The sequence below is a fragment of the Mesoplasma florum L1 genome, assembly GCF_000008305.1.
Lineage (GTDB): Bacteria > Bacillota_I > Bacilli_A > Mycoplasmatales > Mycoplasmataceae > Mesoplasma > Mesoplasma florum.
Window position 1 is genome coordinate 57,672 of the sequence record NC_006055.1, and the last position, 57,671, is coordinate 115,342.

At 27.4% G+C, this 57,671-nt stretch carries 54 protein-coding genes (2 of these 54 cut by a window edge); 44 read left to right on the top strand and 10 right to left on the bottom strand.

Annotation, left to right across the window (positions count from 1 at the left end; genetic code table 4):
- The 4 genes from lpdA to MFL_RS00225 all read left to right on the top strand — a co-directional run.
- Positions 1-1,219, top strand: partial view of a dihydrolipoyl dehydrogenase gene (lpdA, locus tag MFL_RS00210; RefSeq protein ID WP_011182939.1) — the 3' portion only. The gene continues 590 nt to the left of window position 1, outside the view; 1,219 of the gene's 1,809 nt are visible here — the last part of the coding sequence; its start codon lies off the left edge, out of view; the stop codon is at positions 1,217-1,219.
- Position 1,220: 1 nt separating this feature from the next.
- The gene (gene pta, locus MFL_RS00215) at positions 1,221-2,189 is read left to right on the top strand and encodes a phosphate acetyltransferase (protein WP_011182940.1); all 969 of its coding nucleotides are present in this window, start codon (positions 1,221-1,223) and stop codon (positions 2,187-2,189) included.
- Between the two features lies 1 nt (position 2,190).
- Positions 2,191-3,381, top strand: a complete 1,191-nt coding sequence (locus MFL_RS00220; RefSeq protein WP_011182941.1) for an acetate kinase — start codon at positions 2,191-2,193, stop codon at positions 3,379-3,381.
- Between the two features lie 73 nt (positions 3,382-3,454).
- The gene (locus MFL_RS00225; RefSeq protein WP_011182942.1) at positions 3,455-4,255 is read left to right on the top strand and encodes a pyrroline-5-carboxylate reductase family protein; all 801 of its coding nucleotides are present in this window, start codon (positions 3,455-3,457) and stop codon (positions 4,253-4,255) included.
- Positions 4,256-4,281: 26 nt separating this feature from the next.
- On the opposite strand, the gene MFL_RS00230 is transcribed toward MFL_RS00225, so the two are convergent.
- Positions 4,282-4,881 (bottom strand): FMN-dependent NADH-azoreductase, encoded by a 600-nt coding sequence (locus MFL_RS00230; RefSeq protein ID WP_011182943.1) that lies wholly within the window; start codon positions 4,879-4,881, stop codon positions 4,282-4,284.
- Positions 4,882-4,967: 86 nt separating this feature from the next.
- On the opposite strand from MFL_RS00230, the gene MFL_RS00235 reads away from it, so the two are divergent.
- From MFL_RS00235 to MFL_RS00245, 3 genes are all read left to right on the top strand, one after another.
- Positions 4,968-5,768, top strand: a complete 801-nt coding sequence (locus tag MFL_RS00235) for a TatD family hydrolase (RefSeq protein WP_011182944.1) — start codon at positions 4,968-4,970, stop codon at positions 5,766-5,768.
- 42 nt (positions 5,769-5,810) lie between these two features.
- Entirely contained in the window at positions 5,811-6,602 is a 792-nt protein-coding gene (locus tag MFL_RS00240) for a TatD family hydrolase (RefSeq protein WP_011182945.1), read from the top strand.
- A gap of 252 nt (positions 6,603-6,854) precedes the next feature.
- On the top strand, positions 6,855-7,175 hold the full coding sequence (locus MFL_RS00245; RefSeq protein ID WP_011182946.1) for a hypothetical protein: 321 nt from the start codon (positions 6,855-6,857) through the stop codon (positions 7,173-7,175).
- 16 nt (positions 7,176-7,191) lie between these two features.
- Here MFL_RS00245 and msrA read toward each other — a convergent pair whose 3' ends face one another.
- Positions 7,192-7,683, bottom strand: coding sequence for a peptide-methionine (S)-S-oxide reductase MsrA (gene msrA, locus MFL_RS00250; protein ID WP_011182947.1), 492 nt, complete (start codon positions 7,681-7,683; stop codon positions 7,192-7,194).
- Complete coding sequence (locus MFL_RS00255; protein ID WP_011182948.1) at positions 7,673-7,978, bottom strand: winged helix-turn-helix transcriptional regulator; 306 nt, start codon at positions 7,976-7,978, stop codon at positions 7,673-7,675. The genes msrA and MFL_RS00255 overlap by 11 nt, the downstream gene beginning before the upstream one ends.
- 118 nt (positions 7,979-8,096) lie before the next feature.
- Here MFL_RS00255 and MFL_RS00260 point away from each other — a divergent pair, with 118 nt between their 5' ends.
- Entirely contained in the window at positions 8,097-8,696 is a 600-nt protein-coding gene (locus MFL_RS00260) for an FMN-dependent NADH-azoreductase (protein ID WP_011182949.1), read from the top strand.
- Between the two features lie 37 nt (positions 8,697-8,733).
- Here MFL_RS00260 and MFL_RS00265 read toward each other — a convergent pair whose 3' ends face one another.
- The 4 genes from MFL_RS00265 to MFL_RS00280 all read right to left on the bottom strand — a co-directional run bounded on the left by MFL_RS00265 (position 8,734) and on the right by MFL_RS00280 (position 12,866).
- Positions 8,734-10,272, bottom strand: a complete 1,539-nt coding sequence (locus MFL_RS00265) for an ABC-F family ATP-binding cassette domain-containing protein (protein ID WP_011182950.1) — start codon at positions 10,270-10,272, stop codon at positions 8,734-8,736.
- A gap of 269 nt (positions 10,273-10,541) precedes the next feature.
- Positions 10,542-11,129, bottom strand: coding sequence for a hypothetical protein (locus MFL_RS00270; RefSeq protein WP_011182951.1), 588 nt, complete (start codon positions 11,127-11,129; stop codon positions 10,542-10,544).
- Between the two features lie 164 nt (positions 11,130-11,293).
- Complete coding sequence (locus MFL_RS00275; RefSeq protein ID WP_011182952.1) at positions 11,294-12,247, bottom strand: 5'-3' exonuclease; 954 nt, start codon at positions 12,245-12,247, stop codon at positions 11,294-11,296.
- A gap of 58 nt (positions 12,248-12,305) precedes the next feature.
- Entirely contained in the window at positions 12,306-12,866 is a 561-nt protein-coding gene (locus MFL_RS00280) for an IMPACT family protein (RefSeq protein ID WP_164919770.1), read from the bottom strand.
- Positions 12,867-12,943: 77 nt separating this feature from the next.
- Here MFL_RS00280 and secA point away from each other — a divergent pair, with 77 nt between their 5' ends.
- The 21 genes from secA (at position 12,944) to pth (ending at position 42,019) form a co-directional block, all read left to right on the top strand.
- Positions 12,944-15,775, top strand: a complete 2,832-nt coding sequence (gene secA, locus MFL_RS00285; protein WP_011182954.1) for a preprotein translocase subunit SecA — start codon at positions 12,944-12,946, stop codon at positions 15,773-15,775.
- A gap of 60 nt (positions 15,776-15,835) precedes the next feature.
- A complete protein-coding gene (uvrB, locus tag MFL_RS00290; RefSeq protein ID WP_164919771.1) occupies positions 15,836-17,839 on the top strand; it encodes an excinuclease ABC subunit UvrB in 2,004 nt (667 codons plus the stop codon).
- Positions 17,839-20,688 carry an excinuclease ABC subunit UvrA gene (gene uvrA / locus MFL_RS00295; protein WP_011182956.1) on the top strand — a complete coding sequence of 950 codons (2,850 nt, stop codon included), beginning with the start codon at positions 17,839-17,841 and terminating at the stop codon, positions 20,686-20,688. Before uvrB ends, uvrA begins: the two co-directional genes overlap by 1 nt.
- Positions 20,672-21,778, top strand: a complete 1,107-nt coding sequence (locus MFL_RS00300; RefSeq protein ID WP_011182957.1) for a bifunctional folylpolyglutamate synthase/dihydrofolate synthase — start codon at positions 20,672-20,674, stop codon at positions 21,776-21,778. The genes uvrA and MFL_RS00300 overlap by 17 nt, the downstream gene beginning before the upstream one ends.
- Before the next feature lie 15 nt (positions 21,779-21,793).
- Entirely contained in the window at positions 21,794-22,468 is a 675-nt protein-coding gene (locus tag MFL_RS00305) for a folate family ECF transporter S component (protein ID WP_011182958.1), read from the top strand.
- 85 nt (positions 22,469-22,553) lie between these two features.
- Entirely contained in the window at positions 22,554-23,486 is a 933-nt protein-coding gene (gene hprK / locus MFL_RS00310; RefSeq protein WP_011182959.1) for an HPr(Ser) kinase/phosphatase, read from the top strand.
- A 7-nt stretch (positions 23,487-23,493) separates the two neighbouring features.
- Positions 23,494-25,092, top strand: coding sequence for a prolipoprotein diacylglyceryl transferase family protein (locus MFL_RS00315; RefSeq protein ID WP_011182960.1), 1,599 nt, complete (start codon positions 23,494-23,496; stop codon positions 25,090-25,092).
- On the top strand, positions 25,076-26,011 hold the full coding sequence (gene trxB, locus MFL_RS00320) for a thioredoxin-disulfide reductase (protein ID WP_011182961.1): 936 nt from the start codon (positions 25,076-25,078) through the stop codon (positions 26,009-26,011). Before MFL_RS00315 ends, trxB begins: the two co-directional genes overlap by 17 nt.
- 28 nt (positions 26,012-26,039) lie before the next feature.
- The gene (locus MFL_RS00325) at positions 26,040-27,434 is read left to right on the top strand and encodes a prolipoprotein diacylglyceryl transferase family protein (protein ID WP_011182962.1); all 1,395 of its coding nucleotides are present in this window, start codon (positions 26,040-26,042) and stop codon (positions 27,432-27,434) included.
- A 21-nt stretch (positions 27,435-27,455) separates the two neighbouring features.
- Positions 27,456-28,409, top strand: a complete 954-nt coding sequence (gene whiA, locus MFL_RS00330; protein WP_011182963.1) for a DNA-binding protein WhiA — start codon at positions 27,456-27,458, stop codon at positions 28,407-28,409.
- 59 nt (positions 28,410-28,468) lie between these two features.
- On the top strand, positions 28,469-28,705 hold the full coding sequence (locus tag MFL_RS00335) for a helix-turn-helix domain-containing protein (protein ID WP_011182964.1): 237 nt from the start codon (positions 28,469-28,471) through the stop codon (positions 28,703-28,705).
- A 71-nt stretch (positions 28,706-28,776) separates the two neighbouring features.
- Positions 28,777-29,043: a preprotein translocase subunit SecG gene (gene secG, locus MFL_RS00340; protein WP_011182965.1), complete on the top strand. Its 267-nt coding sequence runs from the start codon at positions 28,777-28,779 to the stop codon at positions 29,041-29,043.
- Between the two features lie 24 nt (positions 29,044-29,067).
- Positions 29,068-32,628, top strand: coding sequence for an ABC transporter permease (locus tag MFL_RS00345; RefSeq protein ID WP_011182966.1), 3,561 nt, complete (start codon positions 29,068-29,070; stop codon positions 32,626-32,628).
- A 15-nt stretch (positions 32,629-32,643) separates the two neighbouring features.
- On the top strand, positions 32,644-33,990 hold the full coding sequence (locus tag MFL_RS00350; RefSeq protein ID WP_011182967.1) for a M17 family metallopeptidase: 1,347 nt from the start codon (positions 32,644-32,646) through the stop codon (positions 33,988-33,990).
- Between the two features lie 91 nt (positions 33,991-34,081).
- Complete coding sequence (locus tag MFL_RS00355; RefSeq protein ID WP_011182968.1) at positions 34,082-35,425, top strand: M17 family metallopeptidase; 1,344 nt, start codon at positions 34,082-34,084, stop codon at positions 35,423-35,425.
- A 54-nt stretch (positions 35,426-35,479) separates the two neighbouring features.
- Positions 35,480-36,829 (top strand): M17 family metallopeptidase, encoded by a 1,350-nt coding sequence (locus MFL_RS00360; protein ID WP_011182969.1) that lies wholly within the window; start codon positions 35,480-35,482, stop codon positions 36,827-36,829.
- A 50-nt stretch (positions 36,830-36,879) separates the two neighbouring features.
- Entirely contained in the window at positions 36,880-37,554 is a 675-nt protein-coding gene (locus MFL_RS00365) for a hypothetical protein (protein WP_011182970.1), read from the top strand.
- Between the two features lie 204 nt (positions 37,555-37,758).
- The gene (locus tag MFL_RS00370) at positions 37,759-39,048 is read left to right on the top strand and encodes an adenylosuccinate synthase (RefSeq protein WP_011182971.1); all 1,290 of its coding nucleotides are present in this window, start codon (positions 37,759-37,761) and stop codon (positions 39,046-39,048) included.
- 17 nt (positions 39,049-39,065) lie between these two features.
- A complete protein-coding gene (purB, locus tag MFL_RS00375; protein ID WP_011182972.1) occupies positions 39,066-40,364 on the top strand; it encodes an adenylosuccinate lyase in 1,299 nt (432 codons plus the stop codon).
- A 34-nt stretch (positions 40,365-40,398) separates the two neighbouring features.
- Entirely contained in the window at positions 40,399-41,442 is a 1,044-nt protein-coding gene (locus tag MFL_RS00380) for a ribose-phosphate diphosphokinase (RefSeq protein WP_011182973.1), read from the top strand.
- A gap of 16 nt (positions 41,443-41,458) precedes the next feature.
- On the top strand, positions 41,459-42,019 hold the full coding sequence (pth, locus tag MFL_RS00385) for an aminoacyl-tRNA hydrolase (protein WP_011182974.1): 561 nt from the start codon (positions 41,459-41,461) through the stop codon (positions 42,017-42,019).
- Between the two features lie 13 nt (positions 42,020-42,032).
- Here the strand turns inward: pth and MFL_RS00390 are convergent, their stop codons facing one another.
- Complete coding sequence (locus MFL_RS00390; RefSeq protein WP_164919772.1) at positions 42,033-42,776, bottom strand: class I SAM-dependent methyltransferase; 744 nt, start codon at positions 42,774-42,776, stop codon at positions 42,033-42,035.
- A gap of 250 nt (positions 42,777-43,026) precedes the next feature.
- Between MFL_RS00390 and MFL_RS00395 the strand changes: the two genes are divergently transcribed.
- Positions 43,027-44,436, top strand: a complete 1,410-nt coding sequence (locus MFL_RS00395) for a hypothetical protein (RefSeq protein WP_011182976.1) — start codon at positions 43,027-43,029, stop codon at positions 44,434-44,436.
- 64 nt (positions 44,437-44,500) lie between these two features.
- On the opposite strand, the gene MFL_RS00400 is transcribed toward MFL_RS00395, so the two are convergent.
- On the bottom strand, positions 44,501-44,653 hold the full coding sequence (locus MFL_RS00400) for a hypothetical protein (protein WP_164919773.1): 153 nt from the start codon (positions 44,651-44,653) through the stop codon (positions 44,501-44,503).
- A gap of 537 nt (positions 44,654-45,190) precedes the next feature.
- On the opposite strand from MFL_RS00400, the gene rpsF reads away from it, so the two are divergent.
- From rpsF to MFL_RS00465, 13 genes are all read left to right on the top strand, one after another.
- Entirely contained in the window at positions 45,191-46,063 is an 873-nt protein-coding gene (gene rpsF, locus MFL_RS00405) for a 30S ribosomal protein S6 (protein ID WP_011182977.1), read from the top strand.
- A 62-nt stretch (positions 46,064-46,125) separates the two neighbouring features.
- Entirely contained in the window at positions 46,126-46,581 is a 456-nt protein-coding gene (locus MFL_RS00410) for a single-stranded DNA-binding protein (protein ID WP_011182978.1), read from the top strand.
- Between the two features lie 26 nt (positions 46,582-46,607).
- Positions 46,608-46,838 carry a 30S ribosomal protein S18 gene (rpsR, locus tag MFL_RS00415; RefSeq protein WP_011182979.1) on the top strand — a complete coding sequence of 77 codons (231 nt, stop codon included), beginning with the start codon at positions 46,608-46,610 and terminating at the stop codon, positions 46,836-46,838.
- A gap of 135 nt (positions 46,839-46,973) precedes the next feature.
- Positions 46,974-47,417 carry a 50S ribosomal protein L9 gene (gene rplI, locus MFL_RS00420; protein ID WP_011182980.1) on the top strand — a complete coding sequence of 148 codons (444 nt, stop codon included), beginning with the start codon at positions 46,974-46,976 and terminating at the stop codon, positions 47,415-47,417.
- A gap of 1 nt (position 47,418) precedes the next feature.
- Entirely contained in the window at positions 47,419-48,765 is a 1,347-nt protein-coding gene (dnaB, locus tag MFL_RS00425) for a replicative DNA helicase (RefSeq protein ID WP_011182981.1), read from the top strand.
- A gap of 65 nt (positions 48,766-48,830) precedes the next feature.
- Positions 48,831-50,264: a hypothetical protein gene (locus MFL_RS00430; RefSeq protein ID WP_011182982.1), complete on the top strand. Its 1,434-nt coding sequence runs from the start codon at positions 48,831-48,833 to the stop codon at positions 50,262-50,264.
- 108 nt (positions 50,265-50,372) lie between these two features.
- Positions 50,373-51,287, top strand: a complete 915-nt coding sequence (locus tag MFL_RS00435) for an ECF transporter S component (protein WP_023025419.1) — start codon at positions 50,373-50,375, stop codon at positions 51,285-51,287.
- A gap of 15 nt (positions 51,288-51,302) precedes the next feature.
- A complete protein-coding gene (gene cysS, locus MFL_RS00440) occupies positions 51,303-52,628 on the top strand; it encodes a cysteine--tRNA ligase (RefSeq protein ID WP_011182984.1) in 1,326 nt (441 codons plus the stop codon).
- A 1-nt stretch (position 52,629) separates the two neighbouring features.
- Positions 52,630-53,358: a 23S rRNA (guanosine(2251)-2'-O)-methyltransferase RlmB gene (gene rlmB, locus MFL_RS00445; RefSeq protein WP_011182985.1), complete on the top strand. Its 729-nt coding sequence runs from the start codon at positions 52,630-52,632 to the stop codon at positions 53,356-53,358.
- A 77-nt stretch (positions 53,359-53,435) separates the two neighbouring features.
- Complete coding sequence (gene rpmG, locus MFL_RS00450; RefSeq protein ID WP_011182986.1) at positions 53,436-53,600, top strand: 50S ribosomal protein L33; 165 nt, start codon at positions 53,436-53,438, stop codon at positions 53,598-53,600.
- Positions 53,600-53,938, top strand: a complete 339-nt coding sequence (gene secE, locus MFL_RS00455) for a preprotein translocase subunit SecE (protein ID WP_011182987.1) — start codon at positions 53,600-53,602, stop codon at positions 53,936-53,938. The genes rpmG and secE overlap by 1 nt, the downstream gene beginning before the upstream one ends.
- An 11-nt stretch (positions 53,939-53,949) precedes the next feature.
- Entirely contained in the window at positions 53,950-54,579 is a 630-nt protein-coding gene (gene nusG / locus MFL_RS00460; protein ID WP_011182988.1) for a transcription termination/antitermination protein NusG, read from the top strand.
- Between the two features lie 134 nt (positions 54,580-54,713).
- Positions 54,714-56,468, top strand: coding sequence for a ribonuclease J (locus MFL_RS00465; RefSeq protein WP_011182989.1), 1,755 nt, complete (start codon positions 54,714-54,716; stop codon positions 56,466-56,468).
- A 12-nt stretch (positions 56,469-56,480) separates the two neighbouring features.
- Here the strand turns inward: MFL_RS00465 and MFL_RS00470 are convergent, their stop codons facing one another.
- A complete protein-coding gene (locus MFL_RS00470; RefSeq protein WP_011182990.1) occupies positions 56,481-56,987 on the bottom strand; it encodes a hypothetical protein in 507 nt (168 codons plus the stop codon).
- A 78-nt stretch (positions 56,988-57,065) separates the two neighbouring features.
- Here MFL_RS00470 and oppB point away from each other — a divergent pair, with 78 nt between their 5' ends.
- Positions 57,066-57,671 carry the beginning of an oligopeptide ABC transporter permease OppB gene (oppB, locus tag MFL_RS00475; protein ID WP_011182991.1) on the top strand. 729 nt of this gene lie beyond the right edge of the window, so the window shows 606 of its 1,335 coding nt (coding positions 1-606); the start codon lies at positions 57,066-57,068; the stop codon falls past the right edge of the window.

Sequence of the window (57,671 nt, forward strand, 5' to 3'; positions counted from 1 at the left end):
CAAAGCTGCTAACTTAGGTATTGATATGAAAACAAAAGATGAACCTAGCATAAACTGAAATAAAGCACTTGAGCGTAAAGACGGTGTTGTTAATAAATTAACTGGTGGAGTTAAAGTATTATTAACTAAAAATGGTGTAAAACAAATTATTGGTGAAGCATCAGCTTTAGATAAAAATACAATCTCTGTAAATGGCAAAAAATACCACTGTGACAATTTAATAATTGCTAGTGGTTCAGTTCCAAACGAATTACCATTACCAGGATTTGCAGAAGGAAGAGAAAGTGGATTCTTAATCGATTCAACAAAAATTCTTTCATTACCAAAAATACCAAAAACTTTAACTGTAATTGGTGGTGGTGTTATCGGAATAGAATTTGGTTGTTTATTTGCAGCTTTAGGAACAAAAGTTACTGTTATTGAAGGTGCACCAAAAATTCTTCCTATGTTAGATCAAGATGTAACAGCATTAATGACAAAAACATTAAAAGAAAAATACAAAATTGAAATATTTACTAATGCTAAAGTTAAAGAAGTTAAAGGTAAATCAGTTGTATTTGAAATTGATGGTAAAGAACAAACTGTTAAATCAGATTACTGTTTAGAATCAATTGGAAGAAAAACAGTTACTAAAGGATTTGATGGAATAGGTCTTGAATTATCAGAACGTAAATCAATCATTGCAAATGATTATGGTGAAACAAACTTAGAAGGTGTATATGCAATTGGGGACGTAACAAGTAAAATTATGTTAGCTCACGTTGCTTCACACGCTGGTATTGTTACAGCAAACAGAATTGCTTTAAAAGCAAATAAACCAGATGCACATGATATCAAAATGGACTATTCAAAAATACCAAGCTGTATTTACTCACACCCTGAAATTGCTATGATTGGTAAAACTGAACAACAATTAAAAGAAGAGGGAGTTGAATATAAAACATTTAAATTCCCATTTGCAGCTATTGGTAAAGCATTAGCTGATGATGACACAACAGGATTTGTAAAAATTATTTGTGAACCAAAATATAAAACTTTATTAGGTGCACATATTATCGGAAATAGAGCAACAGACATGATCTCAGAATTCACAACTTTAATTGAATGTGAAGGAACTATTACAGAATTGGCAAGAGCTATCCATCCTCATCCAACTATGAGTGAAGCTATTGGTGAAGCAGCTGAAGCATTAGAATCAGGAAAATCATTAAACCTTTAATATGTATTCAGTAGAACAAATCAAAAAAATTCTAGTAGACTCAGATCATAAAAAAACCATAGTTTTACCCGAAGGTGAAGAACCTAAAATTCAAGAAGTAGCTAATACTCTTGTTAAAGAAAATATTTCAAAAGTTATTATGTTATTTCAAAAATCAGAATCAATACCGTCATCATTAGATTCAAAAATTGAAGTTATTGCAATTGATAAATTGGATAAACAACCATTAATTGAAAAATTTATGGATTTAAGAAAAGACAAAACTAATTTAGAACAAGCAACTAAATTGATGGGACAGGCCAATTACATAGGTGCAATGTTGGTTAAAATGGAAAAAGCTGATTGTATGCTATGTGGAATAACATATACAACAGCTGATACTATAAGACCTGCATTACAAATTATTAAAACATCACCAAATGTTGCGTTAGCAGCTAGTGTGTTTATTATGAACAAAGGTGAAGAAAATTACTTCTTTACAGATTGTGCATTAAATTTAAAACCCACAAGTCAACAATTAGCTGACATATCAAAAATGACAGCAAAATTTGCTCAATCATTTGATGTTAAAAATCCTGAAGTTGCTTTATTAAGTTACTCAACAGCAGGATCAGGGGCTGGTGAAGACGTAGTTCGTGTTAAAGAAGCTGTTGAATTATTAGACTCTCAAACAGTTGATTTTAATTATGCTGGAGAAATTCAGTTTGATGCGGCTTGGGATAAAGAAATAAGAGATAAAAAATTTAAAGATTGTAAATTAACTAAACAAACACCTGACGTGTTTGTGTTCCCTGATATTAATGCAGGAAACATTGGTTATAAAATTGCCCAAAGAATGGGTGGCTACGAAGCTATAGGTCCATTCATCCTTGGATTCAATAAACCAGTTAATGATTTAAGTCGTGGAGCTACATTAACAGATATTATGAATACAGCTATTATTACAATTTATCAAGCATTGGAGGCGTAATATGATTTTAGTAGTTAATGCAGGAAGTAGTTCAATTAAATTTAGATTATTTAATGATTTAGATAAAAGCAATCCAATTGATATTCTTGATGGTTTAGCAGAAAGAATAACTGTTGATGGTGCAGTTTCATTTAAATATGAAGGTAAAAAATATGAATATAATGTTGAATTACCAAATCATGAAGTAGCAATTAAGTTTATTTTAGATAAATTAATTGAATTAAATATTATCAGCAATGTAGATGATATAAATGCTGTAGGATTCAGGGTTGTTCATGGTGGAACAATAAGTAAATCTTCAATTATAGATCAAAAAGTCTTTGACACAATTAAAGATGCAGTTAAATTAGCACCATTGCATAATCCAGGGGCTATAACAGCCATTGAGGCCATTGAAAAAGTTATGCCTAAAGCTAAATTGGTAGCATGCTTTGATACAGCATATCATCAAACTTTAGCTGAAGAACAATATTTATACGCAGTTCCTTATTCTTGATATAAAGAACATGGTGTAAGAAAATACGGTTTTCATGGTATTAGTTACCAATACATAGCAGAAAAAATGTCAGAAGTATTAGCCAAACCTAAAGACCAATTAAATCTTATCGTTTGCCACTTAGGTAACGGTGCAAGTATAACATGTATTAAAAATGGTAAATCATTTGATACAACAATGGGATTAACTCCTCTCGCTGGTGTAATGATGGGAACAAGAAGTGGTGATATTGATCCATCAATTATCGAATACATGTGTAAAGAATTACAATTGGACGTTTCAAAAATAACAAATATTTTAAATAAAGAATCAGGTCTGTTAGGATTAAGCGGAAAATCAAGTGATATGCGCGATGTAACTGGTGGATATTTTAAAGGTGATGAAGATTACAAAAGAGCACTTAACAAATATACACAAGTTTCTGCGGACTATATCATTAGATTTGCAAACTTATTAGGACACAATATTGATGGTATTGTTTTCACAGCTGGTGTTGGTGAAAATTCAATTCATACAAGACAATTTATTTTAGAAAAATTACCTTTATTAGATATTGAAATTGATAATGCTAAAAATGAAGAAAGTTATGGAGACTATAAATATATATCTTCACCAAATTCAAAAATAAAAGTATTAGCGGTTAGAACTAATGAAGAATTAATGATTTGTAAAGATACAATCAATTTAACTAAATAGAATTAAAAATAACCATTAAGGTTATTTTTTTATCTTTTAAATTATAATTAATAATAAATAAATGAGGTGAAACATGAAAAGAGTATTATTTATAGGTTTAGGTCATATGGGTTCTTCACTTGTTAAGGGAGTTTTAAAAAATTCAAATAATAAAATAGAAGTTTTTGGATACGATGTAATAAAAGAAGTTCAAGATAAAGCAATAAAAAATATTCAAGGGCTAAGACCTTTAAAAGATATTTCAGAAATAGAACTTAAAAAAATAGATTATATTGTCATAGGGACAAGACCTATTGATGTTGAACCTTTATGTAAAAATATGGATCAATTAAACATTGATGGAAAAACTATTATTTGTATGGCGAATGCAGTTACAATAGAAGATGTTCAGAATAATTTTGTAAAAAATAAGAAAGTTTCAGTAATTAGAATGATGCCAAACATGAATGCTTCTATACAAAAATCTGTGACAGCTTTAGCAACTAAAAATGCATCAAATGAAACAATGAAATTTGTTTCTGAAATGTTTGAACTTTGTGGAATAGTGGAAAATATTGATGAAGATAAATTTGGAACACTAACAGCTATTTCTGGTTGCTCACCATCTTATATAATTTCATTTTTTAAAGCTATGACTGATTATGCAATTGATAAAGGTTTCGAAAAAGAACAAGCCTTTAGAATAATAGAAGAGGCAATCATAGGAAGTGTTATGAATGCATCAAAATCAGAAGTAGAGTTAAGAACAATGGTCGATCAAATTTGTGTTCCAAATGGATCAACTATTGAAGGGCAAAAAATTTTAGATAATAAAAACTTTGAAAAAATAATTCAAGAAGCACTGACAGCAGCAACTAAAAAAGCAACAAAATAAAAAAATCGGGGAAACCCGATTTTAATTTAAAATTTCTTAGCAGCAGCAATCAAATCAGAAGTTATTGATGAAACAATTTCTTTTGGAGATTGAGTACTTAGTGGTTCAACCTTAACACCAGCTAATAAAATAGGTTCAGCAACTTTTGCCCCCATAAATTCTCATGTACCTTTTAAATATGCTACATGATCTCCTCATGGGTATCAACCTTTTGGAGCTCCTTGAGTAGCAAGTATTTGAACTTTAAGTTTATCTAATAAACCAATGCTTGCACCCTTTGTTGCGTATTTATAAGAAAAAGTTTGGTTAGCTAAAGCAACATGGTCAATATAGTTTTTTAACATTCCAGAAACATGGAAGTTATACATTGGAGCGATAACTAATAATTTATCAACATCTTTTAATTGATTAATATATTTCATTCCTTCTTCTTCACCTCAATAAGTTGAAAAAGTTTCAGTTGTTAAAACATTTGTTCCGACAACAAGTTTATTTAAATCTAATTCAATAATCTCGTCATTTGGATTAACTTTTTTGTATTCCTCTAAAAATATTCTTGCCATTTCGTGTGAATTTGATTTATCACTTGGAATAACAGAACCATTTATAACTAATAATTTACTCATAAAAATATTCTCCTTTTTATTATTTTAATTATATCACTAAAAGTTTATAATCAATATTAACAAAACAACTGAAAAGGAATATAAAAATGTTAAAAGAAAATAAGATTTTTGATGCACACATACATTTTAATGATGATTATAAATATACAAATGAAATGATAGAACCTATGATTAATGAAGCTATTAAAAATGATGTTGAAGGTTTTTTATGCGCAAGCTTTGATATTAATTCAAGTAAAAAAGCTGTTGAACTTTCTAAAAAATATAAAGGAATTGTTTTTGCAGGTATTGCTATTCATCCAAACGATGTTTCAAAAAATAATTTTTCAGTTATGGAAGAATTAGATGAATTAGCAAAAGAAGCAGAGGTTATAGCAATTGGTGAAACAGGTCTTGATTATTTTTATACTAAGGAAGACGCAGAGTTGCAAAAAACATTTTTTAAAAAACATATTGAGTTAGCAAAAAAACATAATAAAGCATTGCAAATACATATAAGAGATCACGTTAATGTTTTTGAAGCATATGATGATGTTGTTGAAATTTTAAAAGAATATAATTTAGAAAAAGTTATAGTACATTGCTTTTCGGCTAATTCTATATACGCACAAAAATTTTTGGATTTAGGTTGTTACATAAATATAGGGGGTGCAGTAACTTTTAAAAATGCAAAAGTGCTTCAAGAAGCCGTTGAAATTATACCTTTAGAAAAAATGCTAGTTGAAACAGACGCACCTTATTTAACACCACATCCACATAGAGGACAATTAAACGAAGCAAAATTTATTAATTTAACTGTTGAGAAAATTGCAGAAATAAAAAATGTAACTAAAGAAGAAGTAATAAAATTAACAACAAGCAACGCTAAATTAATTTTTAATATTTAAAAGTTTTATAATTAAAGAGTAAGAGAAAAAGAGGATTACATAATGGCAGGAGTATATGATACACATTGTCACTTAAATGACAATATTTATATTGAAAATGAAATCTCAAGCAGCGAAATGGCGGCTGAGGCTAAAAAAAGCGGAGTAGACATAATTAATAATGTTGGGTATGATATAAAATCATCAAAAGTTGCTTTAGTTCAAGCACAAAAAAATAAACATGTTTGAGCATTAGTTGGAATACATCCAACACACGCACAATTTTTTACAGATGAAGCATATAATACTTTAGAGATTTTAGCTAACGCAGATAAAGTGGTTGGAATTGGTGAGACCGGTTTAGATTATTCAAGAGGCATTGAATATAAAAACCAACAAATTAGTGGATTTACAAAACAAGTTAAACTTGCTAAGAAAATGGATTTACCATTAATGTTACACGTAAGGGATATTGAAGGATCAATTGATGCTTATCACGATGTTTTAGCTATATTAAAAAAAGAGAAATATCATAAAGCAGTTTTACATGCTTTTAATGAAAGTTTAGAGATTGCAGAAATGTTTATTGAAAAAGGTATTCTAATATCAATAAATGGTCAAGTTACAAGAGATAAAAATTTAAAAAAAGTTGTTAAAGAATTACCAATGAATAGTATAGTTGTTGAATCAGATGCACCTTACGATACACCTAAACCATACAATAAAAAAACTAATGCTCCAAAATATTTACCTTTAGTTGTTGAAGCAATAGCTAATATTAAAAAAATGAGCAGATCTGATGTAGCAGAAATAACAAGGGATAATGCAGTTAGATTATTTTTCCCAAAAAGATAAAAAACTTAGCAAACGCTAAGTTTTTTATTAGTCACAAGCACACTCACTCATTGTGCAATTGCAATCTTTACAAGTACAGCTTTCTTTAGTGCAATCAGCACAGCTGCATGTTTTACAAGTACATTTATTATCTGCCATATACAAACCTCCAAGGAATTATTCCTTAATTTAATAGTATCACTTTAATATAAATATGTATATAAAATATGTATATAAAATTATTTTGATATATAATAATTAAAAGAGGTTAAAATGAAAAACGAAGAATTTGAAGTTATTAATAAACTAGGTGGAAAACAAGTTAACATTTATTTAAATGATGAGACTTTAATATTAGAAAAACTTTTTGAACAAAAATATAATCAAAAACCAAATAGATCAAAAATATATAAAGATTTTTTAAAAAAACAATTAGGTGATGATTTGTTAAGTGAAATAAATGATTTTGATAAAAACATTTGCAGTTGTTGTGAAGGTGATTTTTCATTTACAAAAAAACAAATGTATTTATGTAATAATAAAGAAAATAAAACAGCGTGCATAATTTGCGAAGACTGTATAATAAAAAAATAAAAGCTTTAAGGAGCTTTTATTTTTTATAATCTGATAAATCAATGTGACAATAACCATTAGGATTTTTGTCCAAATATTTTTGGTGATATTCCTCAGCATCAAAGAAATTTTTTAATATTTCATTTTCAACAACAACTTTTTGAGTTGTTTGTTTTTGAAAGTTTTCCAAATATTTTTTTACAAAAGTAAAATCAAATTCATTTATTGAATATATACCAGTTCTATATTGTGTACCCCTATCATTCCCCTGTTGGTTTAGTAAAAATGGATTTATTATTGAAAAATATAAATCTAATATTTCTTTAAGAGATATTTCTTTTTCATTAAATTCAATTTTTAAAGTTTCTGTATGATTTGTTTTTCCAGTACAAACTTCTTCATAAGTAGGGTTATCTATATCGCCTTGTGCATAACCAACAGTTGTTTTAATTATTCCTTTTTGATAATCAAAAAAAGCTTGAACTCCTCAGAAACAACCCCCAGCTAAATATATAGTTTTATTTTCCATAATTTTTGACTCCTCAATCACTCATTTGATCTAGTATTGGTTTTAAGCTTTTACCTAAATCTGTTAAACTGTATTCAACCTTTGGTGGAACAACAGGGTAAACTGTTCTTTCTACAAGTTTATTTTCTTCTAAAAACCTCAAGTTTGATGTTAATACCTTTTGACTAATGCCTGCTATTCTTTTTTCCAATTCATTAAAGCGACAAGTTCCAAATGAAAGTTCTCGTATGATTAATATAACTCACTTTGATTTAATAAAATTTAATGTGTATTCTAATGGGCAAAATTTTTCCATAATTTTCCTTACTTTCCTTTTTGTAAGTATATAACATTTTTGTTGGTACTTACATTATTTATTGTTTTATAATATTATATACTTGTATAGATAAAATACAAAGTAGAGGATAAACAAAATGAAAAAAGTATTAGTAATTAATTCAAGTGTTTCTCAATTAAACAATTCAGATTCATTAGCAATGTCAAACATGTTTATTGAAGAATATAAAAAAATGAATCCAAATGATGAAATCATTAATCTAGATTTAAATGAGACTAAAATGTCACAAAAAACATTAACAAGAAATAATATCGCTGAATATTTCAATCAAGAAGATTCATTTGATTTTATAGAACAATTAAAATCAGTTGACAAAATAGTTTTAAATTTTTCAATGGTTAACTGAGGTATACCAGCTATATTAAAAAACTATATAGATCATATAACAATTGCAAACCTTACTTTTACATATAAGGGCTCAACAGATGGTAATGCAATAGGGTTACTTTCAAATATACAGGATGTTCAAATTTTAGCAACAAAAGGTGGAACTGGAACTCCAAACTCAGCATTTACAGAATATGTAAAAAACATTTGAGAATTTTTAGGTGCTAAGGTAAAAAGCGAAATCATCATTAACGAAATGATGGATATACCACCTTATGCAGAACAATCTCCAATTGAGAATTTAGAAAAAGTAAAAGAACAAATTTTAAAAGCTGCTAAAAACTTTTAATTTAATATAAAAAAAGGAAACCCAAAGTTTCCTTTTTTTAATCTAAGATATCTTCAAAATCTAAAACTTTATCAGCTCATTGAGTTTCAAAGTTAATATCGTGGGTTGTAATTAAAACTGTACCTTCAAATGCTTTTATAGCATCTAAAAGAGATTCTTTTGCAAGAACATCAATGTGGTTAGTTGGCTCATCAAGAATAAGTAAACTACTTGGTTCTAAACTAAGAGCGGCTAACCTAACTTTTGTTTGTTCTCCCCCAGAAAGTTCTTTCATTTTATTCATCATTAATTCACTTTTAATACCAAACATACCAATCTTTGCTCTAACTTCACCAGGTGTCATTTGAGGATATCTTGTTAGTAAATAACTAACAGGTGTTTCGTGTTCTTCGAAGTCATCAATCTGGTGGAAAAAGTTTGTAAAAACACCTTGTCCAATTTCAACTTCACCATCAATTTTCTCAATTTCTCCAGCAATAGTTTTTAAGAAGGTTGTTTTACCAATACCGTTATATCCTTTAACGATACATTTTTCACCTTCTCTAAGTTCAAAAGTTAATGGTTTTGTTAAAGCAAAATCATAACCAATTTCAAGTTTATCTGCTTTAACTATAACAGTTGAACTTGGTCTTCTATATTTAAAATGCATGTTAGGTTTTGCATTTTCTTTTCTAGCGTCCATTACGTCAATTTTTTCTAATTGTTTTTGTCTTGATTGAGCACTGCGAGCAGTTGAAGCTCTAGCACCATTTTTAGCAATGTATTCTTTAAGTTTTGATATCTGACCTTGTTGAGCTTCACGAGCTCTATCATATTGTTCAGCACGTAACGCTGAAAGTTCAACGTATTTGTCATAGTTACCAACATATCTAACAATTTCAAGATTTTCAATTGCATATATTATATTAACGATTCTATTTATAAAATCTCTATCATGAGAAACAACTAAAAAAGCATTTTCATAATTTTGTAAGAAATTAACTAATCACTCAACTTGTTCAACGTCTAAAAAGTTTGTAGGTTCATCAAGTAAAATAAAGTCATCGTTTTTTAAAAGTAGTTTAGCTAATAATATTTTTCCTCTTTGACCACCAGAAAGTGATCCTAAGGGTCTTTTAATATTATCTGGTTCAATACCAAGACCAGCAACCAAGTTTCCTATTTGCTTCTCAATACTGTCAAACCCTTTAATATTTAATTCATCTTGTAAAGCAAGAGCTTTAACAAGTTCTTCTTCTTTGTATTCGGTAGCCATGTCTTCATAAATTTTATGAATTTGCGCTTCCATGTCAAAAAGATATTTAAATGCATCTTTTAAATATTCTTCTCCAGTAATATTCATGTCAACTTCTTGGTGTTGATCAAGATATCCAATTTTTGCTTTTGGATGTCATTCTACCAAACCGTGATCTGGAACAATTTTTTGAGAAATAATATTTAGTAAAGTTGTTTTACCAGCCCCGTTTGGACCTAAAAGAGCAACGTGCTCACCTTTGTTGATTCGCATGCTTGATTCTTCATATAATTTTTTTCCACCATTTTGATGTGATATGTTTTCTAATAATATTAAACTCATATGTTCTCCTAAAATAAATCTTTTTAATTTTATCAAAATAAAAATAATAATAAAGTCATCAATCTTTATCTAAAATTTTTATTATTTTTAGTGTTATACCTTTTTATAATTTTATCTATTAAAAATCCATTTACAATTAATAAAATTAAAGATATAGAAATTGTAAATGATGTGTCAGTTATTCAATGTGTTCTTTGAAATAATTTGTGTATATTGCATTAAATTAATGTGAATAAATCATATTACTAAAAATGCTTATTTTCAAATATTTATGTTTCTATTCTTTCTTTGTAAAAACAGATTCTACTGTTCCTTCATTTAAAATCCCCTCAACTCTTAATTGTATGACCAGTTTGCATTCAATAGTCTCTTCATTCAGGCTGAAGTCTATCAGAGTAAAACAAGTTAAAAAAATCTACGCTATAAAAGTAAGGTCTACCGAAAACAGGCTTCATTATTCATACAACTAAACTTGATAATATATAAATAGTTAAAGTTTTAATTGAGTCAACTCTGTAACCATTTTTTAAAAGGCCTGCTCTATTAGAAAATTTAAATCTAAGATAATAAAAAGTTGCAACGAAACCTAATGTTTCTATAATAAAAATTGCAATTAAAATATATTGTCTTATTTTTTGACTATCAAGAAATCAGCCATTTACACCTGGACCAAATTCATCGTTTCTATTAGGCGCAGAAACAATCTCAATAATATTAAATGAAAGTCAAAAAACTAATCAACCAACATAGTATAAAATAAGTATAATTTTTCACTTCATGCTTTTATTTAATGAAATGAAAGTAACTTCTAAAATAACGACGATAAATAGAAATATAAAAATAAATGATTGAGTCATTCCAGCTTTTTTTATAAACCCAAACTATTATTTTGATAACCCTGTTGTTCATTCCTTTAGCAAATCAAGAATTTATTTGCATGTCAAAAAAACTTCCTACAAAGAAAAGTGTTACTGAAAGAACTAAAAAACTTATAACCAAAACCTTTAAAATAGTATATTAATTATTTTTCTTTTGAAATGTGTTCATTTTTTATTTTATTAACCTTAGAATTTTTATTTCTTGATTCACTTGCCATTTTTTCAACATCAGCAACATAAGCTCACATTTTTTGTTTCTTTAGAAATTTACTCAAACCATATCAATTGACTCTTATTGGTTTTAAATTAACTCTACCAATAGGCAATCTATCCTGAATTGTTGTAATTTTCTTATTGGTTAAAATTAATTCTTTGCTTTCGTTTAATCTTTTTGAAATATTTTTATTAATTTCATCAATGTGTTCAAAAATATTATCAATATTTCCGTATTTATTTAAAAGGTCTATTGCTTGAGCATAATGTAAATATCTAACACCTTTGATATTGTCACTAGGATCACCCATCAGCGCTTTTATATCAGCAACTTGACTAGGATGACATCCAAATTTTTCAACAACTTTTTCGTGATCAATTAAAATATGCTCGTCATCTTTACTACTATTAGTAATTACTGTAGTTCTTTCACCAACAAGCTGGAAAATATCTTTATCATTTGACAATATATGTACGTCATAGTCTAATTTGAGAGCTATTCTGTTAATTGTTCCGATAATATCATCAGCTTCGTATCTAGGCATTTCATATCATGGAATATTAGCCGCAGTTAAAAATTCTCTAATGATTTGTTTTTGTGGAACTAAATCTTCAGGAGTTTCTTTTCTTTTTGCTTTATATTCTGGATACAATTCTCGACGTCAACAACCTTCATCCATGTCTAAAGTAACAATGATGCTGTAGTAGTTATTTTTCTTTACTAATTGATTAATTTTTGCAACAAAAGTGTAAATCGCATTGATCGGAACACCTTCTCTGTTAGTTGCTAATTTCTTTCTCTTAAGAGTTCCGTAGTAACCCTTATGTAGCAAATGATACCCGTCGATAATTAATATCGTGCGTTTTTCATTTAATGTATTCATTTTTCTAAATCCTTACAAAGAGATTATAACATACTATCTAATTTAAATATAATTATACTTAATTAAGCAAATGTTTGATTTCAAGAAGAGTTTCTTCAAAAGTATTTAATTCAAAAATACATAATGATTCATTAAATGTTTTGTTCATAATTTCAATATTATTTTTAGATAAAAATAATTCGATATCCTTTATATTATTAATTTTAAATGTGATACTTAAACTATTTATTTCTTTAATTTCTTCAAGCTCAACAATTTTTATAATATTAGCTGCGCTTGAAGTATATGCTCTGGTCAAAGGACCAGCACCAAGTTTTATTCCACCGAAGTATCTTGTAACCAATACACAAATGTTAGTTAAATTATTTTTTTCTATTACGTTAAAAATGGGTTTTCCTGCAGTGCCTTTTGGTTCTCCATCATCACTGTAACCACCAAAAACATTTTTAGTGCCAATTTTGTAAGCATAACAATTATGTCTGGCATCTTTTAAAGAAAAGTCTTTTAAAAACTGCTCTAATTCTTCTTTGGAATTAACCTGAAAAGCGGTACAAATAAATTTTGATTTCTTAATTTCTGTAGTTTCAGAGTAAACCATTTTAGTCTTTATTGTTTTCAAAGTACTTTTCTCCTTTACTAAATAGATTATAATCATTATAATAATTAAAGTTAAAAATTTATTAAGTAGGAGGCAAAATGGCATCAGATAAAAGTTTACTTCGCATGTATGGAAAATATGCAAACGAAATTCTTTCATTAGAACCTGAAATGAAAAAACTTGCAAATGAAGATTTTGCAATCAAAACTCAGGAATTAAGAGATAGGATAGCAAATGGAGAGCATGTAGATGATTTAGTTGTTGAAGCTTATGCTTTAGCTAGAGAAGCTGCAAACCGTGTCTTAGGATTAAATGCATATAAAGTTCAATTAGTAGGGGCAATAATTTTACACTTTGGTGATATTGCTGAAATGAGAACCGGAGAAGGTAAGACACTTACAGGGTTATTCCCAGCGTATTTAAATAGCTTAACTGGTAAAGGTGTTCACATCGTTACTGTTAATGAATACTTATCAAGACGTGACTCTGAAATAAATGGTCAAGTTTTTGACTTGCTTGGTGTATCAGTTGGATTAAACGGAACAAGAATGCCAAAAAACCTTAAAAGAGAAGCTTATCATGCTGATATAACATATACAACAAACGCTGAATTAGGATTTGACTATTTAAGAGATAATATGGTTGTTGATAAAGAACATAAAGTTCAAAGAGAATTAAACTTTGCAATTATTGATGAGGCTGACTCAGTTTTAATTGATGAAGCTAGAACACCTTTAATAATTTCTGGAGGTAGTTCTTCAAGAATTAATTTATATAAGGCTGCTGATGAGTTTGCTCAAAAAGTAAATGAGAAAGAAGATATTGATATTGATTTAGAAACAAAACAAGTCTATCTTACAGAAACTGGAATGAAAAAAGCAAAGGATTTCTTTTCTTTAGAAAATTTATTTGCTCTAGAAAATACTGAAATATTTCACTTGATCTTAAATGCATTAAAAGCACACTTTACTTTTAAAGAAGGTGTTGAATATACTGTTGCCAGTGGTGAAGTTGAGTTAATTGATCAATTTACAGGACGTATTTTAAAAGGACGTGCCTATTCAGATGGATTACAACAAGCTATTCAGGCAAAAGAAAAAGTTGAGATTGAAGAAGAAACAACAACATTAGCAACAATTACATACCAAAACTTTTATCGTTTATATGCAAAACTTTCAGGGATGACTGGTACTGCAAAAACTGAAGAAGAAGAATTTATTAAAATTTATAATACAAGAGTTGTTGTCTGTCCAACAAATAGACCTGTTATAAGAAAAGATGAACCAGATTATACATTTGGTACTAAACATGCTGCTTTAAAAAAATTAATCCAAGACATTAAAACTGTAAACGAAATAGGTAATCCAATCCTTATTGGTACAACAAGTGTTGAATCATCTGAGCAAATTGCTCGTTATTTAGAAAAAGCGGGATTAAATTTTGAAATGATTAATGCTAAAAACCACGATAGGGAAGCTGATATAGTTTCTCAAGCTGGTCAAAAATACGCTATCACTCTAGCTACAAACATGGCTGGTCGTGGTACTGATATTAAATTAAGTCAAGAAGTTAAAGACTTAGGTGGTTTAGTTGTTTTTGGAGTTGAAAGAAATGAAGCAAGACGTATTGATAATCAATTAAGAGGTAGAAGTGGACGTCAGGGAGATCCTGGTATGTCAAGATTCTATATTTCTATGGAAGATGATTTAATGATTAGATTTGCTTCACCTAGAGCAAGAAAAAGCTTTTTAAGTTTAGGTGATGAGCATATAAAATCTAAGTTCTTCACAAGAGCAGTTACAAATGCTCAGAAAAAACTTGAAGGATTAAACTTTGACCAACGTAAAAACGTTTTAGACTATGATAATATCTTGGCACAACAACGTGAAGCGATGTATGCACAACGTGATTCAATTTTATGAGCTGATAATTTAAAAGTTGTTATTAAAAAATTCCAAATAACAGTAGCATATGAAATGATTGAAGAAAATTCTGAAATAGTTCATGGTGAAAAAACTTTAAACGCTGAAAAACTACTTAAATCAATCGATGGTAAACTTGTTGCGCATAAAAGATTTGTTGCAAAAGATTTCTATAATAAAGAAAAGATGAATTTAGCAGTGCAACTAGCAGAAGCGATGCTTGAATTCTATAAAGCAAGAGTCATTGACATACCTGATGATGTTGTTCTTCAAATGGAAAGAAAAAATGTTTTAACTTCATTTGACAAATACTGAACAAGACACATAGATATAGCTTCAAAATTAAAAGCAGGTATTTATTTACAACAATATGCCCAAAATAACCCTCTTGCTGTATATGTTGAACAAGCAACAGAATTGTTTAATAAAACAAAAATATATATAGCTTCAGAAGTAGTAGATGTACTATCAAAAATTATCATTAGAGATCCTGAACAAAACGTTGAATCTCAAAAAATAGAAATTACTGACGAAATAATAGATGACATTTTAAAATCTACAGGTTTAACAAAAGCAAATATTAATAATAAAGATATTAATGCAAAATTTGATGAATTAATTGCTAAAGCAGATAATCAAAACGATATTAAAAAACTATCAATACAAAGAGATATCATGTTAGGTTTAGTTATTGAAATTCAAAAACGAAGAGAAAATTCAGGAAATAAAACTGTCAATCTTGGAAAAGAAGAAATCGATCAAATGTTAGCAATACTTGGCATTGATAACATTGGTTCAACTTCAAAAGAAGAAATTATTTCTAAGTATGAAGAAAAACTAAAATTAGCAGAAGATGATAAAACTAAAAATCTTATAAATATAGCAAAAGATGTTATTATTGCGCTATATGAACAAATTGAATTAATTAAAAAAGATGCAAGTTCTTTGAAATCAGTTATCGACGATGACAATGATGGTGGGGAAGTTGCCAAAACAAGAATTGGTTAGAACTAAACACTAGAGCAAACTCTAGTGTTTTAGTCATTATTTAATAGAAAAGGTGCAAAAATGAAATATATTAGTGATAAAAAATTTGAATTAAATAGTTTTTTTAAACCTGGGGGAGATCAACCCAAAGCAATTGAAAAATTATTAAAAGGTTTAAAAGAAAATAAAAAACACCAAGTTCTTTTAGGTGCTACTGGAACTGGTAAAACATTCACAATGGCAAATATAATTAAAGAAATTAATAAACCAACTTTAGTTCTTGCACATAACAAAACTTTAGCTATGCAATTGTATTATGAGTTGATGGAATTCTTTCCTAATAATAGAGTTGAGTATTTTGTTTCAAATTTCGACTTCTTTCAACCTGAAGCATATAAGCCTGCGACTGATTTATATATTAATAAAGATGCCAGAATTAATATGGAACTTGATATGTTGAGAATGAGCGCTATGAATGCATTATCAATTTCTAATGACACAATAGTAGTTGCATCTGTTGCCGCAATATATCCATCACAAGATCCTGTTCAATATGCATCAAGTTTTTTTGAATTGAAAACTGGGCAAAAATTTTCTAAAAGAGAATTATTAACATATTTAGTTAAAACAGGATATACAAGAAACGACATTGAAAATTCACCAGGTACTTTTAGTGTAAAAGGTGATGTTATAAAAGTAGTTCCAGGATGATCTTTATCAGCTATGTATCGTTTTTCATTATTTGATGATCATATAGAAATGATAGACATGTTAAATGTTGTAACGGGGGCTTTAATTGAAAGAATCTCAACTGTTACAATATATCCTGCTCAAGCTTATGTGACACCTGAAGATAAGTTAAAACAAGCTTGCTTGAACATAAGAGAAGAACTTGCGGTTAGAGTTAAAGAATTAAAAGAAGAAGGAAAACTATTAGAAGCAGAAAGATTAGATCAAAGAACAAGATATGATTTAGAAAGTTTAGAAGAGTTTGGATTTTGTAGTGGTATTGAAAATTATTCTGCACACTTAGATTTTAGAGCGCCAGGAGAGACCCCATATACTTTATTAGATTATTTTAAAGGAGATTTTTTAACTATAATTGATGAATCACACATAATGGTTTCTCAAGTTAGAGGTATGTATAATACTGATAGAAGTAGAAAACAAACTCTTGTAGAGTATGGTTTTAGATTGCCTTCAGCATTAGATAATAGACCTTTAAATTTTGAAGAATTTACAGGAAAATTAAAACAAGTAATTTATACATCAGCTACACCAGGTGATTATGAATTAGAACTTGTTAATCATGAAGTTGTTGAACAAATTATTAGACCAACGGGTTTATTAGATCCAGTAATCGAAGTTAAAAAAACAGAAGGTCAAATAGAAGATATAATTGAACAAATTCATGAAAGAAAAAAAGTAAATGAAAAGGTATTTATTACAACTTTAACAATTAGAATGAGTGAAGATTTAACAAGTTACTTACAAGAAAGAAATATTAAAGTAGCATATTTACATTCAGAATTAAAAACACTTGAAAGAAGCGATATTTTAAATGATCTTAGAAGAGGCGTTTATGATGCTGTTGTTGGAGTTAACTTATTACGTGAAGGGTTGGATTTACCTGAAGTGAGTTTAGTTTGTGTTCTAGATGCAGATAAACAAGGTTTTTTAAGAAATACAAAATCACTAATTCAAACAGCTGGTAGAGCTGCTAGAAATGCTAATGGTAAAGTTATTTTTTATGCAGATACAATTTCAACATCAATGCAAGAAGCTATGGATGAAACAAATCGTAGACGAGAAATTCAACAAGCTTACAATAAAGAACATAATATAACTCCAGTAACTATAACAAAGAAAATCAATCAATCAACTTTAAGTGAAGCAACTAAAAAAGAACTTGAAAAAATTAAAAAACAAAAAACTGCAAAAGGCAAAAAAGAAGCTTATCAAAAAACAATTGATGATATTAGAGCTGAAATGATTCAAGCAGCAAAGGATTTAGATTTTGAAAAAGCAGCAGTTTTAAGAGATACAATAATTGAACTAGAAGCTAAGAAAAGTGAGGTAAAATAATGGAAAATAAAATAGTAATAAAAGGTGCAAGAGAAAACAATTTAAAAAACGTTGACTTAGAAATACCAAAAAATAAGCTAGTTGTTTTTACTGGATTAAGTGGTAGTGGTAAATCATCATTAGCTTTTGCAACAATTTATGCTGAAGGTAGAAGAAGATATATTGAATCTCTTTCAGCATATGCAAGACAATTCTTAGGTGGAAATGAAAAACCTGATGTTGATTCAATCGAAGGTTTAAGCCCCGCAATTTCAATTGACCAAAAGACTACATCTCATAACCCGAGATCAACTGTTGGAACTGTGACTGAAATTTATGATTACTTAAGATTGCTTTATGCAAGAGTTGGGACACCATATTGTATTAACGGTCATGGGCAAATACATGCTGCAACAATTAAAGAAATTATTAATAATATTAAAAGTACAACTGAAGATAATGAACAGGTTTATGTTTTATCTCCAGTTGTTAGAGATAAAAAAGGAACACATAAGGACTTACTAGCTAAATTGTTAGGTGAAGGTTTTATTAGAGTATCTATAAATGGTGAAATCAAAATGTTAGAAGAAGAAATCATTTTAGATAAAAATCAAAGACATAATATTGATATTGTTGTTGATCGTCTAATCTATCATAATGATGATGAAGTTCATTCAAGACTTTTCTCTGCAATTGAAATCGCTTTACAATATTCAAATAGTTTAGTGAAAATAAAATATCCTGAAACTGAAAATAAAGAAGATAATTTATTTTCAAACTCATACTCATGTAATGTTTGTGGATTTAACATACCAGAATTAGAACCAAGATTATTTTCATTTAATGCACCGTTAGGAGCATGTGGAGATTGTGATGGTTTAGGTGTAAGATTGGTTTCTGACCCAGAGCTAATAATTCCAGATAAATCTTTATCAATTAATCAAGGAGGAGTTGTTTACTTTAAAAACTTTTTAAATACAGATAATTTAGAGTGACAAAAATTTAAAATTTTATGTGATTACTATTACATTGATATGAATTTGCCAATTGATCAACTTACTAATAAACAAATTAAGGCAATTCTTAGAGGTAGTGAAGAACAAATTGAAATAAAACTATTAAGCAGTAGTGGAAGAAGATATGATTCATATGATTTTGTTGAAGGAGTTGCTGATTTAATTCAAAGAAGATATTTTGAAACAAAGTCTGAAGAAATTAGAAAATGATATACAAAATTTATGTCCTCAAGTGTTTGTCAGTCATGTGATGGAGCTAGATTAAACCCAACAGCATTATCAATAAAAATTGCTGATAAAAATATTTTTGATTTTACAAAAATGAGCATACAAGATGAATTAGAATTTATCTTAAATGTTGAATTAACTCAAACTCAAGCACAAATAGCAAACTTAGTTTTAACAGAAATTACAAATAGAATAAGTTTTTTAAATGAAGTTGGATTAGGTTATTTAGATTTAGCGAGAACTGCAACGACTTTATCTGGTGGAGAAGCACAAAGAATTAGGTTAGCAAAACAAATTGGTAGTCAACTGACAGGTATTTTATATGTACTTGATGAACCATCAATTGGATTACATCAAAGAGATAATGATAAACTGATAAAAACATTGAAACATTTAAGAGATCTTGGAAATACTTTAATAGTTGTTGAACATGACGAAGATACAATGAAAACAGCTGATTGAATTGTTGATGTTGGACCTCAAGCTGGTGAGCACGGAGGACAAATTACATTTAGTGGTACTTATGATGAAATATTAAAGTCAGACACAATTACGGGTAGATATTTATCTGGTAAAGAATCTATTCCTGTTCCTAAAAAACGTAGAAGTGGTAACGGACAAAAAATTGATATTGTAGGTGCAAGAGAAAATAACCTAAAAAATGTTAATGTCTCTATTCCATTAAATAAATTTATTGCAATCACAGGAGTAAGTGGTAGTGGTAAGTCAACTTTATTAGAAGATATTATTTATAAAGGTATAAGAAAAAATCTAGCAAGAGAAACAATAGTAACTGGAAAATTTAGTAAAATGAATGGTCTAGAAAATATTGATAAAGTTATTTTTATTTCACAAGAACCAATTGGTAAAACACCAAGATCAAACCCCGCAACTTACACAGGTGTATTTGATGACATAAGAGATTTATTTACAAATCTACCTGAAGCTAAAATTAGAGGATACAAAAAAGGGAGATTTTCATTTAACGTACCTGGTGGTAGATGTGAACATTGTTTTGGTGATGGTGTAATAACAATTTCAATGCAATTTATGCCAAGTGTTGAAGTGGTTTGTGAAATTTGTGAAGGAAAAAGATATAACGATGAAACTTTACAAGTTAAATTTAAAGAAAAAACAATAGCTGATGTTTTAAATATGACTGTTGAAACAGCTGCAGCCTTTTTTGAAAACATTCCAAGTATCAAAGATAAATTAGATACAATTCTTGAAGTTGGTTTAGGATATATAAGATTAGGTCAATCAGCTACAACCTTATCTGGTGGAGAAGCTCAAAGAATTAAGTTATCTACTTATTTACTAAAAAAACAAACAGGTAAAACAATGTTCTTATTAGATGAACCAACAACTGGTTTACATATTGATGATGTTAAAAGATTAGTTCATGTTTTAAATAAATTAGTAGACTTAGGAAACACTGTAGTAGCAATCGAACATAATTTAGACTTTATTAAAGTCGCTGACCATGTTATCGATTTAGGACCAGAAGGTGGAATTGGCGGTGGATTAATTGTTGCTGCTGGAACACCAGAACAAGTTGCTGATACAAAAGGTTCATATACGGGAACTTATTTAAAGGAATATTTATATAATGATTTCAGTAGATAAGTTTTTAATACCTATTCAACAAAGATTTCAAAATGAATACAATTTAGATAAAGTTTTAAAACAATTAAATAATATTGAAAAGAAGATACCAACTATTAATGTGGTTGGGACAAATGGAAAAGGAAGCACTTCTTTTTTCTTGTCTCATGGGCTAAAAACAAAATATAAAAAAGTTGGATTATTTATTTCTCCAGCTTTCTTATATCACAATGAGAGAATTCAAATTAATAACGAACCAATAAGTGATGAAGATCTAAAAAAATATATTTCAAAAGTTGAAAAATTTATTAAAGATTACAATCTAACATTTTTTGAAATATGAACTTTAATAGCAATCATGTATTTTTATGATAACAAAGTTGATATTGCTGTAATTGAAGCAGGTATAGGTGGTTTAAAGGACTCAACAAATTTATTTTCAAATCAGATAGCAGCAATTTTAACATCTGTTTCATTTGATCACACAGAAATATTAGGTAATAAAATTGAAGAAATAATTGATCAAAAAGTTGGGATAGTAAAAGAAAATTCAACTTTATATGTTAGTGCAGATAATAAAGAGCATTTTGAAACTATTAAAAATGCAATTAAGGTTAATGCAAGCATTATATATTCTGATAAATATGAAAAAGAAAAAATTGAATACCAAAAAGGCAACAAAGGTGTTGTTAAAAATATACTTCAAGATTTAGGGATAAAAGATTTATCATGTTTAAATTTAAATTCGTTAACTGGTAGATTTACAGAAATAGAATTTAAAGAGAAAAAAATAATAATAGATGGTGCTCACAATGTAGACGGAGTTAGAGCACTTATTTCAAGTGTCAGCAATAAAAAAGATTGAACAGTTTTATATGGTGCAATTGATGGTAAAGAACATCAAAAAATATTAACAATGTTAGATGAGAATTTTGAAAATGTAAACATAACAACATTTGATTTTCATAAGGCCTGAGATATTGATTTAGTTAACCATATAAATAAAGTTAAAAATTGAAAAGAATTCATAGATTCTTCTGAAAAGAATATTATAATTTGTGGTAGTTTGTATTTTATACCGTTGGTTTATAAATATTTGTTAGAAAAATAGAAAGAAGGATTAATCATGTTATTTTGAATTACTAATATAATTGCTATGTTACTTATTATTGCTATGTTTTTTATTGGTATTTTTATTGATAAAATACATGCAAAAAAATTCACTGTCAAAAATATAACATTATTAGGTTTAATAGTTGCATTGAGTATTATATTAACTAACGTTATAGGGTATTCGATGGTTTTTGGATTTAGAATTATGATTGGTAATTTCATGATTTTCTTTGCTGGAATGGTCTTCGGTCCATTAGGTGGAATTATGGCTGGTTTTTGCTCTGACTTAGTTGGATCAATGATTAATATAACTGGTACATTTCATTTTGGATTTATGCTTTCAAAAATATTTATTGGTTTTTGTGGATCGTTGGTGTTTATTTTTAAGAAGAATAATTTCTGATTTATTAAAATGATATTCTTTTTAATCTTTAGTTTAGCGATAACAAGTTTTTTAATAACACCAATTTGTTTGGTAGCTAGTGGTTTAGGAAGTCTAGCAACAATTAATTATGTTAAAAAAATAATTATTCTTCCTATTGAGTTATTAATTTTTATTCCAAGCTTATTTGCTTGTTTAAAAATTTCTAGTTTGCTGTTAAAAAACGAAATACAACAGCCATCAAAACCTTGGTTTTTAAGGCATGGGGAATTGAAATTTCATATAGATAAAAAAGCAAATAAGTAGTTTGCTTTTTTATATTTGCTCACTATTATTTTTTTAATAAACAATTATAGTAAAATTATAATAATAAAAACAAGGAGTTTTAAAGATGAGTAAATTAACAATAAAAGAATTAGTAAATAAGTTTGATTTTGAGATCATTTCAGGAGCTGAACATATTGATAGTGAAATAACAGTTTATGGACTTAACCGTGCTGGATTAGAGTTAACAGGTTATTTCAATGAAAAAGAAGATAAGAAACATAAACGTGCAATTTTAATGTCTTCAAAAGAAAATAATTATATGTCTCAATTTTCTGATGAAGAAGCATATGAAAAATATAAAAACCTAATTAAAATGGGTTCTCCAGTAATAATAGTTACTCAAAAATTTACAGATGAAAGATTGAGTAAAATAGCAAAGGAATTTAACTTTCCGTTATTAAAAATTAATTACCCATCAACAAGTGAATTAACACAAAAAATATTAGATATTTATGATTTATATTTTGCTCCTACAATAGAAGTGCATTCTACATTAATGAATATTTATGGAAAAGGAGTTCTTATCTTTGGACAATCAGGAATTGGTAAATCAGAAGTATCTCTAGAATTAATGAAAAAAAACCACTTGTTTGTTGGTGATGATAGAATAGTTATTTCAAATAGAAATAGTGAATTATTTGGTAAATCACATGCTCTTTTACAAAATTTAATTGAGGTTAGAGGAATTGGAATAATAGATATTTCAAAAGTTCAAGGACAACAATTAATAATGCCTGAGACAAAGATACATATGGGTATTGAATTATTTAAATTTCAAGAAGGTGGAATTGACAATACTGATAGATTAGGCAATGAATGAACTCAAAAAGATTTCTTAGGATTAAAAATACCTTACTTAAGAGTTCCTGTTAGTGCAGGACGAAACTTAGCAAATATTATAGAAGCCGCAGTTGGGCAATTAAAAGTTAACGAAAGTTCTGATGCTCAAGATATTATTGAATTATTAGCTAAAAGAAATAGTGAATTAGCAGAATAGAGGAAAAATGTGACAACAATACCAAGATTTTTATAGATGAATAAATATATCTAATAAAACACCTGAAGACATGCGTCTTCTTTTTGGTCTTGTCCCAGCATATCCGGTATTCATGTTTTTAGGAATTTGTTTAGTCATATTAGTAACTGTAATACAAATGAATAAAAGAAAAATACCCTTAAGAGAATTAGAAATTGGTATCGTCATAGTTGTACCAATCGGTATAATTGGTGGAACTTTTTTCGGGAAAATATTTTTAAATAATTATCAGAGTTGATCAAATTTTTATAAGGTATTTTTCTTTTGACAACCAGGTATGTCATTTTTTGGCGCATTAGCGCTTGGATCTGCAGCAGGTTTTGGTTGATTTTATAAAAGAAGTAAAACAACTCAAATTTCAATGTGAGTTTATTTGGATTTGATATTAGTAAATATTCTTTTAGGTCACGCATTGGGTAGATGAGGAAACTTATATAACCAAGAAATCTTAGGTAATCCAGTAAGTTATGAAAGTATTTCTTGGATGCCTAGTTTTATTAAAAATAGATTATTTTATTTTCCGCCATTAATAAACTTTACAAATGTTGCTGATGGAAGAAGCTTATACTCAGACCCAACTTGATGAGTTAGAATATTCGATTCTACAGGACAACTAAACACAGCATATACTGATAACTTTACATACAATGGTCAGACATTAACTCAAGTTATGCTTGGTGAAATACAATATAGATCTCCATTATTTTTAATTGAAGGTTTAGGTAATATAGTTTTATGAATGTTAATAACATTTGGTGTTAGAAACATCAATAGATTCTCAAACAAAGGAAATAATCCATGAAAACTTTGTCCTGAAGCTTATCCATGCTTATGAAATCCAAAATTTAAAACGATATCAGAAGAAAAGTTAAAGGACTGATATACTTTAGCTCCAGTTAAATATAGAAAAGTTAAAGTAAAAACTGAGAATGGTGAAACATTAGAATTAACAATGAGTTTAAGAAGTGTTTGGAATAAAGCATATTATTGAGTTGAACCAGATTATGATGCTAACAAGAAATTGTATGCTGAAATTGAAGAATGAAAAAATGATTTATATAAAACTACTCTTAAATATCAAAATGATAAAAAACAATTAAAAGTTAAATTAGAAAAAATGAAATTAGAGTTTAATAAAAAGTATAAATTTACAAAACAAAGTTTACAAAATCAGTTAAAAGAAGACTATAAAAAGAACATAATTATAGAAAAAGAAAAACTAGCAGAAAAAAAAGCAGAGATAACTAAAAATTTTACATTTGGTGAAAGATATTTAGGATTTAATCCATATGGAAAAGAATTAGAAAAAGCCAATAACCCTAATAATTTTATTGTTGCAAGAAGTGGAATAGCTTCTGGTAGTTACATATTGGGTTATGGTATACTAAGAACAATATTAGAAACTCAAAGACAAGCTACAGAATATATGATTCCAAATCATGTGGTTGCCAATTTTTTAGTCTTAAGTTTAATAATATTAACAGGAATATTTATTATTTTTATGGCGCAATTTGTAATTCCATATAAATGAAGAGAAATAGGGTGATTATATGAAAAAACATATTAATGAAAATTTAAAAGATATTTTAATCATTGGTGGTGGACCTGCAGGTTTGACTGCTGGGGTTTACGCAGCAAGAGCTGGAATGAAAACAATCATTTTAGAAAAAGAAGCACCAGGTGGGAAAATGGTTAAAACTGACACAATTGAAAACTACCCAGGCTTTGATAGTATAAAAGGACCAGACCTTGCATTAAAAATGTACATGCAAGTAATGAATCTTGGAGCTGAATTTGTATATGATGAAGTTATTAAAATTGAAAAAATGGACAATTATTTTATTGTAACTACTTTAAACGGGCAAATAATTGAAGCTTTAAGTGTTATTGTTGCAACAGGTACGTTAGAAAATAAATTAGGTATACCAGGTGAAGATAATCTTTATGGAAAAGGTGTTAGTTATTGTGCTGTTTGTGATGGAGCATTCCATAAAGGAAATCCCGTTGCCATAGTTGGTGGAGGATACTCAGCTGTAGAAGAGGGCATATACTTAAGTAAATTTGTAAGTAAGTTATATGTTGTTGTAAGAAAAGATCATTTTAGAGTAGACCCTGTAACTTTATCTAAATTAGAACAACTTGAAAATGTTGAATTTCTAATGAATTCTGTTGTTAAAAAAGTTAATGGTATTGATAAAGTAGAATCTGTTGAAATTGAAAATGTTATTACAAAAGAAATTAAAACTGTACCTGTTACTGGTTTATTTCCATATATAGGAGCAACTCCGGTAACTGAATTTTTAGAAAATCTTAATTTAGATAAAAATGAAGGTTACTTAACCGGAGACGCTAAATTAAAATCTAATATTAAAGGTTTATTCATAGCAGGAGATGTTAGGGATGTTCCTTTAAGACAAATAGCTATTGCTGCAGGAGATGGAGCATTAGCAGGCCAAATGGCAGTTAATTACGTACAAGAACTATAAAGATATTTAAATGTAGAAAGGTGATCATATGAATATAAAAGATTTTAAGATAAATAAAATTTCGTTTGATTTTAAACGTGACAAATTAAAGTGAATTTCAATAGGATTATGAGCATCACTTTTTATTGTTGTAATAGTTCTTTTTTCAGTTTTTTGAGCAACAAAAAACGTTAATTGAACGCAAGGTGACAGTTTTTCTGAACCTGTGCATTGAGGAGGAGTAGAAGCAACATATGGTGGTATAGGAATATACCCAATGGCTATGACTCTTGGTATGATTGTTGCTATATTATTCACATTGTATAAATTTTGAAAAAAAGGTTTAAATGTGACTGAGCTTTCAATTGGTATTGCAATTTGTATACCCATTTCACTTATGGGTGCTAGTTTTTTTGGTAAATTAAATGCTGATTCACCCGGAGTTAATGCTAATGGAGTTGGCTTTTGAGGTTTATTTGCTTTCTGAAATGCTGGTATGGCAATTCATGGTGGAGTTTATGGAGGATTACTTGCAGGATTAATACTTTTCTATTTTGTTGGAAGAAAATCAAAAACTTCTATGTTAGTTTATGCAGATGCAATAGTACCAAATATTCTTTTAGGTCAAGCAATTGGAAGATGAGGTAACTTTTTTAACCATGAAGTTATGGGCGCTCCTGTAGGAGTTGTAGCTAAATCAGGAACATGGGGAACTTTGTCTAATGTTAAGTGGGAAGAAGTCGGAAGTCATTATAAATTTTTACCAGATTGAATATCAAGAAATTTAATGGTTCAAGCTAAAACCGATGGAACCCTTTCAAATGGAGTTTCATTTAATCAAGGTGATTTAGTTCAATTATCTCCAATATTCCTTTATGAATCTTTAAGTTTATTAGCAGCTTGAGTAATAATTACTTTTATTATTCCTAATATAACTAAATGAATAAGTAAAAAACCTTGAAAAGTTGAAACAGGTAAATATAATTACAGCTTGTCATTTTCAATTAAACAATGATTTATGCCTTGACAAAAATCAAGTGATCAAATTCAATCAGCTAGAGATATTTGAAACTTAGCTTATTTTAGAAATATTGATGAAGAAGCTAAACAAGAATATTTAAAAAGTTTAGAGTTGAATAGAACTAAATATTTAAAGCCTAAAGAAATAAATAAGGCAAATAAATTGAATGAATATGTTTCAACAAAAGCCGGAGTAGAATGTTTTGCATATTTCTTTGCATGAAATTTTGTAAGATTTTTCCTAGAATTAAGTAGACCCGATGATCATTTATTTGTGATGTATGACAAACCATTATCATTATCACTGATATTAATATCTGCAATGATAGGTTTAATCGGAATGATTGCATCTCAATATTGAATACCAATATTATTCAGAAAAAATGGATACTTATACGAAAAAGAATATTTTTCAATAAATTAAAATTAAGAGGGGAGTGAAATTATGTCTTTTGCATTAACAGTTAAAGAAGAAGTTATTTCACACACCTTTGATGATAATTTAGGACAGGCTTTTTTAGCAGGCTTTATTAAATATAATGGAGACTTCATTTGGGGGTCAGGAACTGAAAAATTAAAACTAACATCAATTAGCAATAAAATAGCAAGAAGTATTTTTGGTCTTTGCAAAAAAATGTTTGATGGTCATATTGAAATTTCTGTTTCTCAAACTCAAACACTTAAACAAAATAAAACTTATCAAATAACTTTGATAGGTAAGATATCAGAGTTTTTAAGAGAATTAAATATTTGAAATGAAAATAATACTAAGATAGTTGAATTTAAACCATTAAAGCAAGAAAAAAATAAAGATGAATTAATTAAATTAAAACGTGCTTATATGGCAGGAGTCTTTGTTTCTGTTGGTTCAGTTAATTCTCCAGAAACTACTAATTATCATCTTGAACTACAATTTAAAGATGAAGAATCAGCTTTATATATAATAAAATTAATGAATAAGTATGGTTTTGATTTTAAAATTCTAAAAAGAAATGACAAGTTATTTATTTGTTATATCAAAAAAGCTATTATGGTTTCAGATTTTTTGAAGTTTATTGATGCATATCAAGCAGTAATGAATTTTGAAAATGAAAGAATTATGCGTGATGTTTCAAATAACGTAAATAGAGTTAATAATATTGATATATCAAATGAAAAGAAAACATTATCTGCTGGTCTAAAACAAATAGATCAAATAAGTAAAATTCAAGCCAATTTAGCAACAAAAAGGCTTTCTGAAAAAGCTGCTTATCTTTGTGATTTGAGAATTCAAAATCCAAATGCGTCTTATGCTGATCTAACAGAACTAATGAATGAATTTGGCTATGAAATAACTAAATCAGGTGTAAGCAATTTGTTTAAAATAATCGAAAAACTTAGCTTAGAATTTAATAACTAACATTGGACAAACGGACTTTTTTAATGTTTAATTAAAATAGGAAAAAAGGCGGAAGGAAAATGAAAAAATATGAAAATGAAAATGAGTTGCTTTTATTAGTAGCTTCAAATTTAAAAAGAATTAGACAAAATAAAAAATTAAGCCAAGAAGAACTTGGTTTCAGATGTGGTATTTCAAAAAATTATGTTTCAGACTTTGAAAGAGGAAAAAGGAATATAACAATAAAAGTCTTTCAAAAAATTGTTGAAGGTCTTGGAGTACAACCAGAAGAACTGTTAAAAACCCACTCTAAATAGTGGGTTTTATAGTATTCAAATTTAAAATATAGTATTATTAAATATAATAAAACTGAAATGGAGATAAATTTATGAGTTCAGCAACAGCACAAATTGTAATTTTAGTTATTGAAATAATTGCAATGATAGCGTCTATTATTATGATTTTAATTGGTATATTTCAAAACAAAAACTCACAAAGTGGTTTAAGTGCATTAAATGGTGGGAATGATGAATTATTTTCAAATTCAAAAGAACGTGGTTTAGATAAAACATTATCTACATGAATGATGTCATTAGGTATTATATTCTTTATAGTTGCATTAGCAGCTTGCATATTAACAAATATTTATCTTTAATATTTTTTCTTAGAAGGAGTCAAAATGAAGCTTCGATTAATTCTTAAACAATCATGAAAAGATTATAAGAACAAAAGTATTCTTTACTTTGTTTTCATAATCTTTTTAACAATTATTTTAGGAGTTATAATTGGTATCTTGTCATTTACAACTTTTGCTGAATTGAATATGAAAGAAGCCCACCTATCTAGATATGGTGGTCAAATATATGTAAAAAATAATCTTATTAGCAAAAACTATCTTGAAAATAATAATCATTTAACAAATAGAAGTATAGTTGACGCAGAAGGAAAACTGAATGAGTATATTTATAAAAATCTTGAAGTAACCACTAAAAAAACTCTTGGAGAAGAATATGAAGAAATCATAAACAGTTATATTGATATTCTTGGACAATATTTTCAAGGTAATATTAAAACTTTCAAATATTCAGCATCGGGTGCTAAAGAAGATGGTTTAAAAAAACTTGGTATATCTAAATACGACTTAAATATAATTGATCAAATAAATGAAGATTTGTATAAAAACTTGCCTTTAATTTCAGGTGAGTTATTTATGCTTTATATTTATGACAATTTAAAAGATAAATATTCTTTTTGATCTCATCCTATTGAATGACATCTTAAAGATCAATTAAATAATGATTTGACATTATCACTTAATCCAAATTACAGAGACAATTTTGTAAATGAAGAAGAATTTAATAAGTATTCTGATTTTACTGAGAATGAAGCTAGTAATTTTAAAATTTATAATGAAAAACCTACATCAGAATTTTCGTTAGAAGATAGAGAAAAAATTTATAATGGTCAATTTGTTTATGTAACGCCAAGATATCTTGAATTAAATAATTTTAAAATAGGGGACACAATAAGTATTTTCTATGAAGAAAAAATGTATCCTTTTTTAATAAAAGGTACAATAATTACACCTTATTTAACAGCAATGAATTATGACCAAGGTAAAATGACAACAGGTGTTCAAGGTTATTACTACTTGAAAGGCAAAAATAAAAAATTAAGTAACGGTGAAAAAGATCTTAGGCTTGATAGCCAAAGACTTAGTTATTCAATTTTAAACAAAGATATTTATGATGTAAATGCATACATAAACAATTTCATGAATGATGGTTTTAATTATTCAGATGAGCTTGATCAAAATGGAAATCTAAAAGCAAACTATTTAAGTACTCTTTGAGATGAACCATATAAGACAGATATTTACAGTGTTACTTACAAAGTTCTTTCTATGATATTATTAGTTGTTATAATAGGCCTACTTTCAGTTGTTTTTATTGTTTTCTATTTTATGTGTGAAAATTTTTCAAAATTAAATAAAGAAACTTTTTACAATTTAAAGGCTTCTGGTTGTGGAAATTTAACGTTAACATTGATTTCTACAATATCTGCGGTTATACCAATTCTCTTGTCTTTTGTGCTTTCACTATTTATAGCTGTTCCGATTAGTCAAATGTTTTCTTTCTCTGTAGCAACATCGTATTCTTTTGTCTGACCTAGGATAATGATTACATGAAACCTTATTATTTATACTCTGTTAGTTGTTGTTGGTATATTTGGTATATTCTTGATAAATAATTATATTGTTATAAGCGGGAAAAAATCTAAGATAAATAGATTTAAAGAAACAAAGAAACCTTCAAAATTTATTATAAGCGTAAAAAAACTGATAGCACCCTTACCAAGCAAAACAAGAATAGGGTTAACATTTGCGCTTTCTAATATAGCAAAAAATATTTATTGTTTCATAATATTATCATTGGTCTTTTCAGTAATTTTATTTACATTCCAGTTTAATACTTCTGTCAATAACTCTGCCAATTCAATGGTTAGTTTTGCTTATCCTGATGTATCCATTAAATATCAAAGTAATTCTTGAGATTTTAAAACTAATTATAGTAAAGAAAATGGTGAAATAAAAGTAACTTATGATTTTTCAACAGGGCAAATAACAGACTATAAAGATTTAGATAAACTAATTAAAGTATTTGATTATGACAGCTTAGTTGGTATGATAATAAATACATCTTTTTACCCTGAATTAGGATTGACACAAAATGATGTATCAAATTATATGATAACTGGTGATTTTATTTGAAACTTTGCTTCATCAATTCATTCACAAAATGAACTTCAAGAAAATATACTTAATCCTTTAAAATTGGCTATATATTGAAACCCTTCAATAGATGCATCAATAAAAGATAAATCAATTGAATGATTATCAGACTCAAATAATGAAAATATTATTTGAGAGTATTATAAAATTTTTCAAGATAGAGTTATTAGTTTAAAAACTGATCTTGATAGTCTTAATATTGAAGAAGAAGATACATTTCCAATTAATTTACTTTTTGGAAAAACAGTGATAATACCAGGAACAAAAAACTATTGAAGCTCAGGTGTTAAATTTTCAAATATATCAGATGGAAACACTTGAGGTTATGCAACATCTGTTGCAGCAAGTAAAAAACAAATTCAAAATAATATACAAATAGGTATGTATGATTCTACAAACTCATTAGGTGATACTATAACAACTGTAACAATGGCAAATGGTACACAGGCTGCTGCTTTAAAAGTTGATGTAGCAAAACCCTTGGCAGATAAATATGGTATGAAACCAGGTCACACTATGTTGATGAGTGTTGAATCATTAAAGACTGACGAAATATCTGAAGTTAGAATACCAATATATATATCAGGAATAAGAAAAGATGATCTTATAACAAACAATGTTTATTTTGAAAAAACAGATTACTTTAAAGTATTAAATGAAACAATTAAAAATAGAGCTGAAGTTTTTGATAATCCTACAAACTTTCAAACTAAAAATTCTGAATGAGAAAGCTATGAAAACTTAATAGAAGAAATTATAGAAAAATCAGAATCAAATAATCCTATTGAAAATCAAATTTTGAATAATTCACAATTTTCAAAAGAAGACATACCAGTAAATTTAAGATACTTAACTTTACCAAAAATTTCAAATAAAGTATTAGTAAAATCAAATTCTGAGTCAAGTAGAACTGATTTACTAAGTTATTGAGATGACATAGATTCATCAAGTCAATTTTGAAATTCTAAAAATGGTAAATATCTAAATTCATTATCACAAGATGTTTGAAATTATAGATTAATAAAAGAAGCTATATTAGCAAAAGCTGCACCATTCCAAAACATTATGAGAACACTCGATCAAGCATTAGTTGGGATGGTATTATCAATATCATTAGTTTTAATATCATTAATACTTTTTGAAAATAAAAATACTATTATTTTATTTAAGTCATTGGGATATAAAACAAGAGAAATAAATAAATATTTAGTTACAGGTTATTTAATTGCAGCTATTGGTGCGCTTATAGTCGCATTAGTAATAAATAACTTTACAATTGGATATTTATCACCAATTATATATGAAACGGCTGGTATCTCACTAATATATGTTCTAAGTTTTTCATATGTACTATATGGTATTATTTTGTCATCAACGTTCATATTATTAATACTAACCTCTATCAAAATATATACAAAACGACAAAATCCAAAAGAAATAATTAAATAAAAAAGGAGATTGAATATGATTCAAATAAATGAAACTAAAAATACAATTAAAATAGTTGGAGTTAAAGATAACTCAAAAAATACTTTTATAAAAAATAAAGTTGGAGTACCAACTTTAATATCTGAAGATAAAACAATTTATATTGTTTTCAAAAAAGACGAAGAAACTTTTACAGAACAAATTAAAAAAGGAATAGAAGCAACAATATCAAATTTTGATTTTGATGTAGATATTGACATTGATTCTTTTGAAAATGTTTGTGATGGAATTAGTAAAGAAGAAATTATTAAAACAGTTTATGAAACAATATCTTTTTCAACACATAAAGGTTTATCAATTGAAAAAGTAGAAAAAGAAACAAAATATAATTTAATTTTTACTGGTAAACATCAGGAATTAATAAATCAATTAACTATTGTTTGTGAATATATCAATTATGCTAGAGATTTACAAGACACACCTCCAAATATTGGAACAAGTGAATACTATGCTGACAAACTTGTAAGTGATGCAAAAGATATAAAAGGTTTAAAGGTTACTATTTTGGGTAGAAAAGAAGCAACTAAATTAAACATGGGCTTATTTTTAGGAGTTAATGCTGGATCAGCTCATGAACCAAGAATTGTTGTGATGGAATATTGTGGAGATTCTTCAAAACCAAAAACAGGTTTAGTTGGAAAAGGAATTTGTTTTGACTCTGGGGGATATAATTTAAAACCATCAAATTATATGGAAGGTATGAAATTTGATATGTCTGGAGCAGCGGTTGTATTATCTGCAACTATGGCTTTAGCCAAAGCAAAAGCAAAAGCAAATATTGTTGCAGTAGGTATGTTCACTGATAATAAAATTGGACAGAATGCTACATTACCTGATTCTGTAATTGAATCAATGAGTGGTAAAAAAGTATTGATATTTGATACTGATGCAGAAGGTCGACTTGTTTTAGCCGATGGAATTAGTTATGTTGTTAAAGAAAAGCAAGTAGATCAAATAATTGATGCTTCAACTTTAACAGGAACAGTTTTATTTGCTTTAGGTCATAATGCAACTGGAGCATTTTCTCATTCTGATAAAATGATAAATGAATTGAATGAAGCTTCACAAAAATCTGGTGAAAGATTTTGAAGATTACCAATTTTCAAAGAACATTTAAAACAAGTAAAAAAAGATGCTGCACCTTTAGCAGATTTAACTAATGCATGTAGAGTTAGATATGAAGATTGTTCATATGCAGCAGCCTTCTTGAATGAGTTTGCAGAAAATAAACCTTTCTTGCACTTAGATATAGCTGGTACAGCTGATAAAGAAAATAAAGGTCAAGGTGTTTTGGTTAAAACGTTATTTGAAATGTTGAAATAAAGTGGAATTCCACTTTTTTCTTTTATTAAGTACTTATTGTTTTAGGTATTAAGTGCTATAATTTTTTTAAATAGAAAGATGGTATATATTTATGATTACATTAAACAAAAAAAATCATGATATTAAATTAGTTGCTGTTGCTGACAACAAAGCTAATGAATTTATCAAAGACAGTGCGGGAGCAGTTACATTTATTTCAGAAGATAAAACAATTTATTTAGTTATTAAACAAAAAGGATGTAGAGTTAAACAAATTAAAGCGGGATTAAAATCAGCTTTATCAACTTACACAAAAAATTTAAATATTGACTTAGACTCAATTATTAATCAATTAGGAGAAGAAAATAAAGATTTAGTTTTTAACACAGTTTATGAAACAATTTCATTCTTATCACATGATGTAGTTTCATTCAAAAAAGAATCAAAACCAAGCAAAATTGAATTCAATATTGAAACTAAAAATGACTTTTCTGAATTAGAAGCTGCTGCAGCTATTAAAACAGAATTTATTAATTATGCTAGAGATTTACAAGATACACCTCCAAATATTGGAACAAGTGAATACTATGCTGAAAAAGTATCAAAAGATGCAGCAAACATTGAAGGATTAAAAGTTACTGTTCTTGGAAGAAAAGAAGCAGAAAAATTCGGAATGGGATTATTCTTAGGAGTTAATGCTGGATCAGCTCATGAACCAAGAATTGTTGTTATGGAATACTGTGGAGATTCTTCAAAACCAAAAACAGGTTTAGTTGGAAAAGGAATTTGTTTTGATTCTGGAGGGTACAACTTAAAACCTTCAGCTTCAATGTTAGGTATGAAATTTGATATGTCTGGAGCAGCTATTATGTTATCTGCTACTATGGCATTAGCTAAAGCAAAAGCAAAAGCAAATGTAGTCGCTGTAGCAATGTTCACTGATAATAAAATTGGACAAAATGCAACTTTACCTGAATCAGTTTTAACATCAATGAATGGTTTAACTGTAGAAATCAATAATACTGATGCTGAAGGAAGATTAGTTTTAGCGGATGGTATGACATATGCTATTAGAGAAAAAGGCGTAGAACAAATTATTGAGGCTTCAACTTTAACTGGAGCATTAGTAGTTGCTTTAGGAAGTTCAGCTATTGGTGTATTTACTCATCAAGACGAATTATGAAATACTTTTGAAAAAGCTTCATTAAAAACTAGAGAAAGAATGTGAAGATTACCAATCTTTGAAGAGCATTTAGAAAGAGTTAAATCTGGAGCAGTTTTAGGTGACTTATCAAATGCTGTTAAAGGATATGAAGGAAGTTCAACTGCAGCAGCATTCTTAAATGAATTTGCTGAAGAAAAACCATTTATTCACTTTGATATTGCTGGAACAGCAGATATTGATGGACGTGGACAAGGTGTTTTAGTTAAAACATTATTTGAAGTTCTAAAATAATAAAATTAATCATAAGTATTCACTTATGATTTTTTTAAATAGAAAAGAGATTATATGATAACAATAAATACAAATAAATTAGAATATAAATTAATTGCTGTGCCCAACAATGAAACAAATATTAATATTCTTGATAAACCAAGTTGTGTAACCTTTATTAGTGAAAGTAAAACCTTCTATCTTGTTATTAAAAAAGATTCAATGTCATATTTAAGACAATTAAAATTAGGTTTAGCAAGTTTTATTCAAATGTGTAAAGGTGATACTAATATTGATTTTAATAGTTTTGTTAAAGTTATACCAAACGTAAATAAAGAAATAATATTTAATGTAATTTGTGATGTTATTTTGTTTGAAACACACAAATTTATAACATATAAAAAAGATGTAAAGACAAATGACTATTTGTTTAATATAGATCAGTCTGAAGATTTTTCTGACCTATTAGATGAGAATATTTTAAAAAATAAATATGTTAATTATGCTAGAGATTTACAAGATTTTCCACCAAATATTGGAACTAGTGATTTCTATGGTGAAAAGCTTCTAAAAGATTCTTCAAAAATTGAGGGTTTAAAAGTTAGTGTATTAAAAAATAAAGAGTTAAAAGAATTAGATATGAATTTAGTCTTAGCAGTAAACCAAGGTTCAAATCATGATGCAAATGTTGTAGTTATGGAATTTAACAATAATCCTGGTGGCAAAAAAATAGCCCTTGTAGGTAAAGGGATTTGCTTTGATACTGGAGGTTATGATTTGAAACCATCAGCTTTTATTGAAGGAATGAAATTTGATATGACTGGTGCGGCAATAGTTATGTCAATTGCAATGGCATTGGCAGAGGCAAAAGCTAAAATTAATTTGGTTGCTGTAGGATTATTTACAGATAATAAAATTGGACAAAAAGCAGTACTACCAGAATCAATAATAAAATCTAAAAATGGTTTAACTGTTGAAATTAGCAATACTGATGCTGAAGGAAGATTGGTTCTAGCAGATGGTATAACATATGCTATTAGAGAAAAAAATGCAGATGTTATTTATGACATTGCAACTTTAACTGGTGCTACTGCAATGGCACTTGGAGAATCTGCTTCAGGAGTTTTTACAGAATTTGATGAAATGTGAAAAAAATTAAATGAAGCATCAAACTATACAACAGAAAGATTTTGAAGATTACCAATTTTTGCTGAACATAAAGAACAAGTTAAGAATGATTCAGTTTTAGCCGATCTAACTAATTCATGCAAAAAAGGGCCAGGAGGTTCAACTGCAGCAGCATTTTTAACTTTCTTTGCAGAAGATAAAGAGTTTCTTCACATTGATTGTTCAAGAGTTGTAAGAGTAGGATTAAAGGGACAAGGTTATATTGTTAAAACAATGTTTGAATTACTTAAAAAATAATTAATGCATTTTTAATATATAATATGAATTAAGAAAATAGAGGAACAAATATGAAAATTAATACATGAACATTTTATGACGCTAAAGATTTAGTTGATGTACAAATGAATCCATTACTAAGTGGAGATATCGTATTCTTAGTTTTAAGACCTGATATTAATCAACCTAATAGATTACTAGGTTTTGGTTTACCAAAAGATAAATCTGGAACTGTTATTGTTGATCTACAAAATAAAGAGTTATCGCATGATGATATTTATGCAATTTTTAAGGGAAACTTAGGAATTACTCAATCTACAAATTTGAAAGAAATCGAAATAAGTGGAACTAACCTATCATCTGCAATCAGATTAGAAAATATTCAAAAAATTATAGAAGTTTACAATGTTTTCTTTAAAACAGAATCTGTTCAATTTGACACAAATGATTATTCAACTGAAGAAGATTTGGGAAGACCTGATATTTTTACAGAATTAGATTTTAATAAAATTGCTCTTCCAAACATTTTACAAAGTCTACAAGCTGGAATGACTGAATATAATAAACAAATGGAATTTTTACAATCAACTGAAATGCCAGATGATGAAAGAAAAGATAGAATTGTATCTTTATCAATTCTTCAATCTAATTTAATTTTATTTTTTGACAATGCATTAAGAAAATTAAACAATGTAGTTGTTGAACAACAAGAAGAAATAAATAAATTAAAGAATAACAAAAACTAATCTGATTTAAGATAACTATTTTAATTAACAATATTTTTATATATAATAAAAAAGTAATTTAAAGATAAAGGAGTTATCATGAAGGTTTTAATTCATTTAAATAAACTAAATAAAACTTTGTCAAAAATAACTCAAGTAATACAAAAATAACCTCAAAATGCCTAAAAAGCATCGAGGTTATTTTTTATTTAGAAAAGGATTTTTATGAGAGAGATAAATTCATTAGTAGTAGTTGGTAGTCAATGAGGAGATGAAGGTAAAGGTAAAATGACAGATTACTTTGCTCAAAAAGCAGACGTAGTTGTTAGATTTGCTGGTGGTGATAATGCTGGTCATGTTATAAACTTTAATGGCCAAAAACATAAAGTAACGATTATTCCTTCAGGTATTTTTAATAGCGAAGTAACAAGTGTAATTGGTAATGGTTGTGCTGTAAACTTAATAAACTTAGTAAAAGAACTTGAAACAATTAAAAACAGTGGAGTTAAGTTAGGTAAACTTTTAATTTCTGATAGAGCTCAATTAATATTGCCATATCACATATTAATAGATGGTGCTCAAGAAGAATCAAGAGGAGCAAGAAAAATTGGTACAACAAAAAGAGGTATTGGACCAACTTATCAAGATAAAGCTGCAAGATTAGGAATTAGAGTTGCTGATATTGAAGAAGAAGATTTTAAAGAAACATTTAAAGAAATTTTTGAATATCAAATGATGTTCTTGGACAGAATGTTTAATGTTGAAAGCATTGACTTTGAAGAAACTTATGCTAATTTAATAAATGCATATAACGTAATTAAAGATTGTGTTACAGATACAGGTATTTTTGTTGAGCAAGCTATTAAAAATGGTAAAAAAGTTTTATTTGAAGGAGCACAAGGAGCTTTATTAGATATTGATCATGGAACTTATCCATACGTAACTAGCTCAAATACTTCAGCAAACAATGCATCAACAGGTACAGGTATTTCTCATAAATTAATTAATAATACTTTAGGTGTTGTAAAAGCTTATTCAACAAGAGTTGGAGCAGGAGCTTTTCCTACTGAATTACTAAATGAAGTTGGTGATGGTATAAGAGAGCGTGGACATGAGTATGGATCAAATACTAAAAGACCAAGACGTGTTGGATGATTAGATTTAGTTGCATTAAAACATGCAATTAGAACTTCAGGAATTGATTACTTATTTATAACTCTCTTAGATGTATTATCAGGAGTTGAAGAATTACTTATTTGTGATAAATATATTTTAAATGGAGAAGAAATAAATTATATTCCAGCAACAAGTTCTAAACATGAAAAGTGTAAAGCAAATTATATTTCAATGCCAGGTTGAAAAGAAGATATAACAAAAGTTAAGCATTTCGAAGAATTACCATTAAATGCAAAAAACTATTTAAATAAAATTGCCGAAATTTGTGAAGTTGAAATATCTGGATTTTCAGTAGGTCCTGATAGATTACAAACTGTTATAACTAAAGAAATAATGTAGAAAATTTAAGGTAAAATATGATAAAAAGATATTCTGTAAATAAGATAGAAAAGATTTGAGACGAAAACAATAAATTAAATGTTTGACTTGATGTAGAGAAAAAAGTAACTTTTGCATGAATGAAATTAAATGTTATTTCAAAAGAAGAATATTTGCTAATTGATAAAAATGCAAAAATAAACATTGGTAGAATGCTAGAAATAGAAAATGAAACACGTCATGATGTTGTTGCGTTTACTAGAGCTATTTCTGAAACACTAGGTAATGAAAAAAAATGAATTCATCTTGGTCTGACTTCAACTGATGTTGTTGATACAGCACAAAACAAATTAATACAAGAATCTAATGAAGTTGTTTTAGAGTCATTAATAAACTTAAAAAATACATTAAAAGAGAAAGCATTAATCTATAAAAAAACTTTAACAATGGGAAGATCTCATGGTATTTATGGTGAACCAACTTCTTTAGGACTTAAATTTTTATTATGATTTGATGAAATAGACAGACAAATTGAAAGATTTTCATTAGCCAGAAAACAAATTGAAGTAGCGAAAATATCTGGCTCAATGGGAAACTACGCTAATTTAGAATTTGAAATAGAAGAAATTGTTGCAGAACAAATGGGTTTAGGGATTGATAATATATCAACTCAAGTAACTCAACGTGATAGACATGCATTTTTGATAAGTGTATTTGCCAACATTGCATCTACTCTTGAAAAAATTGCTACTGAAATAAGATTATTTCAAAGAAGTGAAGTTAAAGAATGGCATGAAGGTTTTAAAGCAAATCAAAAAGGATCAAGCTCAATGCCTCATAAAAAAAATCCAATAAGTTCTGAAAATATAACTGGTCTTTCAAGATACTTAAGATCATTTACTAATACAGCTTTTGAAAATAATGTGTTATGACATGAAAGAGATATTTCACATAGTTCTAATGAAAGAATTATTTTTAGTGATGTATTCAATGTTTTAGTTTACACATTAGATAGATTAAAAAATACATTAGACGATTTAGTAATAGATGAAAATAAAATGTTAGAACACATTAATTCTCAGTTTAATGTTTTTTACAGTCAACCAATATTAAATTACCTTCTTATTAATTGCGATAAATCAAGAGAAGAAATATATGATTTTATTCAGAAATGTACTTTTGAAACAATGAATAATAAAGTAGACTTTAAACAATCTTTAATTAATAACGGTATAGAAAAATATATTGATAATATAGAAGTATTAAATAAACTTTTTAATATTGATTACTTCATAAGAAATGTTGAGAAGATATATAACAGAACATTAAATAAATAATTTGATATTATAAAAAAAAGGGGAAAAATTAAAAATGCTTTCAAAAAAAGAAAATGTACATATATTTGGTTTAACTCAAGGGGTTGAACTAGCACAAGAAATTTGTGATATTTTAGGGGTAAAAAGAAAAGAAGTTAAAACTTTAAAATTTGCTGATGGTGAAATATTAATAGAATCTTTAGACTCAGTTAGAGGTAAAGAAATCTTTGTAATACAATCAACATCAACACCAGTAAATGAAAGTATAATGGAATTATTAATTGCTATTGATGCTTTCAAAAGAGGAAGCGCTGAAAAAATTAATGTAGTTATTCCTTACTATGGTTATGCAAGACAAGATAGAAAAGCCAAAGGAAGACAACCAATTACATCAAAATTAGTTGCTGACTTATTAACTAAAGCAGGTGCTGACAGAGTTATGTCAATTGATATTCACTCTCCACAATCAATGGGATTCTTTGATGTTCCAATGGATAATTTCTATACAGCTCAAACATTAGCAACTGAAATTATAGATACAATTGAATTAAATAATTGAGACCCTTCTAATTGTATTTTAGTTTCTCCAGATTATGGTGGAATGACAAGGGTTCATAAAGTTGAATCTTACACAGGTGGTGTAACTAATGGAATTGCAGTTATTGGTAAAAGAAGGCCAGAACCTAATAAAGCTGAAGTTGAATTTGTTCTAGGTGATATAAAAGACAAACATTGTTTCATCATTGATGACATGATAGACACAGGCGGGACAATAATTAACGCAGCAAAAGCATTAAAAGAACAAGGCGCTAAAGATGTACATATTTTTGCTTGTCATGGTTTATTTAATGGGCCTGCAAAAGAAAGAATGGAAGCAGCAATTAAAGAAAAAATAGTTGAAGAAGTTGTAGTTACTAATACAATTCAAATAGCTGATGAAAAAAAATTCAATGGATTAAAAATTATTTCAGTGGCTCCTCTATTAGCAGAAATGATTGATTCATCAATCAGCCATGAATCTTTAACTGAAGTTTATAATAATAAAAAACAAATAATTTGAGATAGAGCTCAATGTATTGTTAATAAATTTAAAAAATAATTAAGAGGAATATAAAATGAAATTAATAGTAGGATTAGGAAATTATGGTTCTCAATATGAAGCTACAAGACATAATGCTGGTTGAATAGCATTAGATCAGCTTATTGAAAAATATGGTTTTACGCAACAAAAAAATGAGCATAACTCAATAATTTTCTTTTCAACTGTTAATAATGAAAAAGTATTATTCGTAAAACCCCAAACTTATATGAACAATTCAGGAATTGCAATTCAAGCAATCATGCATTACTATAAAATTGAAATTAAAGATTTAGTTATTTTGCATGATGAAAAAGATTTTCCTGTTGGGAAAAATCAATTTAAAATGAATGGTTCTGCAGCAGGCCATAATGGAATAAAATCAGTAATTCAATATTTGGGAACTCAAAATTTTAATAGATACAGAATTGGAATTGGTCAACCTGAACAGGGCTGAAAAATAATAGACTGAGTTTTATCAAAATTCAAACCTGAGGAATTGGAAAACATTATTTTAGCCTCAAAAAGTATTTCAAACTTTGTCAATGATTGAACAAAAGGTACAACTTTTCAAAACATAATGAATTTATACAACTAAAAGTTGTATTTTTTTATTTTTCAAAAACAAAAGTAAGAGTTTTTAAATTCAAGTTTTTAATGTTGTTGTAATTTTTAATGGTTTTTATGTTTTTAAATTCTAATTTTTCTAGGATTGATTTAAATTCCTCTACTCCATATCATCATAATGAAAAAGGCTGAATTTCTATTTCAGAATTATTTAAGTATTCAAGCTCAGTATAAGTTTTTTGTAGTAGTCAATCTATCGAGATTGACTTGTTTTTGATTTTTACAGTGTCATTATTATCAAGTATGAAGTCATATTCGTGTATATTCCCTGGTTTAAAAGAAGTTGGAAATATTAGATCTAAATATATTTTTCCATTTTCTGTTAAGTGCCTTTTGAAATTGCTTAAAACAGAATATATATCGTTTCTATTTAGTAAACAAAAACTTCCATTTGGCATAATTATTGTTTCAAATTTTAAATCTGTTTCAAAATTTATTAAGTCTCCTAAGATTAATTGAGATTCCATATTGTATTTCTTTAGATTTTCTTCATAAATAGCTAACATTTCTTTAGAGTTATCTAATCCAAAAATAGAAATACCCTTTCTTAAGAGCGGTATTGCCATTCTTCCATTTCCAACTCCAGCTTCAAGAACTAATCCATCTCTCTTAATTAATTCATTAGTATAAAATTCTATGTCTCCATCAATTGAAGTACCGGGAGGTTTTGATTGGTTGTAAACTAAGGAAGAAAGATTTCCATAATAATTTTCTTTGTTACTTTTCATACTTCTTATTATATATTGGAAAAATAAAAATTTATATTGCCTTTTCAACCATTCCTTAATTTGAAATAAAAATATATGACACAGGTTTCCCAAAAAAAGATTATAATTTAAAAAAGAATAAATCCATTTTAATTTAATTGTCGAATTATTATACTTAGATTGATAGTTATAATACTTCATTTTGTATTAAATAAAAAGACAATAAAATGAAAAATAAGTATAAAAATTTAACAAATAAGAAGGAAAGAAAATGAATCATAATTTTAAATTAAAAGAAAAGAAGATTTGAATTAAATCATATTGATGAGCACTGATTATACTAGTTGGTTCCTTATTAATAACAACGTTTTTTGATTACCAAATAACAGATTTTTTTACACAAGGTATGAATAATTATTTTTTAAGACAAATTGTTAATTTTGTAAGTTCGGGTGGTAACTTTATCATAACTATCCCAATAGGAATAATAGCAGCGACGATTTTAGAAACATTGTATTTTAAATATAAGATAAAAAATAATTTTATTAAGCTTGTACCATATACTTTATTGATTCTTGGCTTAATATTTTTTGGTTCACTTTATTGTATTCAAAAAGCTTCTTACACATTTTCAGATGATATTAAGAATAATACTTTGAATTCTATTTGAATTAAAACATTAACAACATGAAAAGAACCAATAATAATATGTTCTATTTGGATTGTTTTAATGACAGCTATTCTTTCTTATGGAACATTCTTCTTTAGAATAAAATTTGCTTCAAGAAACGACATACTTGAAAATAAATACTGAATTGGTGCGTTTGAAATGCTTACTGTTTTTATAATTTCTTACTTTACAGTTTTAGTGTTAAAATTATTTTTTGCACGACCATTTTATTTCTCTGTAGAATATAGAAATTTATTTGGTATGTCTGATTCAAATGAAATAGAACATTTATTCGATGGACTGACAATTGAAAATTATGTTAATCATCCAGGTGCCAAATTATTAATTGATTTATACTTACAAACTGAAGGTTTAGAATTAAATGATAACAACTTTAAATTAGCTACAAATTGAATGGCTGAAACATTATGACAGATTCCATATGGTCCTGCACCAGAACCTGCTTGAAGATGAACATATTGATTTATACCAAATATTTTTTCAAGAGTTGATTCTCATACAATTAATGATGGAGTCATTTATTGAAGCTCCCAAGCTTTTAATGGAGATTTTCCATCAGGACACATAGAAATCCCACTTTCAATTTTTGGAACATTTTTTATTATAAGAAGAAGTGGTAGTGTTAACTTTAAAAATAAAAAAATATTATTATTTACAATTTTAACTTCAATCATGTTTGTCTTAACTTTTTTCTTCATGATAGTTTATAGATTTCACTGAATTACAGATATGATTTTTACTCCAATTTTATATTTTGCATTTTTACCTATAGCTTATTTCAAAACAGAAAGATGAATTTATGCAATCATGTTTCGTTTTAGTAAAAATAAAAAAATACTAATAACAAATAATGGTAATAAAACTGAATTTAAAATAACTGTTAATCAGGAATATGTTATTTTTAAAATAAAGAAAAAGGGTAAGAAGGCTTTTAAATATGAGTATAAAATTAAAACTAAATATCCAAGTTTGTTAGTTGACAGAATTTAATAATATTTAAATTAAGTATAAAAAAGCACAGTTTATTACTCCTGTGCTTTTTATATTTATTACATTATTTCGTTTTATTTTTGCCCTTTTTCATTTGGTGTTCCAAATAACTTATTTTAAGCATGATTTTAACAACTCATATTACAATTGTTGCACTAAGAGAATCACATAGAATTGAAAGCATTGTTGCTACTTCTGATCCTGTATCTGAATTCATAAAATCAAATAAAAATAATAAACTTAAAATACTTAAGATTAAACCAACTAGACGAAAGAAAAAAACTGTACAAGTCTAGTCTATTTGCAAATTTTTCTAGTGGTAATATCTTTAAACCTTTTTCGTATTTTCTTTTTAATATAGTTCCGCCATATTTTAAAAGCAATAATTGCTGTTGCTGTACTTAATGTATCAAAGCATACTGTTAGTACTGTAAATACAAAAGAAGATTCAGGTTCCACTTCATAAAGTTTTTGAACTTAGCCTTAAAAGACTTAACATACCTAGGATAATTCCTACTGTTCCACAAAGAGCACTGATCAATTCAACTGCTATCAGTATTCTTGTTTCTATTTTTATATTCTTTTTCATAAAAATGTTTATACACCTTTAAGCTTTTTTACACAAATTTAGTATTTTGCTGATGTTCAAGTAGATTTTATAGAGCTATTCTTGTATAATATTTTAAGCGAGTTAATGTACACGGGATTAACTCCTTGGCCCAAAGGCCCAAAGACCAAAAGGAGGACATTAAAAATGTTAAGAAAATATGAAGCAATGTTTATCTTAGACCAAGATACACAAGATGTTAACGCTTTATCATCAAGAATGATTGAAATCATTTCTAAAGATGGAAAAGTAATTGAAAAAAACGATTTAGGATTAATCGAATTTGCATACAAAATTAACCACAAGAAAAAAGGACACTATTTTGTAGTTATAGTAGAAGCTACTGCAGAAGCTATTAAAGAATTCGAAAGAATTGCAAACATTGAGAAAAATGTAGTTAGAACTCTAATCATCAATACAGAAAACGAACAAGGTTATGAACAATCAGTTCAATTATCAAAAACTGATATGACTAAATTCGAAGAAGAAAGAAAAGCAAAAAGAGATTTCAAAAAACCTTTTGTTAAAAAAGAATTCAACAAACCAACAGAAAAAAGAACATTTGAAAAGCCAGCTGAAGTTACAGTTGAAGTTAAAGAAGTTGTTGTAGAAGAAGTTAAACAAACTGTTAAACCAGCTAAAAAAGTTGCTGAAGCTAAAGTTGAAGAAGTTTCTCATGAAGAAGCACATGACTTCGTTTCAAAAATGGAAGCAAAATATAAAGCTCACTTAGCTGAAACTGTTGAAGAACATGTTGAAGAAGTTGAAGTTGAAGAAGCAAAAACTACAGCTAAAAAACCAGCTGCACCTAAAATGTCAGCTGCAGAAAGAGCTAAAGTTGATGGATCACACAATATTGATGAAGAAAGATATGAATTACAAAAATACTCAAACAAATTAAGAAGTGTTGCAATCGAAAAAAACTTACCAAAAAAATTACAAGAAGTTAACTTAAGAGATTTAACTAAAAAAGAACTAATCGAATACATGAGAAAAGTTCGTGCTGCATTAGCTAAATAGTTATATAATCGAAATAAGAAATATATAAAAAGTTCAATGAACTTAAAAAGGAGCAGTAAACTATGAATCAAGTATGTTTAATAGGTAGAATTACAAAAGATATCGAATTAAGAAATACAACTAATGGGCAAGGGAAATTTGTTTCATTCACATTAGCTGTAAGTGAATATTCTGGTCAAAAAGAAATCACAAACTTTATTCCTTGTTTTGCTTTTAACAATACAGCTGAAAATATGGCTAGATTTTTATCAAAAGGAAGTCTAATTTCAGTTTCAGGTAGAGTTAATGTTAGAACATCTCAAACTGATGGAAAATACGAAACTATTGTAACTATTACTGCCGACCGTGTAAACTTTTTAGAATCTGCTAAAAACAGAGGATCAAATAACTCTGTTGAAACAAATTCAAGCATTAATTTAGATTCACCAATGCAAAATAAAACTTCATCTATTGCATCAAATAATGTGCAAACAGAAGAAATTATTTTAAGTGAAGATGAATCAATTTTATGAGATTAATATAAATTAGAAAGGCTACTAAAATTATGGCAATGAAAAAATTCGTTAAAAAAAGAAAAAAAGTTAACTTTTTTGCTAAAAACAAAATTAACTACATTGATTACAAAGATGTAGAATTATTGAAAAAATTTATTTCAGGAAATGGACAAATCTTACCAAGAAGAATTACTGGTACATCTCCAAAACACCAAAGACAATTGGCTGTTGCAATTAAAAGAGCACGTCAAATGGCTTTATTACCATACGTAATTGACTAATTAAAACAGAAACCATCAATCATGATGGTTTTTTATTTTAACATGTTTTTTTAAAATGAAACAACAATAGAATATGTTAATTCAAGTAAAGTGATTTATAATATTATTAAGTTTAAAATGACTTAGGAGGTTTTTATGAAAGTAATTTTTTTACAAGACGTAAAAGGACAAGGGAAAAAAGATGAAATTAAAGAAATAAGTGATGGTTATGCAAGAAATTTCTTAATACCTAAAGGTTTAGTTAAATTAGCAACTGAAGGTAGTGTAAAAACAGTTAAAAACAGAAAAATTGTTCAAGAGCAAGAAAAAGATTTAGCTATTGCAGAAACTAAGCAACTAAAAACATTGTTAGAAGAAATAATATTAAAATTTAAATTACAAATAAACGAAGGAAAAGCTTTCCATTCAATTTCAAATCAAGATATAGTAGATCAACTTAAAAATTCACATAAAATTGATTTAGATAAAAGAAAATTTGTAAACTTTAAAAATCTAAATCAAATAGGATTACATTATATAGTTATAAAATTAGGTTTTGGTATTGAAGCAAAATTAAAAGTAGAAATTCAAGGGGTATAAAATGAGTAGAAAAGATATGAGCGAAAACAATTTACATTCAGTTGAAAAGATGGTTCTTGCTATTGCGATGCATTCTCCAAATGCGCTGCCAGATATAATGACAGGTTTGGTTGCTGATGACTTTTTAGATTCAACCCACAAAATAATTTTTCAAGGGATAATAGAATTACATTCTCAAAGCAAAGAAGTTACTATTAGTTCTGTAGCAAACCAAATTGAAAAAAAAGGAAACTTGGAGTCAATTGGTGGAATTCAAAGACTTCAAGATATTGCTTTAGACTTCTTTTCAGATGAAGGAATTGAAAACTTCATAGAAGATATTTTTTACGCTAGTTCTTCAAGAAAATTTGATGCAGCTTTAAGAAGAGTTCAAAATTTAAGAAGAGAAGAACAAATGGATATTGAATCATCAATTAACGAAATTCAAAAAGAATTATTAAAAATAGATCTTAATGCACAAAAAAACGATGTTCAAAGTATTCATGCCTCAACTGAGTCATTAATTAAAAAAATTCAAGAGTTGGAAAAAAGAAGTGAAACTTTAACAGGTATACCAACTGATCTTTTTGAGTTAGATGAAATAACTTCAGGTCTTCAAGAAGGAGATTTAATTATTTTAGCAGCTCGTCCAAGTATGGGTAAAACAGCTTTTGCCTTAAACTTAGCTTACAATGCGGCAAGACATAAAAATGGAGTTGCTGTTTTCTCATTAGAAATGCCAGCTGAACAATTGACACAAAGAATAATGACAATGGTTTCAAAAATAGATTCAAAAAAATTAAGAACTGGTAAAAATATTTCTAAAGCTGAATGAAGTAATCTTTTAGCTTCAAAAGAAATTGTTTCACAATTACCAATTTATATTGATGATACTCCTGGAATAACTGTTCAACAAATTCAATCAAAATTATATAAATTAAAAAGAGATCATGATGTTAAATTTTGTGTTGTGGACTACCTTCAATTAATTAGTTCAACAAACGGCTCAGCAGATAGACAAAATGAAATATCAAATATTTCTCGTCAACTAAAAAGAGTTGCCAGAGAATTAAGAATACCTATTGTTTGTTTATCACAACTTTCAAGAAGTGTTGAAAAACGTGAAGATAAAAGACCTATAATGTCTGACTTACGTGATTCTGGTGCTATTGAGCAAGATGCTGATATTATTATGTTTTTATATCGAGATGATTATTACAAACATAAAGACGGTAATGAAGAAGAAAATAAAATTGTTGATCAAGTAAGTGCTACAGATTTAATTCTTTCAAAACATAGAAATGGTGCTACTGGAACTATCAATATATTATTTGATAAAAGTCATGGAAAATTCATGGATAAAGGGTAATTGAAATGGGAGAAATTCCATTTTTTTTGTTATAATTATACAAGATATGCTCATAAGGAGGATTTATGAAGAAATTATTATCTATTATTACAGCATTAACTGTAGCAGCATCAGCAACTAGTAGTTTAGTGTCATGTAAAGTAATTACAAATGGCTTTGATATTGAAATAACAGAATATAAAGCAGCAGGAAATTTAAAATATACTTTTGATACAAATGCAGGTGAATATGTACCTAAAACGGACTACACAACAACTGAAGCAGATGTTAAAAAAGCTCTTGACGGTGCAACAGGGACTTTTGCTTCATCACTAGTTACTGATATGATTAACTCCTTATTTTTTAATGCTAATTTAAGCGTTACTCAAAACTCAAAAGATATATGACAATATTTATTTAGAACAGATAAAGAAGGTATATATGCTGATGGTCAATATAGAACTGCTGGTTTAAATAGTAGTCAAAATGAAGAAATTGATAAATATTATTCAGAAATTAGAAATATTACATCTTTATTAGGATTAATGCAATATTCAGAATGAACTAATTCAAATTCAAAAGAAGTTCAATCATTAGATGAAAGCGGTAAACCATTTGTTTTATCAAAAGAAACATTAGACTTTATTAATAATGAAACTAATATGTTTGAAAGTTCAAATAATCAAGGTATTACAAATGTAAAAATTAATTCAATTCCAAAATTATATGAAGGAAATATTGGTCTTGCAACTAAATCAGATAATGAAAGTTCTGATGCCGAAGAAACTGTATATGAGCCAATTAATATAACAAGCTACGAGAAAAAATATATTTCTAAAGAAACAAACTATAATGCAAAAACAGCAAAAGAAACTGAAGACAGTAAAGGTGAAAAAGGATATGTAGATTACATATCAGGAACTAACCTTTCAGCTAATTTCTTTTCTCAATTATTAATATCATCACCACAGGCTGATTCAAAACCTGAATTAGATATTCAAGTTCAAAGAGTTGAAAAACAATCTGATACAAGTAAAGAAAACTTCAAAAAACAAGGACTAGTTTTAAATTCTAAAAAAGATACTGATCCTATTGTGTTCGAATATACTGAAGATGAAAAGGGAAATAGAACAAGTTATGCATATGGTTATTCTTTAATACCTTTAGCACCTATTAACTTAGAGATGACATACAATAACGATCGAGATTTAAAAACAGGTGAACCTAAACCAGGCAGCCAAAATTATAAAATAAATTTAACTATTGATGGACTAAGCGCAGCATTTAAACCAGTTCTAAGTTTTACTTCAAATTTAGATTTAGAAGGTAATAAAACTGATAAAGATGGTACTCCATATGTTGGGTGAAGATTTATGAATTATCAATTTAATTCAAAAAATATTATAGGTTATGATGAACAAGGAAATCAATTTACTGATAAGCCAAGTAAAAAAATGACTGCAACAAATAAAAAATTCAATGATTTTAATATTACTGATTTAACATTTGAAAAAGCTTAATTAAAAGAATCTTAAAAGTGTCATTTGACGCTTTTTTTGTTTAATAAAACAAAACTCATTTAATATAAGTATAATATTATTAAGTATTTTACACTGAAAGGAGATATGATGGATAATTTTTTAAAATGATTGATGTCTGGAAATCATCTAGCATATGCTTCTAGTTTGCTAACATTTTGTTGTTTAGCTCTTTTTGGATTAGGTTCTTTTATATATAAAAAATATTTAGTTAGAAAAGGAGAATTCTTTATTTCTCCCACATTTAATACTAAGAATATTACATATATGGGAATAATGATTGCTTGTTCAGTTTCAGTAACTGTTGTTATTTCATTGGTTGCCCCTATTACAGTTTTCCCACCAATCAGAGTTGCTTTTGAAGGAATTATGATTAAAATTACTGGTATGATTTTTGGACCTATAATTGGATTGATTGTTGGATTAATTACAGAGTTATTAACTATGCTATTTATTCCATCATTTATTCACCCAGCTTATTTCTTAGTGGCTATTGGTTTTGGTTTCTGAGCGGGTATGGCTTCATTTACATTTAAATTAAAATCTAAACAACAATGAATAACAATTACAATAATTACTTTATTCATAATTGCTGCAACTGCATTCTTATACAATACACTTCAATACTTAACACCTGATGAAAATGGAAATGTTAAATTATTTGGTATAGCAGTTAAAAAAGAATTAATACCAATGCTATTTATTATCATGATGGGAATACTATTATCAATTTGTTATATTATGTGTGGTATTTTTGTTTTATTGAAAAAACAAAAATGATTAGAAATAATTCTTCCAATCTTCCTTATATGTATCGTTACAGAAATACTAATAACTGTTTTAACTGCTGCTTGAGGTGATGCAGGATTGCTAACTTCAAACACAGATGATGGTTATATTAGTATGGTTGCTTTAAGGGTAGTTCAAATCCCATTAAAAATTATTTTTAATACAGCTTTACTAGCAACTGTTTATTCAGTCTTAAGACCATTAATTAAAAAATAATAAGAAAGGATCTATATGAAATTATTTGATACATTAACTCAAGAACAAAAAAACATAAATAAAGAAGTTATCAATATATATTCATGTGGTCCAACAATATATGACTATATTCATATAGGTAATGCTAGACCAATAATTTTAATGGATACTTTAATTAGATTTTTAGAATCAGAAGGTATCAAAGTAAATTTTTTACAAAACATTACAGATATTGATGACAAAATTATTGAAAAAGCTATACAAGAAAATAAAACAGAAAAAGAAATAACAGACAAATACTTGTCTGCATTTTTACAAAACTTAAAAGATTTGAAAATTAGAATGCCTGATAAATTAATTCCCATAAGTGAAAAAATAAGTGAAATGAATTTATTTATTGACGATTTAGTTAAATTAGAAGCTGCATATAATGTTGATGGTGATGTTTATTTTGATATACAAAAATTTTCAGATGAATATGGGAAATTATCAAACAAAAAAATAAATGATTTAATTTCAGGAAATAGAGTCGAAATAGAAGATAAAAAAAATAACCCATTAGATTTTAGCGTGTGAAAAAAAACTGAAAAAGGTATAACATTTGATTCTAATTTTGGTAAAGGTAGACCAGGTTGACATACAGAGTGTGCTTTATTGATTGATGAATATTTTAAAGGTGAAACAATAGACATTCATTCAGGTGGTATTGACTTACAGTTTCCTCATCATGAAAATGAAAGAATTCAATTTATAGCAAAACATGGAAAAGAAATATCTGATATTTGAGTTCACAATGGACATTTAACTATTAATGGCGAGAAAATGAGCAAATCATTAGGAAATACAATGACACTTACTAATTTTTTAGCAAATTATAATTCAGATATATTAAGATGAATATTTTTAACAACTTACTACAAACAACCTTTAAATATAAACGATGATTTAATTGAACAAGCAAATAAATTTATTCAAAAAATAAATAATTTAAGCAAAAAAATAAAACAATTATTAATTGAAAATAAATTTGTTAAAACTAACCAATTTGATGAAGAAATTATAAAACAATTTAAAATTCATATGAAAAATGACTTAAACACTTCAAGAGTTTTAACTTTATTAGAAGATACACTTAAAGATATTAATAAGCTTTCAACATTAAAAGAATTTGATGATTTATTTTTAAAAATAAATTCTTTAAATTACATTTTAAAAACATTAGGTCTTTCAATAAACATAAATACTTTTGTTTCTGATGAAGAACAAAATTTATTTTTATTATGAAAAAAAATAGTAAGTGAAAAAGATTTTGAAAAAGCAGACGAAATAAGAAAAGTATTAATTAGTAAAGGGATTTTATAAAATGGAGAATTTAAGTTTAATTTACGGAAAACATGCAGTTAATGAATTTATAAAAAAGCACCCTAATTTAATTAAAAAAATATATATTTCAAGTGACTTTAAAATAGATAAATCAAATAATGAATTTCAGATTTTAAAAGTTGATTTAAAAAAAATAGAAAATCTTGTTGGTAATGAGGCTAATCATCAAGGCATTGTTGCAGAGGTTAAAGAATTTAATTACAAACCATTTGGTGAAGCACTAAATCAAATGAAAGACGATGAACCTAAATTAGTATTGATATTAGATCAAATTCAGGACCCGTATAATTTTGGAGCTATAATAAGAAGTTCTAGTTTATTAGGTGTTGATCAAATTGTTATTTTAGACCATAAGCAAGTTTTTGTTAATTCAACAGTTGTTAAAACATCTGCTGGAACAGTTTATGATATGAACATTAGTAAAGTTACAAATTTAAGCAATGCTATTAAAGATCTACAAAAAAATGGGTTTTGAATATACTCAACTCATTTAAATTCTGAATCTAATGATATGAGAAAAGTTGATTTTGCCAATAGGACTGCTATAGTAATTGGAAATGAACATAATGGAGTTAGTGATTTAGTAATGAAAAATAGTGATATGAATGTATTTATACCCTCAACAAATACTATAGATTCGTATAATGCAAATGTTGCAACTTCTTTAATTTTGTATCATGTTGCTAACTATATTGGAAAACTTAAATAATAAATGTATAATATTCATAGTTATTAGGAGGTTAACCTCCTTTTTAATTAGACAAAGCTTGGTTGAGGAGGGTTAGTATGCATAAAACAAAATCTACAAGAAAAATAATTTTAGTATGCGAAGATTGTTTAAGTAGAAACTATTCATTGAATAAAAGTAACTTAACTCAGAAAGAACGTTTAGAAATTAAAAAATTTTGCTCAATGTGTAATAAACACACATTGCATAAGGAAACAAGATAATGGCAAAGAAAAAACATGAAGAAGTAGTATTGGTTGAAGAACAAATTGTTGAACAAACTAATACAGAAAAAAACAAAAAACAAAAAATAAAGATTTCTAAAAAAACTAAAAAATCAATCAAGGTTAAAAAACAAAAAGAAAAGAAAAATTTTAAATTAGCAATAAAGGAATTTCCAATTAAAATTGTTAAAGAATTAAACAAGATTAAATGATCTGGTTGAGATAACCTAAAAAAGAAATATATAATAGTTTTACTATTTATGATATTTTTCGCAATATTATTTTTCTGTATAGGATTAGGTATTGAAGCGTTATTTAGATTAATAAATGTATATTAAAAGGAGAAAATATGAATAAAGAAGAATTATTAAAATTAGAAGCTGAAATCTTATCATCAAAAGGACAATGATTTGTTGTTAACTCACAAACAGGTCATGAAGAAAAAGTTTTAAATGACTTAAAAAATAAAATTAAAGCTGAAAAAATGGAAGACCAAGTTTTTGATATTAAAATTTCAAAAGGGACTGTTCTAACAAAAACTGGAAAACAAAAAGAAAAAAACTTATTTCCAGGATATTTATTTATTAACATGATTATGTCAGAAGAGTCATGATTCGTTGTTCGTAATACTCCAGGAGTAACTGGGTTCATTGGATCTTCAGGACGTGGAGCCAAACCATTCCCATTAACTGTTGATGAAGTTATTGAAATGTTGATTCCAAAAACAGAAGTTATTGTTGAAGAGATTGAAACTGTTGATGTTCATAATGAAGCTGTTGCTAAAAAACCTTTATTTACAGCTCCATTTGTTGTTGGAGACTTTGTAAGAGTTAAAGAAGGAATTAATGCTGGTGAAGAAGGGGAAGTAAGTTCAATGGACTTTGAAAAAGGTGTAGCAGTTGTTCTTATTGAAATGTTTGGTAGATATACAAACCTTGAAATTTCTTTCGAAAACGTTGAACCAGTTAAAGAATATTAATAATTAATAAAATGACGTGAGTCATTTTTTATTATTATTTCTATGTTAAAATATTTAAAAGCAAAACTGATCTAATCTAACGTTAATCGCGATTAGTGAATATTATATTAATTAAAATAATAAGGAGAAACTAAATGTCAAAAATTAAATTTATGGCACTTGGTGGACAAGATGAAAGAGGAAAAAATCTTTTCGTTTTAGATATCGATGATAATCTTTTCATTTTAGATGCCGGTGTTAAATATCCTGATAAAGGAATATTAGGTGTAGATATAGTTACACCAAAACTAGATTACTTAAAAAATAATAAACAAAAAATTAAAGGAATTTTTTTAACTAATTCTGCAAGTTACAATATGGGATCTGTTCCATACATTTTAAAAACAATGGATGTTCCAGTATACTGTAATGAAATAACTCAATTAGTCGGTAAAATTAAAATTTCAAGAATGCGTATTAAAAATACAAAAGACCAAAACTTTGTTGTAGTTAAAGACAAACAAATTTTAGATTTTGGGAAAGTTAAAGTTGAAGTATTTAGAACTACATCAGCTTCACCTCAATCATATGGTTATGCTTTCCATACTGAAGAAGGAACTATTGTTTATGCTGGAGACTATATTATTGATGGTAAAGAACAATCTTACTTTTCAACAGATTTTAATCACATAAGTGAAATAGGTAAAAAAGGTGTACTTGCATTAATTGCTGATAGTGAATATGCATCAAGAAGCGGTTTCACTGTACCAAATCATAAAATTGAAAATTTTATTTCAACTTCATTTAAAGAAAAGAAAACTAAAATAGCTATTGGTATTTTTGAAGAAGATATTTTTAAATTAGGTGAAATATGCATGGCAGCAAAAGAAAACAATCGTAAAATTGCTGTTTATGGAAGAACAATGACAGAAATTTTAAAATCAAATTTAATCAATGAAAATTTACAAATTGTTCCTGAAGACATTATAACTGTTGATGAATACATGAAATCAGAAAATGGTCTTTTAATTATTTCTGGAACAGGAGATGTTTTATATTCTAAATTAGCAAAAATTGCAACTGGTAATGATGAAGTGGTTGAGTTTACAGAAAAAGATTTAATTATCTTGGCTACACCACCAGCTCCAGGGGTTGAAAAAAGACATGCACAAATTTTAGATGAATTAGCTAGAACTGATGCTAGATTATTAGCGTTAAGTGATAGAAACATTTGATCAATGCACGCTTCATATGAAGATATAAAAGTTTTCACAAGTATTTTAAATCCAAAATACTTTATTCCTGTTAAATCTTTATTTAAAGATTCTTTAAAAGCAGAAAAGGCTGCAATTGAAGCTGGAGTTAACGAAAGAAACATTGTTATTTTAGATAATGGTCAAGTAGCAAATATTTCAAAAAACTCTATTTCAATTTCAGACAAGAAAATAGATATTGGTAATTCTTATGTTGACCAAGCAGGAGTTGGTGATGTTGGAGCTATAGTTTTAAATGAAAGAAAACTTTTAGCTACAGATGGTGTAATGATTATTGGTGCAACTATTGATTCAAGAAACAAAGAATTAATTTCAATGATAGATACACAAATGCGTGGAGTTTTATATATTAAAGAGGAAAACCCGATATTTAAAATAATTCAAAAAGAAATCGAATCTCTTTTAGAACAAGGACAAAGTCAGTTTAAAGAAAACCCAAGTAAGTATGATGTTAATGAAGTTAAAAAAGATATTGCAACAAGAGTTAGAACTTTAATTAAACAAGAATCAGGTAAACAACCAATTGTTTTAGTAATAGTTAACGAATATGATGGTAAAGACTATGTTTTTAAACCAAGAAACAATTCAAACAGAAATTACAAAAATAATAACAATAATAAAAAAGGATCAAATTAATTGATCCTTTTTCTATACTGTATACATTATTATCATAAATACTAAGAATGGTAATAAACAGAATGTGATTGTGTTTCTTCATCTAATTAAAACCGCTTCTTCTTTAGTATAAGTTTTTTGATATCTTAATCTTTTATCATTAAAATAGTTTATAGCTTTTCTATTTCTAATGTAGTTAATAATAAAAATAGCTAAAACTTCAATACATAAATATGCTGTAGCAACAAAAGCTGTTGCGTCAATAAATCTTTTTTTACTTGTTATATTAGGAGCAAAACTTGCAACATCTTTGAATGCATAACCAAGTCCAAAACTTAGTCCTATACCAATTAAAGTAATACCTAAAATTGATACTCAGCTTACTCAATTAAATTTTTTGTTTTCTCTAAAATTTTTCATTTTAGTATAATTTTCAGCCGCTTTTAGATCACTATTTAATTCTTTATTAATATCCTTATAATGATGATCTAAGCCTTCTTTTCTTAACTTTTTAAGGTTTTTTAATTCATTCTTTGCCATATTTGCTCCTTTCAATTGACTTACATACTCTTTTAGTTTATCATATTAAAAAATAATATAAATAAGGAGGTTAAGACCATGATTAAATCAAAAAACAAAAGCACTTTAAAAAACTTTAACTTAGATGTGTTAGATTTAGATCTAAATGAAGAGTTAATTTATGCACAGCCTACATTTTGAAGAACCGTTTCATATAGATTCGATGAATTAAAAGAAGAGGCTTCAAAATATTTTAGAAGACATCCACTTATAGGGTACTCTTTTAAACGTATTGTTTATGGGCTACTAACATTAATTGTAAGTATTGCAATAGTTTTCTTTTTAGTTAACTTTGTAACACCAGATTCTTCATATTTACCAGATGTATCTGAATTAGGGAAAATGGGAATTGGTACATCAGGACCAAAATATGACGCATTTTTACAAACAAGATTAGAATTATTTGGTGTTAGTGGTAATGCTATAGAAAGATTATTAAGATATTTCAAAAACATTATTCCGTTTATTCCAAAACATATTTTAGTAGGGCAATCAGTTATATTCCCTAATGCTTCTGAGTTATCTAATTCTCAAATTATTATTAACACAGTTTTATTTACTGGTGGGCAAGTTGATGGTTTATTAAAATCAGGATCAAAAGAATTAATTGATGCAATTACAATCAGCGCATCGTATAAAACAGTT